The sequence below is a fragment of the Streptomyces sp. NPDC023723 genome (assembly GCF_040639815.1).
In the GTDB taxonomy this organism is placed as follows: Bacteria; Actinomycetota; Actinomycetes; order Streptomycetales; family Streptomycetaceae; genus Streptomyces.
This window is the reverse complement of sequence record NZ_JBFAAP010000034.1, coordinates 1-57671: the sequence shown is the minus strand read 5'-3', so window position 1 is coordinate 57671 and position 57671 is coordinate 1. Positions and strand designations below refer to the sequence as shown.

Below are 57671 nucleotides of genomic sequence, written 5' to 3'. Positions count from 1 at the left end.
ACCCCGTCCATCTCGACCAGATCAAGGGAGAGGTCCGCTTCGAGGACGTCGAGTTCCGCTACGACGGCAAGGGCGGGCCGGTCCTGGACGGCATCGACATCACCGTGCCGGCGGGCGGCAGCCTCGCCGTCGTCGGCCCGACCGGCGCCGGCAAGTCCACCCTCGGCTACCTCGTGCCCCGCCTCTACGACGTCACCGGCGGCCGGGTCACCCTCGACGGGGTCGACGTCCGCGACCTCGACTTCGACACCCTCGCCCGCGCGGTCGGCGTCGTCTCGCAGGAGACGTACCTCTTCCACGCCTCGGTCGCCGACAACCTGCGCTTCGCCAAGCCGGACGCCACCGACGAGGAACTGGTCGAGGCGGCGAGGGCGGCGCAGATCCACGACCACATCGCGGCCCTGCCCGACGGTTACGACACGGTCGTCGGTGAGCGCGGCCACCGTTTCTCCGGTGGTGAGAAGCAGCGCCTGGCCATCGCCCGCACGATCCTGCGCGATCCGCCCGTGCTCATCCTGGACGAGGCGACCAGCGCCCTGGACACCCGTACCGAGGCCGCCGTCCAGCAGGCGGTGGACGCGCTGTCCGCCGATCGCACCACGATCACCATCGCGCACCGGCTGTCCACCGTCCGGGACGCCGACCAGATCGCCGTCCTCGACTCCGGACAGCTGGCCGAGCGGGGCACGCACGAGGAACTGCTGGAACGGGACGGGCGGTACGCGGCTCTCGTCCGCCGGGACGCACGACGGGTACCGACAAGATGAAAATATGCCTGGCATGCCAGGTTTGTGATGTTTCGGGGGTTACCGTGCCCGCATGCAGACGAACACTCCGCCACGGAGCACGAGGAGCACGATTCGACTGACGCGCCGGGGCCGCATCGCCCTGATCGCGGCCGGAGCCGTCGTCGCCGGCACCGCTGTGGCGGTGCCGCTGCTGACGCCGGACGAGGACGACGATGCCCGCCCCAAGTCCCTGATGATCCCCGAGGGCCGACGCGCCGCCCAGATCTACGAGGCCGTCGACAAGGCCCTCGACCTGCCGGCCGGGACCACGGGGAAGTCCCTGGACAAGGCCCGCCTGAAGCTGCCCGCCGACGCGGAGGGCAATCCCGAGGGCTACCTCTTCCCGGCGACGTATCCGCTCGACGACAAGGCGACCCCCGAAAAGCTGCTGACGGCGATGGTGGACGCGGCGAACCGCGAGTTCAACGGCGCTCCGGTCGCGGCGGGCGCCGAGCGCAACGCCATGAACGTCTACCAGGCGGTGACCATCGCGAGCATCGTGCAGGCCGAGGCCGCCACCGAGGCCGACATGGGCAAGGTCGCCCGGGTGGTCTTCAACCGCCTGGAGCGCGGTATGCCGCTGCAGATGGACTCCACCCTGAACTACGCGCTGAACCGCTCCACCCTGGACACCACCGAGGACGACACCAAGACCGACAGTCCTTACAACTCGTACCAGCGCATGGGGCTGCCACCGACGCCCATCGCCAATCCCGGCACCGCCGCGATGCGGGCCGCGATCAGTCCGACGCCGGGGGACTGGCTCTACTTCGTCACGGTCAAGCCCGGCGACACGCGTTTCACCGCCGAATACCGGGAGCACCAGCGCAACGTCGCCGAGTTCAACAAACACCGGCGCGCAGCCTCGTCCGGCAGCGCCGCTCCCCGCACCTCCGCACCCGGAACCGTCCCGGCAAAGACCTGAGTGCTCGCGAGCAGGGACGGCCCGAGGACAGGACGCCCGGCGGGACATCACGCCATCACGCCATCACGCGGCCAGGCGTTCCGCCCCGGCCAGCAGTTGCCTGATGTCCCGCACGGCCGCGCGGCCGGCCCGGTTGGCGCCGACGGTGCTGGCCGACGGCCCGTAGCCGACGAGGTGGACGCGCGGGTCGGCGACCGCGCGCGTGCCCTCGACCCGGATACCGCCACCCGGCTCCCGCAACCGCAGCGGTGCCAGATGGTCCACGGCGGCCCGGAACCCGGTCGCCCACAGGATCACGTCGGCGGCGACCGTGCGCCCGTCCTGCCACGCCACCCCGTCAGGTGTGATCCGGTCGAACATGGGCTGCCGGTCCAGCACACCGGAGTCGAGACCGGCCCGGACGGCGTCGTTCAGCGGCAGCCCGGTCACCGACACCACGCTCTTCGGCGGCAGCCCCTGCCGCACCCGCTCCTCCACCAGCGCGACGGCCGCCCGCCCCGCGTCCTCGTCGAAGGGCCCCTCCCGGAAGACCGGCGGCCGCCTGGTCACCCATGTGGTGGCGGCCGCGTACGGGGCGATCTCCAGGAGGTGCTGGGTGCCCGAGGCACCCCCGCCCACCACGACCACCCGCTGTCCGGCGAACTCCTCGGGGCCGGCATACCGCGCCGTGTGCAACTGCCGCCCCCGGAACGTCTCCTGCCCCGGGTAGCGCGGCCAGAACGGCCGGTCCCAGGTGCCGGTCGCGTTGATCAGCGCACGCGTCGACCAGACCCCGTCCGACGTCTCGACGAGCAGCCGCCCGCCGGACCCGTCGCGCACCGCGCGGACCTCGACGGGCCGCCGCACCCGCAACTCGAACGCGCGCTCGTACGCCGCGAAGTACTCCGCGACCACCGCGGCGGACGGCCGCGCCGGATCGGCGCCGGTCAGCTCCATGCCGGGCAGCGAGTGCATCCCGTGCACCTTGCCGTACGTCAGCGTCGGCCAGCGGAACTGCCAGGCCCCGCCCGGGCCGGGGGAGTGGTCCAGCACCACGAAGTCACGCTCCGGCTCGAACCCGGAGCGCCGCAGATGGTAGGCGGCGGACAGTCCCGCCTGCCCGGCACCGATGACGACGACCTCGGTCTCGCGTACGTGGCTCACACGACTGCCAACAGCGGCACGGGGGTGGATCTTCCCACCCACGCCACCACCCCGCCGCCACCACCGGCCGCGTACGTCAGGATGGGACCCATGTCAGATGCCTTCACCACCAGGACCCTGAACCTCACCACCGGCTCCTCGGAGAGGGTGGTCGACATCACCGGCGACTGCAAACAGTTCCTGAGCGAGGCCGCGGCCGGCCGCGACGGACTCCTCAACGTCTTCGTCCCGCACGCCACGGCCGGGATCGCCGTCATCGAGACGGGCGCCGGCAGCGACGACGACCTCCTCGCCGCCCTGCACACCCTGCTCCCCGCCGACGACCGCTGGCAGCACCGCCACGGCACCCCCGGCCACGGCCGCGACCACGTCCTGCCCGCCTTCGTACCACCGCACGCGACGCTGCCCGTCGTGGCCGGGCGACTGGAACTGGGGACGTGGCAGTCGGTGTGCCTGGTCGACACGAACGTCTCGAATCACAACCGTACGGTGCGGTTGTCGTTCCTCGGGTAGTGCCGCGTCCGACGTCACTGTAGGAGCCGTTTCCGGCCGCACCAAACGAGAGGCTTGCCTTCCCGGACACGGGCCGAAGCACCTACGAGCCTAGCCCCACGATGCCCTGGCGACCGTGCTCCCGCCCCTGTAGTGAGTGAGGAAGGCCCACGGGAGTTGCTCGCTGGAGCAGACCCGGGGGATGCCGCGTTCGGTGGCGTCGGCGAGGTGGTCGCGGGCGAGGTTGGCCAACTCTCGGGTCGTGAGGGCCGACCACAGCCCTTCCACCGGGTTGAGTTCGGGTGCATGGGCTGGCAGCCGCTCCAGCGTCGGCCAGTCCTGCTCGGCAGTCCAGGTCCGCATGCCCCGGCTCCAGTGGGCCGACAGTCCGTCCCATACCGACACCACCGGCTCACCGGCGTAGAAGGTTTTGGCCTGCTCCAGCACCTCGATCAGGGGAGTGGTGTCGTAGCTGCCCGGCCTGGGGTGGAAGCACAGCCGTGAGCCGCGTCCGCCGTCGGTGGCGTGGTAGCCCAGCGCGGCGGCCATCCCGGCTCGTTTCCAGTTCAGCCGGTGCCGCAGCGTGGGAGTACGCCCGCGGGGCGCGTAGGCGCGGCGCACCTGAGGCAAGCGACACGCCCGATTCGTCGAAGAGCACGATCCAGGCACGTTTCTTCACTGCCCCCCTTGCTGGTGCGCGGCCACTCGTGGGCGACCCGTCGCGCGGTCTCGGACTCGTCCCGTTCGACGGCCGGTCGCCGGGGCCGCTGCATACTCCACCCCAGCCGCCCGGTCAGCAGACGCCATACCGAGGCCCGCGCCGGCGTTACCCTGGTCACCCGCTCCACCACCACGCCGACCCGTTCCAGGTTTCCACAGGTCCGCCTCGAACCCGTGCGCCTGGGCGCCCGGCTCCAGGGCGGCCAGCACCACTTCAACCTGGGCGTCGTCCAGCTTGGGTGGCCGGCCGGTGGCGGGTCGGCGCCGCAGTGCTTGAGCCCCGGGCCGTGGAATTGGTCGAGGAGACGGTCCGGCACGACCCGGCCGGGAAGAACAACGGCAACAGCCGCAATGGCACCCGGGCGAAGGCCGTGCTGACCGATGTCGGCCCGGTGGAGGTGAAGGTGCCCCGCGAGATGGCGCTGTCGCTGTCCGCGAAGGGATTCACCCACGGGGAGATGTCGGCTCACCTCGCCGAGGTCTACGGGCGGAGGTGTCCAAGCAGACCATCTCCACCAGCACCGACAAGGTGATGGACGGCATGGCCGAATGGCAGCGCCGCCCCCTCTACCGCGTCCACCCGGTCCTGTTCGTCGACGCCATCAACGTCAAGATCAGGGACGGGCAGGTCGCGAACCGTCCGATCTACGTGGTGATGGCTGTGACCGTGGACGGCACCCGCGACTCCTCGGCATCTGGGCCGGTGACGGCGGCGAAGGCGCCAAGTACTGGCTGCACGTGTTCACCGAGCTGAAGAACCGCGGCCTGGACGACATGCTGATGCTGGTCTGCGACGGGCTCAAGGGCCGCTGCGGCACTCGTTCCGCTACTTGAGGGTCTTGGCGACCTTGTCCCAGTCCTGGCGGACGGCGAGTCCCGGGGGCGGACGTACCCGGCAATCGTGAAGCTGTGGTCGGACGCCTGGGCCGAGTTCGTTCCCTTCCTCTCCTTCGACGTCGAGATACGCAAGGTCATCCGCAGCTTGAACGCTGTCGAGAGCGTGAACGCCCGCCCCGGGACGGTGCAACACCCCGGCGCGGCATCACGGACGGTGGCGGGAGCGTGCGAGCGTGGAGCCGGGGGGAGCTTCCGGCGGAGCCGTGGTGGTGAGGACGTCCGTCGGGGATGCCGGAGTCGTCTGGGGCCGGCGTCGAACGGGAGCCTCGATCGAGTGCTCGCAGGCCCTGCCCGGCAGACAGCCTCTTGCTACGGTCGGGCGCCATGAGCTGGCTTCCCGATGACTTCGTCCACCCCGTCCTAATACCGCTGCCGGACGGTGGTCATCACCTGCGGCCGATCCGGGAGACGGACGCTCCACTCGACTATCCGGCTGTGATGGGTTCGCGCGAGCGACTGTGGGTTCTCTTCGGCCCGGCCTGGGGCTGGCCCGCGGCCACCATGACCTACGAGGCCGACCAGGCCGACCTGTTGCGGCACGAGAAGGAGATCGCCGCGCACCAGTCCTTCAACTACGCGCTGTTCGACGCGGCGGAGACAGCTCTGCTCGGCTGCGTCTACATCGACCCACCGGAGAGAGCCGGCGCGGACGGCGAGATCTCCTGGTGGGTGGTGGACGAACTGGTGGGCAGCGAGGTCGAGCAGGCCCTCGACGCGCTGGTGCCGCGGTGGATCGTCACCGACTGGCCGTTCGAGGAGCCGCGCTTCCTCGGCCGCGAGATCTCCTGGTCGGACTGGCTCGCCCTGCCGGAGCATCCCGACGCGTAAGTGGTTATTGCGCGTACCGGTCTTGACGTGGAGGCGACGGTCCTCGGCTGCATGAACGAGGTAGACGGTGCCGGTTTCGCCCGCAACCGTGGTCCGGGCGGAACGGATCGTGGTCCTGTGCGTCATGCGCAGTGCTGCCCGTGGGGCCCGAGACCCCGGTCGGCGCACCGGCGGCGGTACCGGGAAGCGGGTGGGCGACCCCGTGTCGGCGTACGGACTTTTCTCCCCGGCTGAAGGTGACCAGGGGACTACTCGATGCCGGTGGGTTCGACGACGTCATCCGACGACTTGATGCCGAGTGATCGGCCAGTAGCCATCTCGAAACGATCAGTTGAGCCGCCGGCTTCAGCGGCAGACGCCGGGGCGACCGCTCGTTGAGTCATCCGAGAGTCATTTGACTGATGTTGTTGTGGCAGTATCAGTGTCGGCGGCTTCGATGAGCGGTGCGCGTGGACTGATCGGGGAGCGTGAGCGGTGATCGGTCGGGACGAGGAACTGCGTGTTCTGCGCGAGCTGCTGGACCTCGCCGCCGGTGGACACGGCACCGCACTGCTCACTTACGGGACCGCCGGCGTCGGCAAGTCGACGCTGCTGCGTGCCGTCCACGAGGAAGCCACCCAGCGTGGCTTCCGAGTGCTGCGCACTTCCGGGGTGGAGACCGAGCAGTGGCTGCCGTTCGCGGCCTTGCAGCTCCTCCTGCAACCCGCGGCACGAGGCATCAAGGACCTGCCGGGCCCGCATCGGCAGGCTCTGAACGGCGCGTTCGGTGCCACGGAGGCCGACCCGCCGATCCACCGCGTCGGGCTCGCCGCACTGGAACTACTGGCCGACGCGGCCGACCGGCAGCCCCTCCTGCTGCTCGCCGATGATCTCCAGTGGGTCGATTCCTCCAGCCGGGACGTGCTCCGGTTCGTCGCCCGGCGCACCGGTGACCTGCCGATCCTGCTGGTCGCCGCCGCGCGGGCCGACTCCGCCGAGGAGTACGGCCTGGGTGTCCACCCGGACGTCCGGCTGGACCCGCTCGCCCCGGCAGCCGCCGCCGAACTGCTGGACACGCACGCGCCGGACCTGTCGGCGTCGCTGCGATCGCTCGTCCTGGACCGCGCCGTGGGCAATCCGCTGGCATTGGTGGAGTTGCCCAAAGCCGTGCGGCACAGTCCGGGACAGCTGGGCGACCTACCACTGACCCAACGGCTGGAAGCCGCGTTCGCGGCACGTGCCGACTCGGCGAGCGGCGAGTGCCGGGCGTTGCTGCTCGCGCTGGCCAGCGAACCGACGGCACCGCTGAACGTCCTGCTGGACATCGCCGGTTCCCTGTGCGGCACGCCGGTCTCCGTGCACGCGCTCCAGGAGGCGATCGACGCGGGCCTGGTGGTACTGACCGGCCGCGTTCCCGAATTCCGGCATCCGCTCATGCGCTCGGCGGTGTACACCCGCTCCCCGCTCGCCGACCGTCTCGCGGCGCACCGGGCTCTGGCGGCCGTATTGCACGACCGGCCGGACCGACAGCTCGTTCACGAGGCAGCGGCTGCCATCGGCCCCGACGACGCGCTCGCCGACCGGCTTGAATCCTTCGCGGACGCCGCGCTGGTCCGGGGCAAGACGGCGGCGGCGGTCCCGGTCCTGCGGCAGGCGGCCGACCTCGTCCGGGACGTGCGACGGCGCACCGGCATCCTGGTCCGGGCGGCGGAACTCGCCGACGAGACCAACGATCGCATCGCGACCCAACTGCTGCTGGGCCAGGCCGACCTGGACGTGCTCGGACCGGTGGAGCGGGCCCGGCTCATGGTGGTCTCCGACAGCGCCGCCTTCGAACCTGGCGCCCCTGAACGACGTATTCAGGACATGGTCGCGGCGGCGGCCGGCGCGTTCGACGCGGGCGCCGAGGACGTCGCCAGGGATCTGCTCTGGCGTGCCGCGGCCCGCTGTTTCTTCCAGGACGGCGACGCGCGCGTACGCGCCCGGGTCACCGCGGAACTCGACCGCTGGAACTCTCCACCCGACGCCCCGCACGTGCTCGCTGTGCGGGCGTACGCCCAGCCCTACCGGTACGGAGCGGAGGTGCTGGCGAGAATCGACACCCTCGAAGCGGCGCCCGAGGGGGGCCGGGACACGCACTACCTGGGCAGCGGGGCCATGGGCTTGGGTGAGGTCACCCGCGCCGTCCGCTATCTGGCACCGGCAGTGGCCACCTGGCGGGCACAAGGACGGCTCGGACTGCTCGCCCGCTCCCTGGCCGCCAGCTATTCGCGGTCCTATCTCGGACAGCTGGACCAGGCGCGCGAAGAGTCGACCGAGGGGCTCGCACTGGCCGAGGAGACGGGCGAGTGGCTCATGTGGCTCAGCCTCAAGGCGAACGTCGGCCTGGTGGCGGCCCTGCGCGGCGAGACCGGGTACGCGGCCCGGACGATGCGCGAGATGCGCGCCCACCGCCTCTTCCTCAGCATGCCGTTCGCCGCCGCGCGAGCCCAGCAGGTCGACGGCCTGCTCGCACTCTTCGACGGCCGTCCCAGCGAGGCCTACGACATCCTGGCAGCCGCCTTCGATCCGGGCGACCCCCATTACCACTCGGTGTGCCGCTGGCTGCTGGTACCCGACCTGGCGGACGCCGCCGTGGCCGCCGGCCGGGTCGCGTCGGCGCGAGAACTCCTCGCCGGCCTCCCGGAACTGGCCAGCGCTCTGCCCTCGGAGATGATGACGGTCGCCCGCGCCTACACCACCGCGGTGCTGGGCCCGGACGGCACCGCTGAGGAGGACTACGTCGCCGCGCTCGCCGCGCTGCCCGCCGACTGGACGCTGGCCAGGGCCAGACTGCACCTTCACCACGGTCGCCGGCTGCGCCGCCTGCGCCGCAACGTCGATGCCCGCAGACCGTTGCGTCTTGCCCGGGACGAGTTCCAGCGGACCGGGGCCCGGCCCTGGCTGGAACTGTCGGGCGAACAACTGCGCGCAGCCGGGGAGTCCGACGGACAGCGGCAGGTCAACACAGGCACCAGGCTGTCGGCACAGGAGATGCAGATAGCGGTCATGGCGGCACGGGGACTGAGCAACCGGGAGATCGGACAGCGCCTGTTCATCTCGCACCGCACCGTCGGAGCCCATCTGTACCGGATCTATCCGCGCTTGGGTATCACCAGTCGCGGCAAGCTGGCCGCCGCGCTCGCCACGCTGGACGAAGGACAGGCCGCGGCGCACGGTGCCGACTCCCCGGAGTGACGCCGCGAGGCCCCCGCTGACCGTCAAGTGACTGATGCTTTCGGCTCCCCCGCGCACGAGAGTGGGTTCCGGGCGGGCACACAGACCGCCTCGGCGGCCACCCCAGCCTGTCACTCTCCTGTCGATCTCGGCGCCGGCGGCACGAATCAGGACGGCCGGTGTTTCCGTGCTCGGAGAGCGACCCGGTTCACGACGGAGGTAGATGCGTGTTCACCCTGTCTCAGCAGACGGAGCGGTCCCGCCCCGAGCACGGGCCGGTTCTGGGCCGCCGCCGTGAGTGCGACCTGCTGGACGGCCTGCTCGACGCCGTGCGCGGCGGTGCCAGCCGGGTGCTGGTGCTCCGGGGCGAGCCGGGGGTGGGAAAAAGCAGGCTGCTGGAGTACGTGACGACCAGGGCCCAGGGGTTCCGGGTCGCCCGCGTCGCCGGTGTGCAGTCGGAGATGGAACTGCCTTACGCGGGCCTGTACCAGCTGTGCGCCGCCATGACGGACCGTCTCGACCGGCTTCCCGGGGTTCAGCGCGATGCCGTCAGCGGCGCTCTGGGGATGGGATCGGACCGGGCCCCCGACGGCTTCCTCGTAGCCCTCGGCGTCCTCGGGCTGCTGTCGGAGGCGGCCCGGGACCGTCCCTTGCTCTGCGTCGTGGACGACGCCCAGTGGCTGGACCGCGCGTCCATGCAGGCGTTGGCGTTCACGGCGCGGCGCCTTCAGACGGAGTCGGTGGCCGTCGTCTTCGCCGCCCGGACGTCGGACGAAGAGCCGCCGGGCGTCCCGGAACCGGTCGGTCTCCCGGAACTGCTGATCAAAGGCCTGCCCGAGCCTGAGGCCGACGCCTTGCTGCGGTCCGTGCTGCCGGGACCGTGGGACGAGCGCGTCCTGCGCCGCGTCCTCGCCGAGTCGCGGGGCAACCCACTCGCGCTGCTGGAGCTGTCGAGGAGGTCGACGCCGGCGGCACTGACCGGTGGCTTCGGACTTCCGAGCACGCGGCCCGTCGGAGAGCGCATCCGGAACACCTACGTCAACAGGATCGCCGGACTTCCGGCGGACACCCGTGAATTCCTGCTCGCCGCGGCGGTCGACCCCACGGGGGAACCCGCACTGCTCTGGCGTGCTGCGCGCGAGCTGCGGATCGACCCCGAGGTCGCCACGGACGCGGTTGCCGCCGGGCTCGTCCAAGTCGGGGACCGGGTCCGGTTCTTCCACCCCATGGTGCGCTCGGCCGTCTACTGGTCGGCCTCGCCCGAGGAACGGCGTGGCATGCACCGTACGCTGGCCGAGGTCACGGACCCGGCTGCCGACCCCGACCGCCGGGCCTGGCACGCGGCCCACGGCGCCACCGGTCCCGACGAATCCATCGCGGCGGAACTCGAACGCTCCGCCGGGCGGGCCCACACACGTGGCGGGTCCGCCGCGGCTGCCGCGCTGCTGGCCCGCGCGGTCGAACTCACCCCCGACCCCGTCCGCCGGCGGGACCGGGCGCTGGCCGCCGCACGCGCGACCCACGAGGCGGGTGAACCCGACCGCGCGCTGAAACTGCTCTCCCTGGCCGAGACGGACCTCGTGGACGAGCGCAGGCGCGGCGAGGTGGACCTGGTCCGGGCTCGGATCGCGTTCACCACGGACCGGGGCGCTGAGGCTCCCGGCCTCCTGCTCACGGCCGCCGAGCGGCTCGCCGACCATGATGTCGAGCTGGCCCGCGACACGTACCTGGAGGTGGTGAACGCGGCGATCTTCGCCGGACCCCAGGCGTACGACGACGGGCAGTACGAAGCGGCCAGGGCGGCCCGCGGGCTCCCGGCACCGCGGCCCCCGCGCCCGACGGACCTCCTGCTCGACGGCCTGGCGGTCCGTATCATCGACGGCCATGCCGCCGCCGTACCGGAACTGCGCCGGGCCCTCGGCGCCTTCCGGGAGCCCGACCTCTCGCCGACGGAGGGGCTGCGCTGGCTCTGGCTGATCTGCGTGACCGCCGTGGGGCTGTGGGACCACGACACGATGTCCGTACTGGCCGGCCGGCACCTGCGGCTGGCACGGGAGGCCGGGCAGGCCACCGCGCTGCCGTTCGCCCTGACCATGCGCTGTGTGGTGCACGTCCTCGACGGTGAGCTCGCCGAGGGCGCGGCACTGGCCCAGGAGGTGCAGACGTTCGCCGAGGCGGTGGGGACGGCCGCCCCCATCTACGGCGCGCTCTTCGTCGCCGCCTGGCGCGGCAGGGAGGCCGAGTGCCTGGACCTGAGCAGACGAGCCGACGAAGGGGTGGAGCACCGCGGGGAGGGCGTGGGGCCGGTGGTCAGCCGGTGGGCCCGGGCCCTGCTCTACAACGGCCTCGGGCGGTACCCGGAGGCGGCGGAGGCGGCCGACCTCGCGAGCCGGGAGTACGTCCAGTTGGAGATGGGCATCCCGGTGTGGTCCCTCGTCGAGTACATCGAGGCCAATGCCCGGGCCGGCACCGCCGCCCAGGCGGCCGACGCGCTGGACCGGCTGACCGAGCTGACCCGGGCGAGCGGCACGGACTGGGCCAGGGGCATCGAGGCCCGGTCCCGTGCCCTGCTGACCGAGGACGCGGGGGCGGAGGTCCACTATCTGGAGGCGATCGAGGCGCTCGGCCGCACCAGTATCCGCGGGGAGTCGGCTCGCGCCCACCTCGTGTACGGCGAATGGCTGCGTGACCGGGGCCGCCACGACGAGGCTGCGCGGGAACTGGGTCTCGCACAGAGCCGATTCGAAGCCATGGACATGCGTGGTTTCGCTCAGCGAGCGGTGGGCGGGAGCGTCCACCGGCCCGTGGAGGGCACCGGGGGCACCGCGAGCACCGAGGGCGACCTGACACCCAAGGAGGTGCACATCGTCCGGCTGGTGCGGGAAGGACTGACCAACTCCGAGATCGGCACACGGTTGTTCGTCAGTCCACGCACCGTCGAGTGGCACCTGCGGAAGATTTTCGGCAAGCTCGGTGTCACCTCACGACGGCAGCTGTGACGACGGGCCGGGGCGGCCGCCCGCCGTCGCACCGGTGGCGCGCAGCTCGTGCCAGGCCCGCTCCGCGAAGCCCTCGGCCCCCATCTGGCTGAACAGGGTGTGAGCAGTACTCAGCTGGTCGCGCGCGTCGACGCGACGGTCCGCACGGCGCAGCCATTCGCCGTAGAGGAGGTGCGAACGGGCGCGGGTGACCCTCACGTCGGTACGGCCGAGCCGCTCGATCGCCTCCCGGTACAGGGCTTCCGCGGCGGCGCCCTCGCTCACCTGCGCCCGCACCATGGCCGCGGTGCCCAGGGCCCAGTCGGTACCACTGGCCCGTGCCACCGTGTCGAGCCGCCGGGCGGTCTCGACGGCGCGGGACGGCCGTCCGCTGCGCACGGCCGCCTCGACCAGTTCGACCATCGACCGGACGGACGGCCCCGACTCCCGCGGCTCCTCCGTGCCCTGTTCCGCCGCGGCGTACGCCTCCTCGTGGCGGCCGAGTCCGTTGTAGAGCAGCGCCTTCGCCCAGTGGCCGGAGCCGAGCGTCTCGCCACGCCGGTCCTGGTGCCGGTCCACGTCCCGGGTGACGGCGTCGACCGCTCGGAGCGTCGCGGTCTCCCGGCCCCGCAGCGGCTCGGTCATCAGGGAGACGTGGTGGACGAGATGGCGGCTGCCCGTCGCCTCGCCGCTGGTCCTCATCTGAGCGATCAGCGTATCCGCGTGGTCGAGCTCACCGGCCAGCACACGGTTGGACACCAGATGCAGGAGAGCGGACGGCAGCACGGACAGCGCCCCCCGCGCACGAGCGAGGTCGACCAGCTTCGTCGAGAGCACCGTGTTGCTGTGGAAGTCCCAGACGTCGAAGGCCAGGCGCGCGGCGAGCGGGAGCCAGCCGAGGCTCTCCCCGGGGGAGACCTCCCGGTGGCGGAAGGCGGTCAGCGCCCGCAGCACCAGGGGCACGCCCGCCGCGTACCCGTCGACGGCCATCGTGGCCAGCCCCCGCAGGAGCAGGCCGTTGCACTTCGGCGGCGGTCCCGGGGGTGCGGCGAGTGCCGCCCTGGCGATGTTCCGCAGCTCCGCTCCGTCCGGCGGACGGCCGACGGTGACAGCGGCGTCGAGCGCGTCGCGGTAAGTCTCCTGTGCCAGCCCCGGGTCCAGCGACTCGAGCCGCTCGGCCGCCCCCAGGAGCAACGGCAACGCCTCGTCGGCGCCCCGGGAGGCGAACGTGACCTGACCACGCAGCAGTGCCGCCTCGGCGAGCTGACGTTCGTCCATGGGATTGACGGCGGCGGCGTCCAGCAGCGCGAGCGCGGTGTCGTATCCGCCGGCCTGGTACATGGCGCGAGCCGCCGCGAGGGTGCGGACGCCGCGCACGGCCGGGTCGGGGGTCAGCTCCGCGGCCCGCTCCAGGAAGGCGGCCGCGGCCGCTACGCCACCGCGTTCCTGGGCCCGTCCGGCCGAGCGGCCCAGCTCCGCCGCCACCGATTCGTCGGTACCGGCGGTGGCGGCGGCCAGGTGCCAGGCCCGCCGGTCGGGATCGGTGCCGGCAACCGTCGCGTCGGCCAGCGCCTGGTGCGCGTGCCGGCGGTCCTCGGCGGTGGCCACCCGGTAGGCCGCCGAGCGCAGCAGCGGGTGCCGGAACCGCACCCGGGACCCGATGGTGATCAGGTCCGCCGCCTCGGCCGCCGATGCGGCGGCGGCCTCGACACCCAGCAGCTCAGCGGCTCTGGCCAGCAGAGTCACGTCGCCCACCGGTTCGGCCGCGGCGATGAGCAGGAGCCGGCGAGTCTGCGGCGGCAGCGCCTCGACGAGGTCCAGGAAACCCTGCTCGGTCCGGCCGGCCAGGGGGCGTGCGTCGGGGCGTCCGAACCCGCCCGCCAGCTGGGCCGGGGTCAACCCGCGGGGCAGTTCCAGCAGGGCGCGCGGGTTTCCCCGTGACTCGGCGACGACGCGGTCACGGACCAGCCCGTCCAGGCGGCCCGGGACCACGGAGTCCAGCAGGGCGCGCGCGTCGCCGTCGCCCAGTGGTTCCACGACGAGGTGGGGCAGTTGCGCCAGTCCGGGCACGATGGAGGGCTCCCGTACGGCGAACATCAGCCCGATTCGCTCGGTCCGCAGGCGCCGCGCCACGAAGGCGAGCGTCTGCGAGGACATCTCGTCCAGCCACTGGGCGTCGTCGACGAAGCAGAACAGGGGCTCCTTCGCGGCCACGTCGGCGAGCAGGCCCAGCACCGCGAGACCGGTCAGGAAGCGGTCCGGCGGTGCCCCGGAACCCAAGCCGAACGCCGTGCCGAGCGCGTCGCGTTGTGGTGCGGGCAGGAAACCGATCCGCCCCAGGAACGGGGCGCACAACTGGTGCAGCCCGCCGAAGGCCAGCTCCCGCTCCGACTCGACGCCCGTCGCCGTGACGGTCCGGCAGCCGTCCGCACCGCTTCGCCCGTGGTTCAGCAACGCGGTCTTCCCGACACCCGCCTCGCCGCGCAGAACCAGGACGGAGCTGCGGCCGGCGCGCACCGCCGCCAGGAGTTCGTCCAGCGTCGCGCACTCGGCGTGCCGTCCGCGCAGCCGTGTTCGGGGTTCCTCGCTCGCCCCGGTGCCGCGTCGCGGAACAACGTACATGTGACTTTTCCTCTTCTTGCCTTCTCGGTCGTGGCATCACAGCGGGGCGGCCGACCGTTTCCCCTTGAGTGTGCTCTTCGGGGCGCCGGTGCGAGGAGTGAACAGTGTTTCCAGTGACGTGATGTCGCCGGTCCGGGCCGCGGTGACGAACGCCGTGAGCAGACGCCGGTGTTCCCCGGCGTCGACGGTCTCCCGCTGCTCCGACAGAAGGTGCCTGCGCGCCCTGCTCACGATCTTCCGTACGTTGACCACACTGAGGTGCAGCATCTCGGCGATGTCCGCGTACGCGTAGTCGAAGGCCTCCCGCAGGACGTACGCGGCCCGCTCCGTAGGAGGCAGCCGCTCCAGGACGAGGAGCAGGGCGAGTTCCAGGGCCTCGGCCCGCTGGGCGCCGGCCTCGGGGTCCTGACTGGTGTCGATGGGCTCGGGCAGCCAGGGGCCGATGTAGGTCTCGCGGCGGACCCGGGCGGACTGGGCCACGTTGATGGCGAGGCGAGTGGTGGCGCTCGACAGGAACGCCGCGGGGCTCACCACCGCCGACCGGTCGGTCCGCTGCCATCGCAGCCAGACCTCCTGGACGACGTCCTCGGCTTCGGCCTGGCTGCCCAGCATGCGGTACGCGATACCGAAAAGGCGTGGCCGCAGCTCCACGAAGACGGAGACGGCCTCCTCCAGGGTGCCGTCCCCCGGGGACGGGTCGGGGTTCATGAGCCTGTTGTCTCCGATCTTGCGGGTGGGTGCCTGCGAGGCGCGCGGCCATGGGGGGACGTCGGGCGCGCAGGCGAGGACTCGGCTCCGTTCACTCGCGGCATCCGTCGGTGTGATGGCCTCCAGGTTCGCCCTCCGGGCCCCTCCACGGCGCCCCTGGGGACGCCTGGTCCACCCCCTGGCCCCCGGGGCACGCACCCCCTGGTGTGTTCGCTGAGTGACGAAATGGTCGCTGTACGTTGCCATTTGAGGGGTGTCCACCCCGGGGACCCGCGAACGCGTTGACTGGTCGGGCCGCAGGCGGTGGGGCATGATGGGGGCGACCCGAGCCGATCAGGGTCTGGCCCTCTGACCTGCGCGGTGGTGGTGGATGTCGAGCAACGCTCCTCAACGTGTGCTGCTGGGCAGAAGCCATGAGTGCGGGGTGCTGGACCACGTGGTCACCGAGGCCCGGGGGAGCCGGAGCCAGGTACTGGTCCTGCGTGGTGAGCCCGGGGTCGGCAAGTCGGCCCTGGTGGACTACGTGACACAGAACGCGCCGGGCTTCCAGGTGCTTCGGGCCGTCGGTGTCGAGTCCGAGATGGAGCTGGCCTTCGCCGGGCTGCACCAGTTGTGCATGCCGATGCTGGGCCACATCGACCGGCTCCCCGGTCCCCAACACGACGCCCTGGCCACCGCGCTCGGTCTGCGCGGCGGCAGCGCGCCGAACCGGTTCCTGGTGGGGCTGGCTGTACTCAGTCTGCTGGCCGAGGCGGCCGAGGAGCGGCCGCTGCTGTGCGTGGTGGACGACGCGCAGTGGCTCGACCGGGTCTCCGCGCAGATCCTGGCTTTCGTCGCCCGCCGACTCCTCGCGGAGCGCGTGGCGTTGATCTTCGCGGCACGGTACCCGGCCTCCGGGGCCGTCGACGACCCGTGGGCCGCGCTGCCGGAGGTCGAGGTCGGCGGGTTGCGCGACGACGACGCGCGGGAGCTGTTGCAGTCGGTGGTCCCCGGGGGGCTGGACGAACGCGTCCGGGAGCGCATCGTCGCCGAGACCCGGGGCAATCCCCTGGCTCTGCTGGAACTGACGCGTGGTCTGACCACGGCCGACCTGGCCGGCGGATTCGGGCGTCCGGACGCACGGCCGCTGACGAGCCAGATCGAGCACAGCTTCGTACGGCGTATCGAGTCACTGCCGTACGGGGCGCAGCGCCTGCTCCTGGCGGCGGCCGCCGAACCGGTGGGGGACGTGCCCCTGCTGCGACGGGCCGCGGAGCGGCTGGAGATCGACGCGGACGCCGAGGGGGCGGCAGAGGAGGCGGGGCTGATCGAGTTCGGCACAAGGGTGCGCTTCCGCCATCCGCTGGTGCGTTCGGCGGCCTATCGCGCGGCCCCGCCCGCGGAGCGCCGGACCGTGCACCGCGCGCTCGCCGAGGCGACGGCTCCCGAGTTCGACTCGGACCGCCGTGCCTGGCACAGTGCCCACGCGGCGGTCGAGCCCGACGAGGCCGTGGCCGCGGACCTGGAGCGCTCGGCCGGCCGAGCGCAGGCCCGCGGCGGTGTGGCGGCGGCGGCCGCGTTCCTCCGGCGCGCGAGCGAGCTGACGCCCGATGCGGGCAGACGTGGCCTGCGGGCGGCGGCCGCGGCACGGGCTTCGTTCGAGGCCGGGGCCCCCGAGGTGGCCCTCGAACTCCTCACCGCGGCGCAGACACTGCCGTTGGACAAGGCCCAGCAGGCCCGGCTGGCCCGGCTGCGTGCCCAGATTGCCTTCGCGCGCCGGCGCGGCGGCGAGGCGCTGCCGCTGCTGCTCGACGCTGCCGCTCGCCTGGAGAACATCGCCGAGGGCCAAGCGCGGGAGACATACCTGGAAGCACTCGGATCGGCGGTCTTCGCCGGTCGCCTCGGTGGACCCGTCGGAGTACGTCAGGTGGCCGAGGCCGCCGTTGCCGCACCGGCCGGGCCGCTGCCGCCCCGGCCGGCGGACCTGCTGCTAGACGGCCTGGCGACCTGGTTCGCCGAGAGCCACGTGGACGGTTCCTCGCTGCTGCGGTCGGCGCTGTTGGCGTTCCGGCGGGCCGCCGGGCACGATGACGACGACATCGTGCGCTGGCTGTGGTTGACGTGGCTGGTGGCCGGCGAGCTGTGGGACGACGAGACGTGGCACGCGCTGACCACGCGGGCCGTCCGCTCGGCCCGCGAGACCGGTGCGCTCAACTTCCTTCCGCTGGCCCTCTCCTACCGTGCGGCCGTGCATGTGCACGCGGGGGAGTTCGACCAGGCCACCGAGCTGATCAATGAGTCCGGCAACCTCACCGAGGTGACCGGCAACTCACCCCTCGGGTACGCCCCGCTGCTGCTCACCGCCTGGCGCGGTGACGGCGTCCGGGCGGCGGAGCTGATCCGGGCCGGTGTCCGGGACGCGTCCACCTGGGGTGAGGGCCGGGCGATCGGCCTGGGCCACTACCTCCTCGCCGTACTCCACAACGGTCTCGGCCAGTACGAGGACGCTCTCGGCAGTGCCGAATTGGGTTGCCAGTACGACGACTTGTCGGTCGTCGGGTTCACCCTCATGGAACTCGTCGAGGCCGGAGTCCGCGGCGGAGCCCCGGGAACGGCCGCGGCGGCCCTGGTCCGGCTGGAGGAGCGGGCCGCCGCGAGCGGCACGGAGTGGGCCCTTGGCGTCCTGGCCAGGTCCCGGGCCCTGCTCAGCGGCGGCCGGGCCGCCGACCGGCTGTACCGGGAGGCCCTCGGACACCTCGGACGTAGCCGGGTGGCCGTTCATCTCGCCCGCACCCATCTGGTGTACGGGGAGTGGCTCAGCCGCGAGGACCGGCGCGCCGACGCGCGCGAACAGTTGCGTACGGCCTTCGACATGCTTCACAGTTTCGGCGCCCGGGCCTTCGCGGAGCGCGCGCGTCGTGAACTCCTCGCTCTCGGCGAGTCCATGCGGGGCCAAGAGACCGACGCGCACGAGGGCCTCACCGCGCAGGAAGCCCACATCGCCCGGCTGGCCGCCGAAGGCAAGACGAACTCGGAGATCGGCTCCGAACTGTTCATCAGCCCACGCACAGTCGAATGGCATCTGCGCAAGGTGTTCACCAAGCTGGGGGTCACTTCACGCACCAGACTCGGCGAAGCGTTGGGTGGCAGCTGACAGTCCCGACCGCCGCTGAGACTTCACAACGGTGTGGGTGAACGGTCTCGTGGACCCCATGTGACCCACTGGACTCTCAGCCGCCGAATTGTCACCCCGGACGGTCAGGGCTTCGCGCGGTAGAGGCCGCGACCGGTCCGTTCGATGCGGGAAGCGCCGACGAGCCGGTCGAGGGTGCTGCGGACGGCGTTGATGCTGCCGCTGTCCGTGTCGCGTCCGAGCGCCGCCGCGACATCACGGGCGCGCACGTCGTCGCCACCGACCCGGGCGAAGTAGTCCATGATCTGTTCGGTGAGCCGGCCGTAGCTCCCCGGTTTCCCTGCCCCTGGCCGAACAGCCGGTTCCTTCGCCGGCTGCCGCTTCCCCGGCCGCCGCCGCGTCGTGGACGTCTTCTTCCGGGCGCCCGCGCCTGCGGTGGGCGCCGCCTCATCGGTGCCGGCGGCTTCGTCCGCACCGGTCACCGCGTCGGCGGCAGCCGCATCCGTCATCAGATCCGTGAGAGCGCTCAAGGCGCGCTGTACGGAGCCGAGGTGGGCGACGACGGCCGCCAGCTCCCTCTCCAGAGCGTCCTTCTGGATCTCCAGGCGGGCCAGGTCCTCCTGGAGGCTCTCAGCGGTGGTTTCGATGTGGTGCGCCGCGCGAGTCGCCGGGGGCATGTCTTCCTCTCAGGCTCGGACATCCTGCGAGGAAGCATACTCGTCACCACGACGACTGCCACTGTCTTGGCGCTCCACACGGTCTGCCGCCGGCAGGGGAAGTGGCATCCGCAGCAGACACAGCTTCTCCGAGGCTTCCCGCATGCGTGCGTCGAGGGTGTCGATGGCGTCCCGGAGCAACTGCGCACGCGCCTCCAGCAAGGCGGCCTCCGCGGCCAGGAAGACACCGGCGGAGGCGGCGCTGTCGACGGGCTCGTGGCGATCGTGGGTCATCAGACGTCCTTCTTCGGCCGGGGTCGTGATCGGAGCCCGGGGGCCGGCACCCGAGCGCACTACCGCACTGACCGGATAGCCGCGAGAGTTGTGACAGCGCGCCGGCTTCAGGCCCGCAAGGCTCTCCCAGTGCTCGACGCGCAGGTGCCGGCCGAGCCGCAGGTGCCAGGCGTTGGCGACGGGGGCCCGAGCGGTCCGGGCAGCCGCAGCGGTCTCCGGACCGGTCCAGCCACCGCCGCCGACGGCGATCCGGGCACCCGGGGTGAAGGCGGCCTCCAGCCGCTCACCGTCGCCCACGCGCCGCAGGCGCACCCGTCGTCGAGCATCACCTCCCTGGCGTGCGGGCCGACGGAGGTCGCACTCGTCGTGCTCCGCCCTGGTCGGTCACACCGGGCGAACCGTGTGACGCCGGCACCCGCCAGACCGTCAGCCGGCTCTCGTCGTGGCACCGGCGCCGGCCGCCCGGCCATGCCGCAGTGTCATCTCGAGGACAGCCGCGTCGGTGGGCCGGGGCGACGGGACGAACCCGTGGTGTTCCAGGTCCCGGACGAGTGCGGAACGCGATGCGGGCCACATCCAGAAGGTCTCGGTGTGTTCCCGCAGCACACTGCCCCGTGCCCGGACCCGGTAGTCGACACGGGCGCGGATACGGTCCCCGACGGCCGACATCACCATGCGCCCGCCGTACTCGTGCCGGCCGATCCGCCGCTCGGGAAAGACCCGTACGACGTCCAGGGCGGGAAGTCGGGCGGGCGGCAGATGGAGGAGGAGTGAGCCACCGGGGGAGAGGGCCGCGCCGATCGACGGCCAGAGCGTGCGCCGGGCGGCCGGCGGGAGACAGGCGACCGTATTGTGGCAGACGGCGACGTCCGCCACCTGGTGCAGGGCTGCCTCGTCCAGCGGGCGCGGATACACCGTCACCCGATCCCACGAGGCCGGCAATGCGGCGAGACGGGTCGTCAACGCGGTGCGCATGGCACGCGAGGGCTCGACCGCGTGCACGTCGGCCCCGGATTCCGCCAGGCTCATCAGCGTCACCCGTCCCGTCCCGGCCCCGATGTCCAGCACACCCTGCCGGGCTTTCGCGACCGCGGGACCGTAGAGGCGTCGGACGAGCGCCTCGTCCTCGTCGGCCTGGAGGATGTCGTAGAACTCCGCGGTGGTGGCGTAGGGATCAGGCCGGGGCCGGATGGTCGGTGCGATCACGGTGACGAGGTGCATGCCCGGCAAGACAGAGCGGCGGCCGGTCCTGTGACATCGGGCGCCCGGCGCGCCGGGACGTGCGACTGATCCGACGTCAGCTGAGGCGTTTCGCCGCGGGACACGAGCTTGAAACTGTCGTTCCCGACTGACCGGGACGGGAGGAAAGGGCGTGTCACACCCGGGCCGTATGGCCGGTCCTAGAAACGAGACACAGGCCAGAAAGGGCATCCGACATGAACCGAACCACCCTCACCCGCCTCACCCGCCGATCCCGTGCCGCGCTCACCGTCCTGACCGGTGCCGGTGCCGCGGCGGCGCTGCTGGCCGCCACCGTCGTCCCGGCCGCCGCCGACAGGGGCGGGCCCGGGCAGCGTCCCAAGCCCACCGTCGTGCTGGTCCACGGTGCGTTCGCCGACTCCACGAGCTGGAACGGTGTGATCGAGCGGTTGCGGCAGGACGGCTATCCGGTGGTCGCCGTCGCCAACCCGCTGCGCTCCCTCAGCGGTGACAGCGCCTACCTGAAGGACGTGCTGGCCGGCATCGACGGGCCCGTCGTCCTGGCGGGCCACTCCTACGGCGGCTCCGTCATCAGCAACGCCGCGACCGGCGACGCCGACGTCAAGGCGCTGGTCTACCTCGCCGCCTTCCTCCCCGAGCAGGGCGAGAGCGCGGTCGGCCTGTCGGGCAGGTTCCCCGGCTCCACCCTCGGCGAGGCGCTGCGGCCCGTGCCGGTCACGAACCCCGACGGCTCGCGCGGCACCGACCTGTACATACGAAACGACACGTTCCGCCACCAGTTCGCCGCGGACGTGCCCCGTGACCAGACCGACCTGATGGCGGTCACCCAGCGACCGGTCACCGAGGCGGCCCTGTCCGAGGGCGCGGCCGAACCGGCCTGGAAGACCATCCCCTCCTGGGTCCTGATCGCGACCCGCGACCTCAACATCCCGCCCGCCGCCCAGGAGTTCATGGCCGCGCGGGCGGGTGCCCACACCAGCGAGGTCCGCTCCTCGCACGCCGTGAGCGTCTCGCACCCCGGGAAGGTCACCGACGTCATCGAGGACGCCGCGCGTTCCGCGCGCTGACTCCCGCGCGCGGCGCGTACGAGACCGGGGCGGCCGTCAGGACCGCCCCGGTCTCATGCGTGCGCGCACGCACAGCGCCCCGCACCACTACCGCCCGCCCGACGAAGGCCCGCGTCCCACCCTCTGCCGCGGCCTGGTGGACGACGTGACCGTTCCGCACCTCGGCTGGAACCCTCACCACGAACCTGAGCCACATGGCCCCGGGCACCGGAACGCGGCCGGTCCCGGCTCCCCTCACGGAACCGGGACCGGCACACGGGGCGGACGTCCCCACCGCCCCGCTCACGCCGGTGCGACCTGTCGGCCGCACCGGCGGGCTTGTTCAGTCCTCCAGGTCGAGGCCGTATCGCCTGCGGGCCCGCACGACAGCCTCCGGCGAGACCTGCCCGGCGAGGGCCAGCCGGTCCAGGGCGGTCACCGCGATCGACTCGGCGTCCACTCCGAAGTAGCGGCGTACGGCCTCACGGGTGTCGGAGAGGCCGAAACCGTCGGTGCCCAGGGAGTAGTAGTCCTGCTCGACCCACTGGCTGATCTGGTCGGGTACCTGTCGCATCCAGTCGCTGACCGCCAGCACCGGCCCCGGAGCACCGGCCAGCGCCTGACTGACGTACGGGGTGCGGTCCTCCCCGCGGGTGCGGGCGTCGTCGGCGCGCATCGCGTCCCGGCGCAGTTCCGTCCAGGAGGTCACCGACCAGACGTCGGCGTGCACGCCGTGCTCGGCGGCGAGGAGTTCCTGGGCGCGCAGGGCCCAGTGGACGGCCGTACCGGAGGCCAGCAACTGGAGCCGGGGAGCGGTCGAGGAGGAGTCCGCGGTCCGGTACCGGTAGATGCCCCGCACGATGCCCTCCTCGATGCCGGGCAGCGCCGGCATGGGAGGCTGCCGGGTGGGCTCGTTGTAGACGGTGAGGTAGTAGAAGACGTTCTCGGGGTCCTCGCCGTACATCCGGCGCATGCCGTCCCGGACGATCACGGCGATCTCGTAGGCGAACGCCGGGTCGTAGCTGATCGTCGCCGGGTTGGTGGCGGCCAGCAGGTGGGAGTGGCCGTCGCCGTGCTGGAGCCCTTCACCGGTCATGGTGGTGCGCCCGGCGGTGCCGCCGACGACGAAGCCGCGGCCCATCTGGTCGCCCAGTGCCCAGAACTGGTCGCCGGTGCGCTGGAACCCGAACATGGCGTAGAAGATGTAGAAGGGGATCATCGCTTCGCCGTGGGTGGCGTACGAGGTGGCCGCGGCGGTGAACTCGGCGACGGAACCGGCCTCGGTGATGCCCTCGATGAGGAGCTGTCCGGTGGCGCTCTCCTTGTAGTGGAGGAGTTGGCCGGCGTCGACGGGGTCGTAGTTCTGGCCCTGCGGCGAGTAGATGCCGACCGTGGGGAACAACGATTCCATGCCGAAGGTGCGGGCCTCGTCGGGGACGATCGGCACCCAGCGGCGCCCCGTCTCCTCCTCCCGCATCAGATCCTTGACCAGACGGACGAGTGCCATCGTGGTGGCGACCTCCTGGCGGCCGAAGCCCTTCTCCAACGCCGCGAAGGGCTTGGCGGACGGCTCCGGCAGCGGCTTCGCGGTCACCTCGCGGGCCGGTGCGGGACCGCCCAGCGCGGCCCGGCGTGCGCGCAGGTAGCGCACCTCGGGGGAGTCCTCGCCCGGATGCCAGTACGGGACCTGGTCGCCGGCGAGCGCGCTGTCGGGGATGGGCAGCTCCAGCAGATCGCGCATCTCACGGAACTGGGCCATCGTGAGCTTCTTCATCTGGTGGTTGGCGTTGCGGGACTCGAACGCCGAGCCGAGGGTGTGGCCCTTTACCGTCTGGGCGAGGACGACCGTCGGCGTGCCCCGGTGCTCGACGGCGGCCCGGTAGGCGGCGTGGACCTTCAACGGTTCGTGCCCGCCCCGGGAGGCGGCGAACAGGCTGACCACCTGGGCGTCGCTCAGAGCGGCGGAGAGGGTGGAGAGTGCCTCGCCGGTGAAGAAGTGCTCGCGGACGTAGCCGGCGTCCCGCGCGGCGAGGGTCTGCAGTTGCGCGTCGGGTACGGCGTTCAGGCGCCGGACCAGGTCGCCGGTGGTGTCCCGCGCCAGCAGGGGATCCCAGGCCTCGCCCCACAGAGTCTTGACCACGTTCCAGCCGGCCCCTCGGAAGCGGGCCTCCAGCTCCTGGACGATCTTCGAGTTCGACCGCACGGGCCCGTCCAGGCGCTGGAGGTTGCAGTTGACGACGAAGGTGAGGTTGTCCAGGCCCTCGCGGGAGGCGAGGGTGAGGGCGGTCATCGACTCCGGCTCGTCCGTCTCACCGTCGCCGAGGAATGCCCACACCCGTGAGGCGGAGGTGTCCTTGATGCCGCGGGCGTGCAGATAGCGGTTGAAACGGGCCTGGTAGATGGCGCCGAGCGGGCCGAGCCCCATGGACACGGTGGGGAACTCCCACAGCCACGGCAGCCGCCGGGGGTGGGGGTAGGACGGCAGGCCGTGACCGCCCGCCTCCCGCCGGAAACCGTCGAGCTGCGCCAGGCTCAGGCGTCCTTCGAGAAACACCCGGGCATAGATGCCGGGAGAGGCGTGTCCCTGGAGGAACAGCTGGTCGCCCGAGCCGTCGCCGTGCTTGCCCCGGAAGAAGTGCTGGAAGCCGATCTCGTAGAGCCAGGCCGCCGAGGCGTACGTCGAGATGTGCCCGCCCAGCCCCGAGGGGGCGCCGCGGGTGACCATCGCCGCGGCGTTCCACCGGTTGAGCGCCGTGATCCGGGACTCCATCTCCAGATCACCGTCGAACTGTGGCTGCGCCACGGCCGGGACGGTGTTGATGTAGTCCGAGGACAGCAGTCCGGGCAGCGGCGTCCCGGACTCCGCGGCGAACTCGTGCACCCGTCGCACCAGGTAGGCCGCCCGCTGCGGACCGGCGTTCCGCACGACGGCGTCCAGGGAGGCACGCCACTCGGCGGTCTCCTCACGGTCACGGTCGGGCAACTGGTCGAGCTCGCTCATGAGGGCCTTCCTGGCGCGGTGTCGGGAGGAGGGGCGCGGCCGTGGACCGCCGCCCGGACGGGGTCAGCGCTGCTTGAGCCACTGGGCGAACGTGTGGTGTCCCAGACGAGCGTCCGGCCCGGGAAACAGCGACTGTTCCTGAACGGGTGCGCCGAAGAACGGGACCCCGGGGTCGGCGACGACCGGGTCGGTCCGGCCGTCGGCGGCCAGCAGTTCGGTGACGAAGTCGTCGAGCCGGCGCTCCTCGGGCCCGGCCGCCTCCAGCACACCGAACAGCGGTACACCGACGGCGACATGAGCGACGGCGGCGGCGACATCGTCCAGCGACACCGGCCGCACCGCCAGGGGCGCGACGAACACCCCGCTCGGCCGGGTGCCGTCCTCGACGGCGGTGGCCACGGACTCGAAGAACGGGGTGGCGCGTACCAGGGAGTACGGGACGACCGACCGGGTCGCCAGGCCCTCCTGGTCCGCCTTGGCCCGGAAGTACCCGGACCCCACCCGGTCGGCGCCCACGACCGACAGCGCCACATAGTGTTCCACCCCCGCTGCCGCGGCGGCCTCGAGCAGGTTGCCAGTCGCGGCGGCGAAGAACTTCCGGCTCACCTCCGCCTCCCGGGAGGGCGCGTCGGTGACATCCACGACCACCGCGGCACCGCGCAACGCTTCGTCGATGCCCTGCCCGGTGCCGAGGTCGACACCGTCCGCGCGGGACACGGGAACCACCTCCGCCCCGTGGTCCCGGAGCCCGGCCACGGTCCTGGAACCGATCCGTCCCGTGGCACCTGCGACGACGACTCTCATGTTGATCTCTTTCGTCCGGGGGCCGGGACCCCGCTGGGTGTTGCCGACGATGGCGAAGGGGCGGGCGGCCATGCCACGAAGCAGGAGTCGTGCTTGTCGGAGAAGGCGGCCCGCCGAAGTGCGTCTCGTCGTTCCCGGTGTCCGTCACAGCTCCGGATACGGGTACGACATCGATGGCGGACCTGTCAGCCGAACATGCCGGGCTGGTAGCCCCCGGCGGGCTGCCGGTTGATGACGTTGATGCGGTTGTACGCGTTGATGACCGCGATCAGCGAGATCAGCGCGGCGAGCTGGTCCTCGTCGTAGTGCTGCGCGGCGTCCGCCCAGACCTCGTCCGAGACCCCGCCCGCGCCGTCCGCGAGGCGCGTGCCCTGCTCGGTCAGGGCCAGCGCCGCGCGCTCGGCGTCGGTGAAGACCGTGGCCTCGTGCCAGGTGGCCACCAGGTTCAGGCGCTGCTGGTCCTCCCCCGCGGCGAGGGCGTCCTTGGTGTGCATGTCGGTGCAGAAGCCACAGCCGTTGATCTGGCTGGCCCGGATTTTCACCAGTTCCTGCGTGGTGACCGGAATGGCCTCGTGCACCGCCGCGCCGGCCGAGTTCAGGTACTTCATGACCTTGCCCGCGAGGGCGTTGCCGAAGTAGTCGATACGCGCGTCCATCAGAAAACCTCTCCACCAGGGGAACTCGTTACGCCCCACTGACCGGACACCCCGCCGGTCTGTGACACGGAGCCGTCAGCGGGTCTGGTCGGTGGGACGGACGAGGATCTCGTTGATGGCGACGTGGTCGGGCTGGGTGACCGCGTAGAGGACGGCCGCGGCGATGTCTTCGGGGTCGAGGGTCCGCATGGACTCCGCCATGTTCTTCGCCGCGACCTGCATGACCGGATCCGTGATGTGGCTGGTCAGCTCGGTCGAGACGAACCCGGGCTCGATGACGACGACCCGTACGCCCTGCTCGGTGACCTCCTGGCGCAGCGCCTCGGAGAAGGCGGTGATGCCGAACTTGGTGGCCGCGTAGGCGCCGCTCGCCGCCGAGGAGACGCGCCCCGAGGTGGAGGAGATCTGCACCACCGCTCCCTTGGCGGCGAGGAGGTGGGGCAACGCCGAGTGCACCGTGTACATCGACCCCAGCAGGTTGGTCTCCACCATCCGCGTCCACTCCGTGGTGTCCGCGCCCAGGATGGCCCCGCTGAGCATGACGCCCGCGTTGTTCACCACGATGTCGAGTGCGCCGAAGCGCGCGACGGTCGCCGTGACGGCGTCCTGAACGGAGCGGGGGTCGTTGACGTCCATCTCCAGGACGAGGACCTCGCCGGGGGCTTGTGCGGCCAGGGACGCCAGCCGGTCGGTCCGGCGCCCGCCGACGGCCACCCGGGCGCCCGCCTTGGACAGGGCGAGTGCCGTCGCCCGGCCTATGCCCGAGGAAGCGCCCGTGACCAGGGCGACCTTGGTGTCGAGGGGCATGCTCATGTCTCCTCCAGAAGGTGTTCTCAACATGACCGAGCGGTCATGTTGCTGACCCTAACACTGAAAATGACCCACGGGTCACCTTCGGTGTTAGGATCGGGGCATGGACGACACGAAGCCCGCACCCGGTCCCAGGGCGGACATGGTCCGCAACCGGCGGCTGCTGCTCACGGCGGCGGCCGAGGCCTTCGCGGAGTGCGGGGTCGACGTGTCGATGAGCGAGATCGCCCAGCGGGCCGGCCTGGCCAAGGGCACCGTCTTCCGGCACTTCGCGTCGAAGGACGACCTCCTCGCGGCGATCATGCTGCAACTGCTCGACCGGCTAACCGAGCTGGCGGCACGCCTGCTGGAGGCCGACGACGCGGGAGCGGCCCTGCGGGAGTTCATGACCACGGGGGTCGAGGCGCTCGCCACCGACCAGGCGTTCTGTGAGGTGATCGGACGCCCCTCGCTCCAGCACGCCGAGGTGCGGGACGCGATCGGCCGCCTCGGCGACGTTGTGGAGGACCTCACCAGCCGAGCGAAGGAACAGCGCGCCGTCCGTGCGGACATCACCGGGACGGACATCATGCTGCTGCTCGGCGGCATCCACCAGACGGCCGCCCCCCTGCTGGACACGGACCCGCACATCTGGCGGCGCTACCTGGCACTGGCCTTCGACGGGCTGTGCGATTCCGGTGCCCGCACCCTGCCGTACCCGCCGCCCGCCGGACTGCGTCTGTCCGCCCCCTCCCCACCGAGCTGATCCGGCCCCCCGCCGACGCGGCCGAATCGTGTCACAGCGAACTGTTCCTCCCGGTCTTCGTGTCAGAAGCCGAGAGGAACAGAGGACACTGTGCGCGAGATCCTGATCGTCGGTGGTGGTTACGCGGGTTTCTACACCGCGTGGGGCCTTCGGAAGAAGCTGCGCCGGGGTGAGGCACGCGTCACCGTGGTCGACCCCCGTCCGTACATGACGTACCAGCCGTTCCTGCCCGAGGTGCTGGCCGGGTCGGTCGAGGCCCGGCACGCGGCGGTGTCCCTGCGCAGGCACCTGCGCGGGACCCGGCTGATCGCGGGCGCTGTCACGGAGATCAGCGCCGGCGACCGCAAGGTGACGGTACGGCCGGAGAGCGGACCGGACTTCGACCTCTCCTACGACGTCCTGGTGGTGACGGCGGGCGCGGTCACCCGCGCCTTTCCCATCCCGGGAGTGGGTGAACTGGCATACGGCCTCAAGCACGTGGAGGAGGCCGTGGCGGTACGGGACCGGCTGCTGACCTCGTTCGACCGTGCCGCGCTGCTGCCTCCCGGCCCCGAACGCCGCAAGCTGCTGACGGTCACCTTCGTCGGCGGCGGCTTCTCCGGCGTGGAGGGCTTCGGGGAACTGCTGGCCCTGGCGGCCGCGCTGCTCAGGAGCTACCCGGAGATCCGCGCCAACGAGTTGTCGTTCCACCTGATCGAAGCACGCGGGCGCATTCTCCCGGAGGTCGGCGACCGGCCCGGCGAGTGGGTGGTGCGCTCCTTGGAGAAGCGGGGTGCGCGGGTCCACCTGAACACCCAGCTGGTCTCCGCGGCGGGCGGTCATGTCGTGCTGTCCGACGGTGCGGAGTACGAGTCGGACCTGCTCGTGTGGGCGGCGGGCAACGCAGCCAACCCGATCGTGCGCAACCACACCGACCTTCCGGTCGACGAACGAGGACTGCTCGTCGTCCGCGCCGACCTCCGGGTCGGCACCGACGAAGAGGCAGTGGCCGACGTGTGGGCCGCGGGCGACGACGCCGCCGTACCGGACCTGGCGTCCGGACAGCCGGGCGCCCACACGGTCCCCAACGCCCAGCACGCGGTACGGCAGGGGAAGCTGCTGGCCAGAAACATTCTGGCGGACCTGCGCGGCCGCCCCGCCAAGGACTACGCGCACCACAGCCTGGGCGTGGTGGCCACCCTGGGACTGGGCCACGGCATCTTCCAGTACCGGCGCCTGGTCATCAAGGGACTCCCGGCCTGGCTGATGCACCGCGGCTACCACGTGCTGGCCATACCCACCTGGGAACGCAAGGCCCGGGTGTTCGCGGTGTGGGTCAGCGCCGCCCTCTTCGGACGCGACATCGTCTCGCTCGCGTCGGTCCAGCGTCCACGGGACGCCTTCGTCTCCAAAGGCGTACCGCGCCACGGCGAACGGTCCGAGGACGCGGTCGCCCGGTGAGCCGGCCCTGACCGACCGCGGCGGCGCGACGGCGGGCGTGTGACAACGAAAAGGTGTCACAACGTCCTTTCCGGCCCGGTCCGGCCGGTACTACGAGTACCGTTCCGCTGGGCACGCGCGTCGTGGTGGCGGGGGGTGCTGGGGCGCCGTTCAAAGGAGGACTCGGTATGGACCACGTCGGTGACGCCGCGCCGATCACTGAGCTGTTCGACGAGCGGCGGCATCTGCTGGAGGTCGCGCACTGGATGCTCGGCAGCCGTGTCGCCGCCGAGGGAGCGATCAACGACGCGTACCGGCGGTGGTACGGGCTCTCCGATCCGGAGCGGGCCCGGGTGGCGGCACCCCGGGCCTGGCTGACGCGGACCGTCGGAGGGATCTGCCTGGGGCGGCTCACGGTGCCCGGTGGGGACGGACCGCCAGGCGACGGCGTACGTGGCGGTCGGGAGTCGGCGGGAGAGGCCGGGGCGGTCCTGGCCGGAGCCCTCGACCCGCTGTCGTCGGCCGAGGGAGCGGCGTTCGTGCCGAACGACGGGTCCGGGACGGCGCCGCGCACGGGCGCGGGCATCGTCGGGCAGCCCGAACCCGAGCGCGCCGAACTGCTGGACCGGGCCCGCCGGAGTCTGCGGGCCCGCCGGGCGGAACCCACCCCACCGCACCGGCAGGACGAGATCGTCGGCTCGGTACGACAGGCGTGCGCCGACGAGGACGCCGGCCGGCTGGCGTCCCTGCTGGCCCCCGACGCGACCGTCTTCTACGACGGCGGAGGCAGGATCCGCACGCTGACCCGGCCGGTCAACGGCGGCCCCGAGGTCGCCCGCAGCCTGCTGACGCTGCTCGCCCGTCACCCCCGCACCACTTTGGACACCCATTCCGTCAACGGACGCACCGGCCTCGTCGCCCGCTACGACGACCAGGTCGTCGCCGTCATCACGCTCGACATCGCCGGGTCCCGGGTCGTCCAGGTCTGGGTGATGCTCAACCCCGACAAGCTGCGCGCCTGGAACCGGACCGCGCGTGACCCGAAGCGCGTCACACTCTCGCCGTCCACGCGGTCATAAGGATGAGTCGGACTCGCCACGACGGCGAGGACCGTGTGACGGCGAGGAGGAGAGGATGACGTACGTCATCGCCCAGCCCTGTGTCGACATCAAGGACCGGGCGTGTGTGGCCGAATGCCCGGTGGACTGCATCTACGAGGGCGCCCGCACCCTGTACATCAACCCGACGGAGTGCGTCGACTGCCACGCCTGCGAGCCCGTCTGCCCCGTCGAGGCCATCTTCCCCAAGGATGAACTCCCGCGGGAATGGGCGCACTTCGCGTCCGTCAACGCCGAGTACTTCCAGCCGGCCGCCTCGCGACCGCGCGCACCCGTCGGCGATCACCCCCTGGTCGCCTCCCTGCCTCCGCAGCGCCTGCCCAAGAAGGAGATCTCCGTCTTCGCCGTCGGCAAGGAAACGGCCGCCGACGCCGACCTGTGGTTCCCGTCGTGACCTCGCGGTCGTGACCTCAGGAGGCGGCGAGCGTGATGGTCGTCGGTGTGCCCCGCCACGCCATCCGCGCGTAGGGGCACAGGGAGTCGGCCTTCTCCATCAGGGGAGTGGCGACCTCCGCGTCGACACCGGGCCACGTCACCACCAGATCGACACGCAGCAGATATCCCCCGTCCCCCGGGTCCCGTCCGAAGCCCACGGTGGCCGCGACCGAGATGAGGTCAGGGGAGAGGGCCTCCTGCCGCGCCACCAGGCTCAGCGCCCCGTGGAAGCACGCGGCGAAACCGGCGGCGAACAGCTGCTCGGGGTTGCTGCCCCGGCCGTCACCGCCCAGCTCGGCGGGCATGCGCAGATCGAGGTCCAGGACGCCGTCGGCCGATCGCGCCCGTCCAGAGGCCCGCCCGTGCGCGGCCGCACCACCGGTGACGGTCACCGTCGTGGTGTAGATGGGCGAGAAGGAGTCCCCGTCGAAGTCCTTCTCAGTGGACAGGGTGGGCAACTGGATCCGCTCGGTCACGGCACGACTCCGATGTTGTGAAGATGCTTACGCCTGCGGACACAGGGTCCGGACTGAAGGATGACCGGCGAGTCACCTTGACTGTGACGCCTACCCGTCGCGGGCTCCGGGGAACATCCGGCAGTGGGTCAGTTGTCGAGTGACGCGACATAGGTGGACAGCTTGTCCGGGTTCATCACCCACAGGATCCGGTCGATGCCCTCGGCGGACACATCGACGGACAGCAGGGCCACCGTCTCCCCGCCGGACGACACGAGTACCGCCGGGCGGCCGTTCGCCTCGACCCAACGCGTGTCCGCCGGCGGCCAGAAGCGCGGTGCGAAGGCCGCGAGGTACCGGGACACACGGTCCCGTCCGACGACCGGGATCCTGGACGCGCCGCGCGTTCCGCCCCCGTCCGAGTAACTGACGACATCCGCGGTCAGTACGTCTTCCAGCACCGACAGGTCGCCCGTCCGCGCCGCGGAGAGAAACACCTCCAGCAGGCGCCGGTGGGCAGCCGGACTGACCCGTTCCCGGCGCTCGGCGGCCAGGTGCTTGCGCGCCCGGCTCACCAGCTGACGGGCGTTGGCCTCGGTGATCTCCAGCATCTCGGCGATCCGCCCGTAGGGATAGTCGAAGGCCTGCCGCAGCACATAGGCGGCGCGCTCCACGGGGTTCAGCTTCTCAAGGAGCAGCAGCACCGCCAGTTCGAGCGCCTCGGCCCGCTCCGCGCCCAGTTGCGGATCCTGCCTGGTGTCAACCGGTTCCGGGAGCCACGGACCGACATAGCTCTCCCGGCGCACCCTCGCCGACTGGGCCAGATTGATCGCCAGTCGGGTGGTCACCGTGGTGAGGAAGGCGGCCGGTTCGTGTACGGCGGTCCGGTCGGTGTTCTGCCACCGCACCCAGGTCTCCTGCACCACGTCCTCGGCCTCAGTGGTGCTGCCCAGGATGCGGTAGGCGATGCCGAAGAGCTGTGGCCGCGCGGAGATGAAGTCCTTCGTCGCTTGAGCGAGGGTGTCGCGAGGGGCACCGGTGTGCATGGAACGGTCCCTTCTGAACGGGTCACCGGCCATGCTACAAGTGGCACACCGACTCGTCTTCGGCGGACGCACCGTGGCACGCACGATGCCACCGGACGGACGGCTCGCCGTGTTCCGCGAGCCACTGCGCCAGTGTGCCACGGCCCACGTGCGCCGCCGGGTCGGACAACAGCGCCCGGCTGCTGAGCACCGTGCCGAGGAAGGGGGTCCTGGGGTGCGTTACCACCTCTCGCAACTCACCACGGGAGGCGATCAGTTCGGCGGTCAGCTCGTCGAGCCGGTACTCCTCGGGACCGGCGATCTCCAGATGACCGAACCGGGGCGTGCTCACGGCGGCGCGCGCGACCAGGGCGGCCACGTCGACCGCGCACACGGGGCGCAGCGCCACGGGCGCGACGGGCACATCGTTTCGGGGCGTGCCTGGACGAGAGAGTGCTTCCACGGTCTCGAAGAACGGAGTGGCCCGCACGATGGTGTGAGGCAGCGGCGATCTTCTGGCGAGATCCTCCTGCACCGCTTTCGCCCGGAAGTACCCCGTCCGCACCCGGTCGGCCCCCACGAGGGAGAGGACCACGTAGTGCTCGGCCCCGGCGGTCGCCGCGGACCGCAAGAGGTTGGTGGTCGTGGCGCCGAAGAACTCCGTGCTCACCGCCTCCGCACGAGCCGGCGCGTCCATCACGTCCACGATCACGTCGGCTCCGCGCAGAGCGCGGGAGAGGCCCTGTCCCGTGGCGACGTCCACACCCGTACCCCGTGACACCGGCACGACCTCCACACCGTGGCCGCGCAGTCCGATGACAGTCCTCGAACCGATCAGGCCGGTGGCTCCGGCTACGACGACTCTCATGGGCGTCTCCTCCGTTGTGGACCGGTACCGGGAGGCGGTACCGCACGTAGGACAGACGACGCCCCGGTCCTGTGACACCGGGCTGTCACAGGCGGCTCACCCGCTCGGTCAGAAGGGACGTCATCACACGAACCGCACCACGATCGTCGAACGAAGGATGTCACGTGACTGCCACCACCACCGACCGGGGATTCTCCGGTCACGTCGCCATCGTCACCGGCGCCGGCTCGGGCATCGGCCGGGCCACCGCCGTGGCCTTCGCCGAGGCCGGCGCGCGGGTACTCGGAGTCGGCCGCCGCGAGGAACCGCTGAAGGAGACCGCCGAGGCCCACGACAACATCGCCGTCCTGGCCGTCGACGTCTGCGCCGACGGGGCACCCGCCGAGATCGTCTCGCACACCGTACGGAGATGGGGACGCCTCGACCACCTGATCAACAACGCGGGTGCCACCGCGGTCATGCCGCTGGCGGAGACCGAGAAGCAGGTCATCCTCGACCTTCTGGCACTCAATGTCGTCGCTCCGAGCCTGCTCGCCCACGCGGCCCTGCCGCACCTGCGCGCGACCTCGGGCACGATCATCAATCTGTCCAGCACCTACGGCCATCGCCCGATGGCCGGCGGCGCCCACTACTCGGCGACCAAGGCGGCCATCGAACAGATGACGCGGAGCTGGGCCCTGGAACTCGCCGGCGAAGGCGTCCGCGTGAACTCCGTCGCCCCCGGCCCCACGCGCACGGACGTCATGCTGCACGCCGGTCTCACCGCGGAGGCGGCCAACGACATGTACGCGTACGAGCGCGAGCGCATCCCCACGCACCACATCGCCTCCGCCGACGAAATGGCGCACTGGATCCTGCGCCTGGCCGAACCCGCCGGACGCCACGCGACCGGTCAGGTGGTCACTGTCGACGGCGGACTGGAACTCATCTGACGCCCCCGCCCCGCCGCCGACGCCCCGTCCGTCGCCGGCGCCCCCGATCACGCAGGTCTGGGCCGGATGAGACGGATCATGCGTGGTACGGCGCCGTGCGCGGCGGGGCTTCGGGCGAGCGCCTCCCGGTCGGCGAAGCGGCGCAAGAGAGTGGCGTTGCCCAGGCCGGCCTCACGGGCGAAGAGCCGGCAGCGGCTACTTGCTCAGCCACAGGTCCGGGCCGAACACCTCGTAGTGGATGTCCCTGGGGCTCAGTCCGTGGGCCAGCAGATCGGTGCGGACGGCCTTCATGAAGGACAGCGGACCGCACAGGAACGCCGTGGTGCCGGGGGTCGGGGACAGGCGGGTGAGGTCGGCCCAGCCCTCGTTGACGTGGTCACCGGCGGCATCCGGGTGGTCGGTGTCCTCGTACCACACGTGCAGCGAGGCGTTGGGGAGCTGTGCGACGAGCTCGGAGAGTTCGAGCCGGTGAGCGTGGTGAACGGGCGAGCGGTCGGCGTGCACGACGGTGACCGGACGGTCCGGTGACACGGTGGCCAGATGCTCCAGCATGGCCAGCATCGGTGTGACACCAATGCCCGCCGAGGCGAGCAGGAGCGGGCTGTCGCCCTCGGGGAGCAGCAGGTCGCCGAAGGGCAGGGAGACCTTGAGGGGGTCGCCGGGACGGGCGTTCGCGTGCAGCCACGAGGAGACCTCTCCCTCGGGCACCCGGCCGTCGGCGGAGCGCTCCCGTTTGACGGTGATGCGCCAGGTCTTGCGGCCGGGGGCCGCGGAGAGGCTGTACTGCCGTATCTGGTACGCCCCGTCGGGGAGCTGGGCCTGAACGCTGACGTACTGGCCGGGGACGAACGTTGCGGTGGGCGATCCGTCGGGGTGGCCCAGGACGAAGGAGACGGCGTCCGGGGTCTCTTCGTGGCGTTCGATGATCTCCATGGTCCGCCAGACGGAGCCGTCCTCGACCCGTGCCTCGGTGTACAGGCGGGCCTCCATGGCGATGAGGGCGTTGGCCATGAGCCAGTAGACCTCGTCCCAGGCGGCTGCCACCGCCGGGGTCACCGCGTCACCGAGGACCTCCGCGACGGCCCCGAGGAGGTGACGGGCGACCAGGGTGTACTGGTCCGCGGTGATGCCCAGCGAGGCGTGCTTGTTCGCGATGCGGCCCAGTACCGCGTCGGGGCGCTCGTCGGGATGCTCCACCAGAGCGGTCGCGAAGGCGGCGACCGCCCCGGCGAGAGCCTCGCGTTGGGCGCCGCTGGCCTGGTTCGCCCGGTTGAACAGGCCTCGCAGCAGCTCAGGACGTTCTTCGAACATGTGGCGGTAGAACAGCTCGGTGATGGTGCCGAGGGAGGCTCCTACCACGGGGAGCGTGGCGCGGACGACCTGCGCCGACTGACTGGAGAGCATGCTGAACTCCAAACTGGTGCCATAGATGCTTATTTCGATGCGGTGCGGACCCACCTGCCGTGCGCGTGTCCGAACGGTTGACCGGACAGCGGCGATTGTTGTGACACCGGGTCAGACGTACACGGTGTCACACCCGAGCCGACCGTTCGGTCTCCTCCAGTGAGTGGGAAACAGTGTCGAACCGCCCCTTGCAGGAGGTGTTCCATGGATTGGCGTGACCGGGGCCTGTGCCTACGCGAAGACCCTGATCTCTTCTTCCCGATAGGCAGCATCAGCAGTGGTCAGGCAGTGATACAGACGGACGAGGCGAAGTCCGTCTGCCGTCGTTGTCCCGTGACGGAGCAGTGTTTGGCATGGGCCGTTGTCGCGGGCCCGGTCGAAGGCATCTGGGGCGGCACGACGGAGAGAGAGCGCCGTGCCGCACGGCGGCGCGCGGCACGGCGGCAGCCGGCGGCGGAGACAGCTGCCTGACCCGGGCCGCGCGAGGTGGGGACGCATGGCGGGACGGGCGGGGAAGGACCGGAGCCGGTCCTTCCCCGCCCGTCCCGCCATGTGGTCAGGCGGCCGGTGCCAGGCCGGCCCGCACCGCCGGGATGCGAAAAAGGGGGCCTGCCGTGCCGCAGTGCGGGCGACAGGCCCCACGCGCGGGCGACGGAACTCCCTCCCGGAGTCCGCCCCCAGCGGCTCAGTGCTGCTGCTGCGCGAGCCAGTCGCTGAACCGGGTCCCCGCGATGCGCGCGTCCGCACCGGGCAGCAGCGTGTCCTCCCGCAGCTCCGTACCGAAGTACGGGGCGTGCGCGTCGGTCACGACCGTGCGCGGGTCGTTCTTGGCGGCCAGGCCCTTGCGGATCAGCTCGTCGAGCTGGAACACGTCGGGACCGGCGACCTCCACCACCCCGTTGACGGGAGTGCCCACGGCGGTACGGCCGACGGCGGCGGCCACGTCGTCGGAGTGGACGGGCTGGATCTTCACCGGGGCCAGGCGGACGGTGTCACCATCGGTCGCCGACTCGGCGATGCCCTTCATGAATTCGAAGAACTGCGTGGCGTGGACGATGGAGTACGGGATGCCCGAGTCCTTGATCAGGCCCTCCTGCGCCTGCTTGGCGCGGAAGTAGCCGCTCTCCTGGAGCCGCTCCGTGCCGACCACGGAGAGGGCCACGTGGTGCGTGACACCGGCTTCGGCCTCCGCCTTGAGGAGGTTGGTGGTCGACGTGCGGAAGAACTCCATGACCGCGTCGTCCGCGAAGGAGGGCGAGTTGGAGACGTCGACCACGACCGAGGCACCGGCGAGCACCTCGGCCAGTCCCTCGCCCGTGAGCGTGTTGACGCCGGTGTTGGGGGAGGCCGGCACCGCCTCGTGACCATGCTCGTTGAGCTTGGCGACCAGCTTGGAGCCGATGAGTCCGGTGCCGCCGATCACTACGACCTTCATGATGAGAACCTTTCGTATATGCGCTGATGTCGTGATGTTGTCTGCATGAGTAGAGACCAAGTGGGCGCGTCTTCTGTGACACGGCCACCGTGTCCGCCGAAATCGCCCGCTATTCGACGAGCTTTCCCTCGGTGGAGACCTCCGCCATGAGGGAGGCGATCTCCTGCGGGACGGGGGGAATCCCCTCGTGGGTGACGCCGGTGGTCGGGGACCAGACGAGATTGACGCGGAGGGCGGAGTCCATCTCGGGGAAGTCGCTGCGGTTGTGACAGCCGCGGGTTTCCCGCCGTTCCAGGGCCGCTTCCAGGGTGGCGCGGGCCGCCAGGGCGGCCGACTTGAGGTCGAAGGCGTGGGCGAGATCCTGGAACCCGGCGATATCGGGGTGGACGCCGACGTTCTCCATGCGCTTCTCGATGACGTCCAGCTCCGCCAGACCGGTGCGCAGGCCCTGTTCGTCACGGACGACACCGGCGTGTTCGGTCATGGTGTCGCGGATGGCGCGCTGCAGGGCCCGGACGTTCTCGGGTCCGTCGGCGGCGAGCAGGTCGCCGACCTCGGCGCGGGCCTCGGCCACGGCGGACGCGCTGCGGGGCTGGGCGGTGAGCCCGTCCGAGTAGGCGGCGGCGGCCTGGCCGGTGATACGGCCGTAGACGAGGAGTTCGATGAGGCTGTTGCCGCCGAGCCGGTTGGCACCGTGCAGGCCGCTGGCGGCCTCGCCGATGGCGTACAGGCCCCGTACGTCGGTGCTGTGGTCCTCGGGACGGACCCAGACGCCGCCCATCGAGTAGTGCGCCGTGGGGGCGACCTCGATGGGGTCGCGGGTGATGTCCAGCATCTGCAGTTCCAGGAGCGTCTGGTAGACCCGAGGCAGCCGCTCCATGATCGTCCGGCGAGGGAGGTGGGAGACGTCGAGCCAGACGCCGCCGTTGGCAGTGCCGCGGCCCTCCTTGATCTCGGTGTAGGAGGCGAGTGCCACGCGGTCGCGGGTGGACAGTTCCATCCGCTCGGGGTCGTAGCGGTTCATGTACCGCTCGCCGAGGGCGTTGCGCAGGATGCCGCCCTCGCCGCGGGCCGCCTCGCTGACCAGGGTGCCCGCGGCGTTCTCCGGCTCGATGATGCCGGAGGGGTGGAACTGGACCAGTTCCGGGTCGCGCAGCCGGGCCCCGGCCTCGACCGCCAGCCGGAAGGAGTCGCCGGTGTTCTCGTCCCGCCGGGAGGAGGTGCGCCGCCAGATGCGGGTGTGCCCGCCGGCCGCGAGGATGACGGCGTCCGCGTGGACGAGGTAGCGGGTGCCGTTGCCCAGGTCGAAGCCGTAGGCGCCGAAGACGGCACCGTCGTGCACCAGGAGCCGGGTGATGTAGAGGCTGTCGAGTACCGGGATGTCCAACTGGCTCGCGCGTCGGATGAGGGTGCGCTGGATCTCCAGGCCGGTGTAGTCACCGGCGAAGGCGGTACGGCGGAACGTGTGGGCGCCGAAGAAGCGCTGGGAGATCCGGCCGTCTCCCTCGCGCGCGAAGGCCATGCCGTAGCGCTCCAGGTCGTCGATGCCCAGGGCGGCGCCCTGAGTGACGATCTCGGCCGTACGGGGGTCGCCGAGCAGGTAACTCTCCTTGAGTGTGTCCGCCGCGTGCTGCTGCCAGCTGTCCTCGGGGTCCATCGTGGCCAGGGCCGCGTTGATCCCGCCGGCGGCCAGGGAGGTGTGGGTGTCCTCCTTGGGCCGCTTGCCGACGGCGATGACGTCGACACCGGCCTCGGCCAGCTCGATCGACGCGCGCAGACCGGCCCCGCCGGTGCCGATCACCAGCACGGTGGTGGCGAGTCGCTGTTCGGTTGTGGCCACGATTGCTCCCGTCGCTCTGGGTGGGTCACTGACTAGTGACAGGGGCGGCTACGAGTATGTGACACGGTGGCACTCGCTCCGGGGCCGTGCGGTGTCACGGATCGTCAGCGGACCTGGTCATGACTGCCATGAGCACTCCCGTGGACCTCGTGCACATTCTGCTGACCGTGCTCTTCGCCGTCGCGGCGGTGCACGCGCTGTGGCGGGGCGTGCGGTCCCGGACGGCGGGACGCCGGGACCGAGTGGACCACCTCCTGCACGGTGTCATGGCCGCGGCCATGACGGCGATGCCCTGGAGCCTCGGTCACGCGCTGTCCGGCCGGACCGCGGTGGTCCTCTGCGCGGGCAGCGCCCTGTGGTTCCCGCTCTCCGCCCTCCACCGCGGTACGCCGGGCCCCGTGGCGGCGATCGCCGTCCGGCTGCCGTCCGCGGCCGGCATGGCGGCGATGGCCTGGATGCTGCGCACACCCCACGGCCGGACGGTTCCGGCGCCCGCCACTGCCGTCACCGTGCTGCTGACGGCGTACCTCTTGTTCTGCGCCGTACGTTCGCTGACCCGCCCCATGCCGGCGCTGAGGTCCGCCACGGTCACCGCGCACCGCGCCGCCGCGACGGACCCCTGCGGTCACTCGCGCGACGGGGCGATGGCGCTGGGCACGGCCGTGATGCTGCTCATGCCGCACTGAGCGGAGGCCACCGGGGACCGGCGAGGGCCTTGCCGCGCATCAGGAAGTCCGACAGGTAACCGTCGTGGGGCACGCCGGGCGCCATCCAGTGGGTCGGGGTGTCACCGACGTACACGTTGGCGATGCCGGGCTCCGCCAGCAGCGCGTCGACCAGGGCGCGGTCGCGGGTGAGCGCCGAGAGCACGAGTGTGTCCCGCAGCACGGCGGTACCGTCCGCACGGCTCCAGGGAGCCACCCACACGTTGGGGAAAGGGAGTTCGACCCGCAATTGCGCCGCCCCCGGGTGGCCGACCTGGTGGACGGCTGGACGCAGTACGGCACTTCCGTCACCGAGGTCGTCGACGACACCGTCCGCGCCGAGCCACGCACGCGTCCCCGCCGCCACCGACTTCAGGTGGGCGGCCAGGGGCCGGGCCCGGGCCAGCGGGCACAGGTGCTCGTACTCGAGTACGCCCAGTCCTCCGACGGTGCCGGTGGCGAACTCCTCGCCGGCCGCCCCCAGCAGTGCGTCCAGGTCGGCCGGCGACACGGGCCCGGCCGCGCGCAGCGCGGACAGCGCGCGGTCGGCGTACACCGGCGGCACCAGGCTCAGCCGTGCCACCCCGGCGCCCGACACATCCGTCACCGTCTCGGGTACCCGGGTCCGGTAGGGCCCCCGTGGGCCCAGCGCGTCCAACTGGACCGGCCCGGTGATCTCGGCGGCCGGCATCAGTACACGCCCTCGATCACCGTCTCGCCCCGCACCGCCGGCACCGGCGCCACGTCCGCGACGGCGTCGCCGGCCTGACCGCCGGCCGGACGGACGCGCACGGCCGTGTCGCGCTCGGCGTTGTGGGGGATGAGCATCGACTTGCTGACGTGGCTGACGATCACCTGGCCCCGTTCACCGACGCCGACCCGTTCTCCGGTACCGGGGTCGACCACCGACAGAAACACGTACGGTGACACCGGGTCGAACACGCAGGGCTCCGAGGCGTCGCCACCGGCCCGTTCGAGCAGCGCGGTGAGCATCATGGTGTTGCCGTACATGCCGATGAGCGGCACCTCGGGGAAGACCTCGGTGGCCAGCAGGTGCCGGGTGTCGGGGTCCATGTGGGTGCCACCCCAGAGGATGGCCCGGACCGAGCCGTTGATCCGGGCCAGGAGGTCGTCCTCGCGGGCGAGGCGTTCCAGCAGCGGGGTGGTGACGGCGAGTACTCCGATGTCCTGGGTCAGCAGGATCCGCCGGCACTGTTCGACCAGGTGGTCGGTGTAGGACTCGACCTCGTCGACCCGGCCTGCGGCGGCCAGCCTCCGCACCCAGCGGGGGTCCATGTCGACGCCCAGTCCCGGGGCAAGAGCGAACCTGGAGGCTCGTGCATGCTTCGTTGTCACGTCATCGGGGACACTGACTGCTTTCCAGGCTGCGCTCCCGTCGTGGTTGCGTGGTCCTGCCCGCGCGGCTCGCAGGTGCGGGTTGCTCCCGTGGACCTCGTCGCCGACCACCCCTCTGGAGCCGAACGCGCCTGTGCCCACGCCGCCGGCGCCCCCCGAAACCGGCGGCCGGCGACTCCGTGGGCTCGCCAGAGATGCGGGACACCGTGCTGCCTTTGCGGGAGCTGTCGAGTTACGTGAAACCGGACGTCGACCGGTTCCTCGCCGCGCTCCCCGATGTCCTGGGATGTCCCGCACCAGGGCAACCATCCGACCCTCCCGCACGTCATCAGACCATCAGTTCGGTTGGTGAGCACCTGACGGAAGGCCGTTTGTCGTGAGTCCAGGCACCCGTACGAAAGTCCTCGCCTGCGTGGCCGTGCTGCTCGTCGCCACACTCGGGCTCGGCTGCTGGGTGCTGTGGGGGGACGGCGGGCCGGCCGGTACGTCGGCGCACAAGGGGCTCAGGCAGGGAGGCATCGAGGATGTGCCCGACGATGCCACCGCCGAGCAGCTGTTCACCGTGGACGCCCCCGACCTGAAGGAAGGCGTGTTGGCGACCACGTACGGCGCGTGGGCCACCGCGACGTCGTACGTGAAGACCGGGTACGGCTCGGTCACCGCCTACGACTCCACCGGCGGACGGCGCCTGTGGGAGCTGGGGCTGCCCGGGGACGTCTGCGCCGCGACCCAGGACGTCACGCCGGAGGGGTACACCGCCGTCGTCGTCCGGGATCATCTGGGCAAGCGGGGCTGGAACGAGGGCGGGTGCGACAGGCTCGTGGTCTTCGACATCGACGACGGCAGCGCGGTCTGGCGGACCGCGCTGCCCAAGAGCAAGACACGATTCCGCGAGCCGGAACTGGTCATCGGTGAGGGCGTCGTCGCGGTGAGCTGGTACAAGGGGTCGGTCGTCTATCCGGTCACGGGCGGCAAGGCGCTGTGGAGCGAAGGGGCCGCGCAGTGCTCGCACGAGATGCACCTCACCGGCGGTGGCGGCCTGGTGGCGAGCGGCCGTGGCTGCGCGGAGAATCATGCCGGACGCGTGCTCTGGAAGGTGAACCCCCGGACCGGCGCCCCGGAGTGGAGGTACCGGATCCCGAAGAAGTACTGGACCTGGGACGTGCTGTCGACCGACCCCGTCACCGTAGCGGTGAGCGAGGGCGACAGCGGTGTCGATCACGAAGACACCGAGATGACGCACGTGCTGAGCCTGGACGGGCACGGCAGGCTGCGCGCCACCATCGGGCTGAGCGAGGACTACGACCTGTACAACTGGGACAGTCGCGAGCGGCAACACGTCGTCACCGAAGACACCTTGTACCTGCCGCTGCACGGCGTGGACTCCGGCAGGCACTTCGCGGCGATCACCGCCTTCGACCTGACGACCGGTGAGGTCAGGAGGTCGTTCAGCTCCAAGGGCGGTCGGCGCATGGTACCCCTGCGGATGAGCGGGGACCGTCTTCTCGGCCTCCAGGTGGGGCACGGAGGCAGCGGTACGAAGGGGAAGACGACCGCCAGAGTCCTTGGCATCGATCCCGCCACTGGGCACCGGTCGCTGCTGTTCGCGGCGGCCTCGTCCGACGACGACGTCCGTGACCTGATGAGCCTCGACGGCGTGGACATGTGCACGGCCGTCTTCGAGCACGGGCGGCTGTACTTCGGCCACGAGGCCGTGACCGGGCCGCGCAGAATCCTCGACACGCCCGCCGATCGCTACCTCGCCGTGGCCTTCGGAACCGGAACCCGCTGAAGCGCCGCAAAGGCGCGGGCGGCGCCCCGCACAAGGGTGCCGCCCTCCCAGTACGGCGTACGGCTGTCCTGAACAACCCCGTGCACCGGACACCGGACATCGCAAGATCGTCTCAACCGCTGGCCAGTCACGGTGGCCTCTCGCGGCCGGCTCCGCGCGATCTCAGGAGGGGCATTGGCCGGATGGCTTGAGCGGCAGTGGTCCGTGATCCAGGGGGCGGAGGAAACGGATTTGTGCCCGGCGTGATCGGCGTGGATGCTGGCTCCCCGGAGGTACTGAAGTGACCGACGTCGTGTTGAAACTGTCAGCCCGCGATCTGGTCCATGCGGACCTGGCGTCGTGCGGGTGGGCCGGGTCTGACCACCACCTGGCCGGCGTCGCCGAGCAGTTGGAACGTGTCCGGTCCGGGGAGGTCGACTACCTCGCGGTCTGTCCGGCGACGGACGTCCCCGTGGCGAAAGGCGGTGTCGACTACGAAGTGAAGAAGGGAGTCGGCACTTTGTGGCAGTTGGCAGTCCATCCCGCGTTGCAGTCGTGCGGGATCGGCACGTTTCTTGTCGAGGCCGCGGAACTGCGGATCAGGAAGCGCGGTCTGCGCCAGGCTGAGCTCGGTGTGGAGGAAAGCAACCCCCGGGCACGGGCGCTGTACGAAAGGCTGGGTTATATCGCGTACGCCCGTCAGCCGGACGCGTGGGACGAGCAAGCCCCGGACGGGTCGTTGCGCCGCTACGAGACGATGTGCACGTTGATGCGGAAGGAACTCACGTAGGCTCAGCCGCCTTCCGGTCGCGGAGCGGGCTTACTGATCGTTTCAGAATGATTTGAGCTGCGGATCTCGTGCTCGACACTCTTGGGCGGCAACGTGTCCGGGGTGCGTGCTGATCTTGTTCCTGACGACCTGTGGGAGCGGGTTGCTCCGCTGCTGCCGCCTGTTCCCGAACGACGCCACCGCTATCCAGGGCGGCGGCGAGTGCCGGACGGTGTGGCACTCGCCGGCGTCCTGTACGTGCTGCGGACGGGTATCGCCTGGCGCGACGTCCCCGCGGAGACGGTGGGATGCTCCGGGGTAACTGCCTGGCGCCGGCTGCGGGACTGGACTGAAGCGGGCGTCTGGCCATGTCTGCACGCTGTCCTGCTGGACGAGTTGCGCCGGGCCGGCCTGCTGGACCTGGACGACTGCGCCGTGGACGGATCCCACGTCCGGGCCCTCAAAGGGGGGCGCACACCGGCCCTTCGCCCGTCGACCGTGCCCGTCCCGACTCGAAGCACCATGTGATCGTCGACCGTCACGGAACCCCGCTCGCCGTCACGCTCACCGGCGGCAACCGGCACGACGTCACCCAGCTCCTGCCGCTGCTGGACGCGATCCCACCGATCCGGGGCGTGAGGGGACGTCCCCGCCGCAAGCCCCGGCGCCTGTACGCCGACCGGGGCTACGACTTCGACAAGTACCGCCGCCTGCTGCGGAAGCGCGGCATCAAGCCGATGATCGCCCGACGAGGTGTCGCCCATGGTTCAGGACTGGGCAAGGTGCGTTGGGTGGTCGAGCGTGCCTTCGCCTGGCTGCACCATTTCAAACGGCTCGGTATCCGCTACGAGCGGCGCGCTGATCTCCACCAGGGCCTGCTTGAGCTGGCCTGCAGCCTCATATGTCTCCGCCGCCTGCGAACCTCATTCTGAAACGATCAGTAAAAGGGCAGGGCGGTCAGCGGCCGAACAACTCGAAGGCGACGGCGGGCCGCCCGCCGAACCGTGGGCCGTGGGCGCGGGTGCTGTCGGCCGGGAAACGGCGCGCGTGTGTCTCGGGGTCCGGGGTGTTCCAGGCGCCGTGTCCCCAAGTGTCCCGGTGGTTCAGGGACCGCGGTCGGCGTCCCCACCGTGGAGTTCCTCGATCACCGGGACGGTGTGATCGAGTACGGCGGCCGCTCGCTGCTCCGACTCGCGCAGCGTCCGGGCTCGTTCGGGCTCCAGGTCGTCGGGGTGGGCCACCACGGCCAGGGCACCCGTTGCCAGTCGTCCGGCATCGGACGCAGGGGGTGCGAGGGTGCGGTCGGTCATGACCAGGTGACCGGGCGACGTCGTTCGTTGTGACACGGGTCGCCCCCGGCCGGTGTCACATCCGAGCGGCGCGGGTGGTCTCAGTGACGAGAACCCCGATGTGTCCGGCGCACCGCCGTGTCGCGTCGCGGGCTTGTGGCGACGCTGAGATGAGTGGTGAAGAGATGGGCGACGACAGCCGGCCGGACGGGCCGGGACCGGGGCGTACCGGGGAGCGGCTGGCCCGGTGGATGGAGGTCCGGCTGGGCCGGCGCCGCCCGGCCGGTTCGCTCCGGCGGCTGGTCTTCCCGGACCACTGGTCGTTCCTGCTGGGCGAGATCGCGCTGTACAGCTTCGTGATCCTGCTGACGACCGGCACCTACCTGAGCTTCTACTTCCACCCTTCCTCCGACCTGCTGGTCTACGACGGCAGTTACCTTCCACTGCGGGGCCGGCCGGTGTCGGAGGCGTTCGACTCGACGCTGCGCCTCTCCTTCGACGTCCGTGGCGGTCTGCTGATCCGCCAGGCCCACCACTGGGCGGCGCTGGTGTTCGTCGCCGCGCTGTTCACGCACATGCTGCGGGTGTTCTTCACCGGAGCGTTCCGCAAGCCGCGCGAGCTGAACTGGGTGCTGGGCTTCCTGCTGCTGGTCCTGGCCATGTTCGGCGGCCTGACCGGCTACGACCTGCCCGACGACCTGCTGTCGGGGACGGGACTGCGGGTCGTCCACGGAACCCTGCTGTCGATTCCGGTCGTCGGCACCTACCTGTCGTTCTTCCTCTTCGGCGGGGAGTTCCCGGGCGACGATCTGATCGCGCGCTTCAACACCCTGCACACCCTGGTCATTCCGGCGCTGATGGTCGTGCTGTTCGTCGCGTACGCGGTGCCGGCCGTCCGGCACCGGCCCGCGCAGTTCCCCGGTCCGGGCCGCACCGAGAACAACGTGGTCGGCCTGCCGTTGCGGGTGTACGCGGTCAAGGCCGTCGGCCTCTTCTTCCTGGTGTCCGGCGTGGTCTTCTTCATGGCCGCCGTCGCGCAGATCAATCCCGTGTGGGAGTACGGGCCGTTCCGTCCCGAACAGGTTTCGGCCGGCTCTCAGCCCGACTGGTACATGGGCGTCGCGGACGGGTTCCTGCGGGTGATGCCGGGCTGGGAGATCGACCTCTGGGGCCACACCCTGGCCCTGGACAACCTCCTGCCGCTGCTGATCGGTGTGCTGCTCTTCCTGGCGATGGGCGCCTACCCGTTCATCGAGGCGTGGGCGACCGGCGACGACCGTGAGCACCACCTCCTCGACCGGCCCCGCAACCGGCCGGTGCGCACCGGCCTGGGCGTGGCCTGGCTCAGCGTCTACACGGTGGCACTGACCGGTGCCGCCAACGACCTGATCGCCCTTCGGCTGCACGTCTCCGTCAACGCCGTGACCTGGGCGGTGCGCATCGGCCTCTTCGTCGTCCCGGTGCTGGCCTACGCCGTCACCGTCCGTCTGGCACTGGGCCTGCAGCGCCGCGACCGGGACAAGGTGCTGCACGGCCGGGAGACCGGCGTCATCAAGCGGCTGCCGCACGGCGAGTACGTCGAGGTGCACGAACCCCTCAGCCAGGCGCGGCTGTACACCCTGACCGCGCACCAGCAGTACCGGCCCCTGCCGGCCGCACCCGGTACCGGCCGTACCCGGCGGCTGCGCGTCGGGCTCAGCCGCGCCCTGCACGGCCCCGGCGCGCAGGTCCCCAAACCGACGGAGAGCGAGTACGAGGAGATCGGCGACGGACCCAGGCCCTGAACCGTGCCGGCACACCGTGACTCCGACCCGGAGCGGATTCACACCGTGGCATTATGTTGTAAGTACCGCGCCGTAACAGTGTGTTCGATCGTATGGCGCGCCCCCACTGGCAGAAAGGTGAGCCATGGCCATCGACGACCCGGGTGCGGGATTCCGCGGAGCGGACGGTGTGCTTTACCGCACCACCCCCGCGGAGCTGAAGCAGAAGGCCGGAGACATCCGGACCACGCAGGCGAACGTCCAGACCGAGCTGGACAGCCTCAAGTCCTACGTCGTGAACCTGGAAGCGGTGTGGGGCGGCATCGCCGCCACCACCTTCCAGCAGCTCATGCGGGAGTGGGACGTGCACGCGGCCCACCTCCAGCAGGCGCTGCTGGCCATCGCCACTGGCCTGGACGGCACCGCCGGCAACTACATGGACTCCGAGCAGGCCAACCTGACGAACCTGGCCGGGGTGAACCTCCCGCCGGCCCGGCTGGGTTGAGGACACCACCGACAGCACACCTTCTCCCCGAGGACATGAGATGCCCGACATCGAAAGCACACCCATCAGGGTCGGCACCGACCTGGAGGGGGCCGGTACCTACCTCAACGGCCAGGCCGCCCACATCATGGGCGAGCTGACCGCGCTGAAGAGCCGTATCCAGTCGTTGATCGATACGTGGAACGCCCAGTCGGCGACCGACTACCAACTGCGCATGCAGGAGTGGGACACGGCGGCCGCCGGACTCTTCGGCGGCGACGCGGACGGCGGTGTGCTCGGCGAGATCGCCCGGGCCATGAACGTCAACTGGGGCAATTACGTCGGTGCGGAAGAGGCCAACATCAAGACGTGGACCTCGACGAACTGACCGGACGGACGGTAGGCGAGTGGAGAACGAACGCTGTCACGTGACGGTGGTGGGCGCCCGGCGCCGGGTGGATCTCGCGGTACCCGCGGACGCCGCGATCGCCGGGTACCTGCCCGCCTTGCTCGAACTCGTGGGCCAGAGCGAGTTCGACGAGACGTTCCCGCCGGTGTGGTCGCTGGCCCGGGCCCAGGGCCCGCTCTTCCCGCCCGAGTCCTCGCTGCGGGAGAGCGGCGTCGTGGACGGTGCCACGCTGTACCTGCGCGACGTGGCTGCGGGTGAGTTCGACGAACCCGTGGTCACCGACCTGCAGGAGACGGTCGAAAGCACCAGCGGGGGCATGGCGGTGTGGGGCCGACAGGCCCGGGCCCACACCACGCTGCTCCTCGCCGTCCTGGGCATCGTCGCCGCGTTCGCCGCGCTGGCGTGGACCGGGCTGATCAAGCCGGTCACCGGCAGCGGGGCCGTCGGCGCGGCGCTGGCGCTGGCCCTGCTGGCCTGGTACGCCACGCACCGGGAGTGGTCGCTGCGGCCGCGTCTGCGGCTCGTGCTCGCCCTCGCCGCCGTGCCCCTGCTGGCGGTGGCCGCGGCCGTGTTCCCGGCGGTGGACACGAGCACGTCCTCGGTGCTGGTGGCGATCAGTGCCGGGAGCGCGCTGGGCGGCGTCGCCGCCGTCCTGGCGGTCCGTCACCCGGCGACCCTGATGACGGCCGCGGGCACCGGCGTGCTGCTGCTGCTGACGGTCTGCCTGGTGCTGGGCGACGCCGACCCGCGGGAGTCGTCGGCCGTGGTCGCCGTCGTGATGATGGTGCTGCTCAGTCTCGCTCCGAAGGTCTCCGGGCACGTGGCGGTCCTGTCGGGGCCGCGGCCGGCTGCCGGAGACACCCTTGACGACGAGGCGGAGGTGCGGCGCCTGGTCCGGCGGGGCCGGCGGCTCCTGGTCGCGGCCAACACAGGGGTGTCCGCCCTGACCGCCGTGTGCCTGGTGATGCTGGCGGTCTGCGAGGACGCCTTCGCGGTGGCCCTGGCGGTCTGCCTGGGGCTGGCGCTGGTGCTGCGGGCCGGGCAGACGACCGTGGCTCCGGCCGCGGTGCCCATGGTGGCCGCGGGCACCGCCGGCCTGGCCGCCGCGCTGATCCGGGCTCCCGGCAACTTCGGCGCCCCGCAGTGGGCCGGTGCCGTCGCCCTCCTCGGGGCGGCGATGGTCGCGCTGGCCCTGGGGCTGAACCGGGCCTTCGGCGCGGAGGGCACCGGGGACCGTCCGGCCTGGCTCGACCCGTTCAGCGGCTTCCTGCTGGTCCTCTCCCTGCCGCTCGTGGTGGGCGTCTTCGGGGTGTACGCGTCCCTGCTTGACACCGGACCGACGCCGTGACCGGCCTGCCGCACCCGCGCCCACCGGTCAAGCGCGGCGTGCTGCGCGTGGCGGACCGGGGCTGGGGCAGCTACCGCACCCTGACCGCCGCTCTCAGGGCGGCCGAGGACGGGGTTGCCGTCCACGTCCGGCCCGGTGTGTACCGCGAGTCCCTGGTCCTCGACCGTGACGTGACGCTCGTTCCCGAGAAGGGCCCCGGAACGGTACGCGTCGTCGCCCACCACGGCCCCGCCGTCACGGTGAACGGCGGAGCGCCGGTCCTGCGGGAGCTGACGATCGAGGCGGGCACCGACCGCGGCCCCGCGGTGCTCCTGACGGCGGGTGCGGCGGAGTTGGACCACTGCCGGGTGTCCGGCGGCCGTATCGAGGCCGTCCGGGACGCCAGGCCCGTCCTGCGCGGGTGCACGGTCGAGAACGCCGACGGCTCCGGCGTCCACCTCACCGGCACGGCCACCGCCGTGATCGAGGACTGCGCGATCAGGTCGTCGACGGGCCACGGGCTGACCCTGGCCGACGAGGCCGGCGCGGACGTACGGCACACCACGGTCGACCGGGTCACCGGCTGCGGCCTGGTCCTCGCCGGGCGCAGCCGCGCCACCTTCACGGACTGCGCGGTCGGACACGTAGGCGAGGCGGCGCTGCTGGTCCAGCCGTCGGCCCGCCCGCTGCTGCGCGGCTGCCGGCTGCACGACAGCGCGGGCCGGGGAGTGCTGGTGGCCGAGGCGCCGGACACCGCCGCCGGCGAATCCCGGAGCGGTGCGGGGGCCACGCCCGGCGCGGCGGGTCATGAGGAGCCGCACATCCGCTTGGAGGAGTGCGAGATCTTCCGTACCGGCCGTGAGGGCGTCCGGGCGTCCGGCCCGGCCGGACTCCTGCTGCGGGAGTGCACCGTGCGCGAGACGGGCGGTGCGGGGGTGATCGCCACCGGCACCGGCCGGGTCACCCTGGACCGCACCCGGGTGGTCGACCTGTCCGGCACCGGCCTGGCCGCCATGGACGGCGCGTACCTGGACGTGCGGGGCACCACCGTGGCCCGTACCGGGGCCAACGGTGTGCACGCCGGTGGCCACGGCACCGTGCGGATGTTCGACTGCGAGATCACCACGACCGCCTATACCGCTCTCCACCTCGCCGGGACCACGAAGACGGTACTGAACCGCTGCACGGTACGGGACAGCGCGCAGCACGCCGTGCGGATCGAGGAGGCCGCCGAACTCCTCGCCGAGGACTGTGCCGTGGAGCGGCCCCGGATGAACGGCTTCGACGTCAAGGACGCCGACGCGGTGCTGCGCCGGTGCACGGTCGCCGAGGCCGCCGTGGGCATCCGCCTGGACACCGGGCACCGGCCGCTGCTGGAGGACTGCGAGGTCACCCGGTCCGCCGACTCGGGCATCGAGGTCGCCGCCGGTACGCGCGCTGTCGTGACCGGCGGCCGGGTGGCGGACTCGGGAGCGGCCGGTGTCTTCCTGGACGAGGGCAGCGTGGCCTGGATCGAGGACATGAGCATCAGCGGTGCCGCGGGCAGCGGTCTTGTGGTCTGGTCCGGGGCCCGGCCCCGGGTGCGCGCGGTGACCGTCGAGGGGACCGGGAAGAACGGCGTGTATGTGGGTGACGGCGCGCACGGACTGCTGGAGGACTGCTCCGTGTCCGCGACCGGCTTCCCCGCCCTGTACGTGGGGGCCGGGGCCACGCCCGTCTTCCGTCGCTGCCTGGTCCACGACACCGGTGAGGACATCTCGCTGGACGACACCGCGGACGCCCGCTTCGAACAGTGCCGCAGCACGGCCGTCGGGGTGACGAGCATGCCCGTGGACGGGGAACCGGCCGTCGCGCCCGGCCGGCCGCGTGCGGAACGGACCGCGCCGGGCCCGGGGCAGGAGCCGGGTGGCGCCGAGCGGCTCCCCGTCGTCCTGGCCGAACTCGACCGGCTGGTCGGCCTGGAGAAGGTCAAGCAGGAAGTGGCGTCCATGACCAAGCTCATGCAGATGGTCAGGCTACGGCAGGAGGCGGGCCTGCAACCGCCGCCGCTCAGCCGCCACCTGCTCTTCGCGGGCAACCCGGGAACCGGGAAGACGACGGTGGCCCGGCTGTACGGCAGGCTGCTCGCCGCCCTCGGGCTGCTCGCCGACGGACACCTGGTGGAGGCCGACCGCAGCGCGCTGGTGGGGGAGTACGTCGGGCACACCGCGCCGAAGACCACGGCGGTGTTCCGGCGGGCCCTGGGCGGCGTGCTGTTCATCGACGAGGCGTACGCCCTCGTGCCGGCCGGCCAGGGCAACGACTTCGGACAGGAGGCCATCGCCACCCTGATGAAACTGATGGAGGACCACCGGGACGACGTCGTGGTGATCGCCGCGGGCTATCCGGAGGACATGGCACGCCTGATCGCCTCCAACCCCGGTCTGGCCTCGCGCTTCACCCGCACCCTCACCTTCGAGGACTACACGTCCGAGGACCTGGTGCGGATCGTGGAGTCCCAGGCGGCCCGGCACGACTACCGGCTCGCCCCGAGCACCACGGCGGCCCTGCTGGAGCACTTCGCCTCGGTGGCGCGCACCGAGCAGTTCGGCAACGGGCGTGCGGCCCGGCAGACGTTCCAGCGGATGACCGAGCGGCATGCCGTGCGCGTGGCCGATCTCGCCGCTCCCGGCGATGAGGACCTCACCGTGCTGCTCCCCGCCGACGTGCCCGAGGCCGTGGTCCGATGACTGGCGGCCACGGACACGCCGTACAGCCGTTACGTCGCCGGAGGCTCGGGAAAGCGCACCGACCGGTCGATCCGCGAGTACAACTGACCGGAGGCGTTGACCAGACTGGTATAGTTGCCCAGCAGCATCAGGGCGTTGCTCACCATGGCCAGGGCCTGCCGCATCGCCGGGTTGATCGTGGCGGCGAACTCACCGCCGAACTCGTTGAGCAGCCGTTGGTCGAGATCGTGCTGCTCCTCCATGGACGGCGCGCCGTTGCTCGCCCCCGGGGTGACGTTCCAGGAGTACGCGGCGACGGGCTGCTCCGGCATCTTGGGTATCCAGAAGCTGTCGCTGTGCACGGCTGCCTCGGACCGCGCGCGCAGCGTCTCGTAGTCGGCGACAGCGAGGCGGCTCTGCGCCAGCAGCACGTTCTCGGTCTCGCGGACCACGGGTGCGTCGAAGCGGAAGGGACCACTGGCGGCCACCTCGGCCTCCCCGCCCGTGCCGTCGCCCTGCGGCAGTTCCGCGCCGCCGTTGAAACTCGGCGGTGCCGCCCAGCCCACCGTCATGGCGGGAACGCCACCGGGCGGATCTGCTACGTGCTCGTTCTCGGGCATTCACTTCTCCCAGGGGTCGAGGAATGGGGCCGATCGGCTCATCACCATATTCGCATATCCCCGCCCATCGACGAAATCGGCTGCCCTTCACGGGAAATGTGCGGGAGCCGGGAAAGGAGCCAGAAACATGCCCGAGATGTCTCCCGGAGAATTCCGTGTCGCGTTGGGCGAACTCCGCTCCGCCATTGGTGTCGTGCGCGGTGAGAGGCAGAACATGTCGGACCTGACCGGCCAGATACAGAACCGTTTCGAGGCCGCCCGGGAATCCTGGCAGAGTCCCTCCGGAGTGACGTTCGAGACGATATCCGAGTGGTTCACCAAAGCGTCCCACGACCTCCTGGAGCTGCTGGAGGAGACGGCCCGCCGCATGCAGGCCGCCTACGACAACTACGCGGACGCCGAGACCGCCAACACCCGCAACCTGGGAGGCTGACCATGCCTGAGCAGGCCGATTACGACACGCAAATCATCCAGATCGACCCCGAGACGCTCGGCGCCGACGCCAGGAACCTGCTCGAGCTCGCCGAGGAGATGCTTCATTCCGTCGTGCGGATCAATGAGACCGCGGTATCGCTGCGGCTCGGATGGGTGGCCGCCAGCGCCGACGAGGCACATGCGTTCGGCGAGCGCTGGACCCGCGTGATGCTCCAGATGTTCGGCGACGACGGCCACCCCGGTGTGCTCCCCGCGATGGCCGGCGGCGCTCTTGGTGCCGCCGCCGGATTCAGCCAGGGCGAACTGGAACTGGAGCACATGTGGCAAGAATTCTCCGGCGGAATGTCCGCGCCCGCCGAGGGCAGCCCCACACCCCCCAGTGATCGCCTCGGGGCCGAATATCCCATCACACAGGATTTCCCGGACGCATGACCAGGATAGATTTCCACCGGCCCGCGAGAACGCTCCCGCCGTCCGTTCCCGAACAGCAGGTGTCGCTGGCACCACCACCGCAGAAAGCCGCGCAGAACCAGGCCCAGACCTGGCTCTACATCCTGATCCCCGTACTGAGCAGCATCAGCATGGCGGCATACATGGTCACCAACGGCCGACCGTGGATGATCCTGCTCGGGGTCGGCTTCGTCGTCCTCTCCATCGGCATCCTCGTCCTGGTCCGGGCGCAGAGCAGGAACGCCGGCCGGCGCGCCCAATTCCGCCAGCGGGAGCGGTACGTCGAGTACCTGTCGGACATCCGGGCCCAGGCCAGGGAGTCGGCGGCGGCGCAGCGCGCGGTCAACGCCTTCCTGCACCCGAGCCCGCACCGGCTGTGGGCATTCGCCACCACGGGGCCGAGGCGGGTGTGGGAGCGCCGCCCGTCCGACGCCGACTTCCTCCGGCTGCGGCTGGGACAGGGGCGCGGCACCCCGGCGATGCGGCTGGCCCTCGGCAGACAGGGCGATCCCACCACCGAGCACGATCCCGAGGCACATCGCCGTGCCCAGCGGCTGGTGGACGACTTCGCCACCGTCGGTCTCCAGCCGGCCTGGGTGGACCTGGCGAACACCGGCGTCCTCAGCCTGCTCGGCCCCGGGGAACGCACCGCCGACGTGGCCGGCTCCCTGCTGCTGCAACTGGCCGTGCTGCACGCCCCCGACGACGTCCGGGTCGCCGCCCTCACCCCCGGCGAGGCACCCGCCTGGTCCTGGGCGAAATGGCTGCCGCACGTCCGCCGGCCAGGCCGGGCGGAACCCGTCCCCATGGTGGCCGAGGAGTTCGACGGTCTCGCCGACCTGCTCCAGGCCGAGGTGGACCGGGCCCGGGAAGAACGCCTGGAGCGCGTCACCGCGCTGGGCCTGCGCCGGGACCAGAAGGCCGCCCGCCACCTGGTGGTGCTGCTGGACGGCTACCGCCCCGGCGCGGACTGGGCGCGGCTGCCGCTGGTGGCGGACCTGCTGGCGGAGGCCGGACCGGAGAGCGGCATCCACGTGGTGTGCCTGGTCGGCAAGGAGAGCGAGGAACCCGGCCGGGTCGACGTCCGCGCCCGGGTGGCCGCCGACGGCACCCTCACTCTGGAGACCCGGTACGCGGCCCTGGTGCAGCGGGTCGACGACGGGGCCGCCGACTCCTGCCCCTCTGCCCTGGGCGAGGAGACCGCGCGGGCACTGTCCCCACTGCGGCTGTCGGGCGAGCGCGAACAGGTACTGTCCCGCACGGTCAGCCTCCCCGAGATGCTGGGCGTGGCCGATCCGGGTGCCTTCGACCCGACCCGGCTGTGGCGCGCACCGGACGACGAGGCCCTGCTGCGCCTGCCCATCGGCTTCACCGGCGACGGCGGCCCGCTCGTCCTCGACCTCAAGGAGTCCGCGCTCGGCGGCATCGGCCCGCACGGCCTGGTCGTGGGCGCGACCGGCTCCGGCAAGAGCGAACTGCTGCGCACCCTGGTGACGGGCCTGACCATGACCCACGCCCCCGAACATCTCGGCTTCGTCCTGGTCGACTTCAAGGGCGGCGCCACCTTCGCGGGCGTGACCGAACTGCCCCACGTCGCGGGTCTCATCACCAACCTCGGCGACGACCTGGCCATGGTGGACCGCGTCCGCACCGCCCTTCAGGGCGAACAGCAGCGCCGCCAGCGGATGCTGCGCGCGGCGGGCGATGTCGACACGGTCCGTGCGTACCAACTGCTGCAGGCGGCCGGCGGTACCGACACCGACGGCCGGCCCCTGGAGCCGATGCCGTACCTGATGATCGTCGTCGACGAGTTCGGTGAACTGCTCACCCAGCGGCCCGACTTCATCGAACTCTTCGTGCAGATCGGCCGCGTCGGACGCAGCCTGGGCATGCACCTGCTGCTCGCCACCCAGCGGCTTGACGAGGGGCGGCTGCGCGGACTGGAGTCCCACCTGTCGTACCGCGTCTGCCTGCGCACCTTCAGCGCCCAGGAGAGCCGGGCGGTCATCGGGACGGCCGACGCCTACCACCTCCCCCCGATCCCCGGCTCCGCCTACCTGAAGGTGGACGAGTCCGTGTACGAGCGCTTCCGCGTCGCCCACATCTCCGGTACCTACCAGGAGCCGGAGGAGCGGGTGACGGTCCCCGCACCGGAACCGGTGCCGGTGCTCTTCGGTCCGCGCACCGCCGAGGACGCCCGCACCGGGGACGCCGCCGAGCCCGAGCCGTCCACCGCACCGGCCCGGTCGCTGACCGGCAGCCGCACCGAGATGCAGGTGGCGGTGGAACAGATCAAGGCCCATGGCCGGGCCGTGCACCAGGTGTGGCTGCCGCCCCTGCCGTCGGCCATCGAACTCGAGTCGGTGCTCGGTCCGTTCACCGCCGACGGCGAACGCGGCCTCCACTCGCAGCTGTGGCCGCGGGGTGGCGCCCTGACCTTCCCCGTCGCCGTGGTGGACCTGCCCCGGAGTCAGGAGCAGCGCGCCATGCTCCTCGACCTGTCCGGCCCGCAGGGCAACCTGATCGTGGTGGGCGCGCCGCAGTCCGGTAAGAGCACCCTGCTGCGCTCCCTGATGACCAGCGCGATGCTCACCCACACCCCGGACGAACTCCGCTTCCTCGGCATCGACTTCGGCGGCGGCTCCCTGATCGGCCTGGAAGGCGCACCTCACGTCTCGGGCATCACCACCCGGCACGACGAGGCACGCACCCGGCGTGCCCTGTCCGTGGTCCGGGAACTGGTCGCCGACCGTGAACGCCTCTTCCAGCGGCTGCGGATCGACTCCGCCGCCGACTTCCGCGGGCTCCGCGAGGAGGGCGCCCTGCCCGACGGCGTCGACGCCGCCGACGTCGTCCTGGTCATCGACAACTGGCCCGCTCTGCGCGCGGCGGTGGCACAGGCCGAGGAGATCGTCCCCGACCTCGCGGTGCGCGGCCTCGGGGTCGGCGTCCACCTGGTGCTCACCGCCAACCGCTGGGCCGAACTGCGCGCCAACCTGCGCGACACCATCGCGGGCCGGCTGGAACTGCGGCTCGCCGAACCGGGGGAGTCGGAGATCTCCCGGCCCCTCGCCCGGCAACTGCGCGCCTTCCTGCCGGGCCGCGGCCTGGTCGCGCCGGGGAACCTCTTCCACACGGTGCTGCCACGGATCGACGGCACGGCGTCCACCGACGGACTCACCGAGGCGCAGCGGACACTGGTCGACGATCTGGCCGTGGGCTGGAAGGGCGAGTCCGCGCCTGCGCTGCGGGTACTGGCCGAGGTGGTCACCCCCGAGGACCTGACGAGCGCCCTGGCGGAGCGCCCCGCGGACTCGGCCGACCTGCCCGCGTCCGCGGTACCCGTCGGCATCAGGGAGTCGGACCTGCGCCCGGTCACCCTCGACTTGGAGGGCGACGCTCCGCACTTCCTGGTGTACGGCGACTCCGGATCGGGTAAAACGGCGTTCCTGCGCTCCTGGATGCGGGGCATGGTGGCCCGCCGGTCCGCCTGGGACCTGCGCTTCGTCGTCGTCGACTACCGCCGCGGGCTGCTGGGAGCGGTGCCCGAGGACTACCTGGGCGCGGTGGCCGGGGACCCGGACTCGGCCGCGGAGTACGTGGGACAGGTCGTCGCGAAACTGAAGGAACGCAGGCCACCGCCGGACGTCACCCCGCGCGAGCTGAAGGAACGTACCTGGTGGTCGGGGCCCGAGCTGTACCTGGTCGTGGACGACTACGACCTGGTGTCCGGCGGAGCGGCCGGGCGCGGACCGCTGGCGGCGGCGGCCGACTACCTCACCCAGGCCGCCGACATCGGCTTCCACGTGGTCCTCGCGCGCCGGACCGGCGGCCTCAGCCGCACCCTGGCCGACCCGGTCGCCGGCCGGCTGCGCGAGCTGGGCTCAGGCGGTCTGATCCTCTCCGGTGACCCCCGCGAGGGAATCATCCTCGGGGACCAGCGCGCCCAGCGCCTGCCGCCCGGACGGGGTTTCCTCGTCTCCCGTGCCGACGTCACCTCGCTCGTCCAGACCGTGTACGACCCGGCCGAGCCCTGACGGTCATACCCCGCCGCCCCGCACACCCCACCCCCTTGAGGAGCACGCAGCCATGCCGCTGTTCGACGTACAGCCCATCCGCGAGCTGGGTCAGCTGTGGATCGACACCGGCGAGCGGCTCTTCGAATACCTGGCGACGATGCACGGCAGCGTCCTGGCGATGAACGGAGCGTGGACCGGCCGGGCCGGCGCCGCGGCCCTCCAGTCCTGGACCGGAGGGCCGGGGAACGTCTGGAACGCCGTCTGGCAGGCCGCGTACGTCATGCGGAGCATCGGCGAGACGATCCTCCAGTACGCGGAACAGCTGCAGAACCTGATCGACGAGATCGCCAGACAGCACTTCATGGAAGGACTCAGCGCGCTGTTCGGCATGCTCACCGGGTTCGTCGCCTTCGGTGTCGCGGGGCTGATCGGACGGCTGCTCTCCGTCGTCGCCCGGCTCGTGCAGACCATGACCACCGTGATCGCCCGGCTGGTCTCCGCGGCCGGCTCCCTCGGCCGGGCCGGCGCCTTCGTCGGCGAGGCGGCGCTCAACGCGGCCACGGCACTCGGCGAGGACGTCTTCTCCCAGTGGGCCGCCTCGAAGGCCGCGGGTGCGCCGTTCAAGGTGGACTGGCAGAGCGAGGGCCTCAACATGGGCCTGGGCGTCTGGATGGGCGCGGGGATGAGCGGACCGGACCACTTCCCGGGCGCGGCGTCGAAGGTGGCGGGCCTGGGCGCGAAGATACCCCTGCCGGAACTGCCCACGAACCGCAATGTGCCGGTGCCCAGGGCGGGAACGGTCACTGCTCCCACGACCCTCGACGGCCTGCCCGGCATGCCGAACGGCGGCGCCTTCGGGGAGTACGGCGCGCGGATCGGCACTTCGACGAGCGGCTCCACGGCACCGGGCGGCGCCCGCCTGCAACAGCTGCTCCAGGTTGGGTTCGTTGAGGGTGACGGCGTACGCGATCCGGTCGCCGAAGCGGGCCATCACG

At 71.5% G+C, this 57671-nt stretch carries 47 protein-coding genes and 3 pseudogenes (1 of these 50 running past the window's edge); 28 read left to right on the top strand and 22 right to left on the bottom strand.

All coding sequences use genetic code 11. The annotated features are described in order from the left end of the window. Both AB0G32_RS28320 and mltG read left to right on the top strand, forming a co-directional pair. Positions 1-767: the final stretch of an ABC transporter ATP-binding protein gene (locus AB0G32_RS28320; RefSeq protein ID WP_361169194.1), read on the top strand. The gene continues 1036 nt to the left of window position 1, outside the view; the window shows 767 of its 1803 coding nt (coding positions 1037-1803); its start codon lies beyond the left edge, outside the window; the stop codon is at positions 765-767. A gap of 52 nt (positions 768-819) precedes the next feature. Continuing rightward, positions 820-1713, top strand: a complete 894-nt coding sequence (mltG, locus tag AB0G32_RS28315) for an endolytic transglycosylase MltG (RefSeq protein WP_361169192.1) — start codon at positions 820-822, stop codon at positions 1711-1713. A 63-nt stretch (positions 1714-1776) separates the two neighbouring features. Here the strand turns inward: mltG and AB0G32_RS28310 are convergent, their stop codons facing one another. Then, a complete protein-coding gene (locus AB0G32_RS28310) occupies positions 1777-2856 on the bottom strand; it encodes an NAD(P)-binding domain-containing protein (protein WP_361169189.1) in 1080 nt (359 codons plus the stop codon). 90 nt (positions 2857-2946) lie between these two features. On the opposite strand from AB0G32_RS28310, the gene AB0G32_RS28305 reads away from it, so the two are divergent. Then, the gene (locus AB0G32_RS28305; protein WP_361169185.1) at positions 2947-3369 is read left to right on the top strand and encodes a secondary thiamine-phosphate synthase enzyme YjbQ; all 423 of its coding nucleotides are present in this window, start codon (positions 2947-2949) and stop codon (positions 3367-3369) included. Positions 3370-3459: 90 nt separating this feature from the next. Here the strand turns inward: AB0G32_RS28305 and AB0G32_RS28300 are convergent, their stop codons facing one another. Continuing rightward, positions 3460-3969 (bottom strand): transposase, encoded by a 510-nt coding sequence (locus AB0G32_RS28300; RefSeq protein WP_361169182.1) that lies wholly within the window; start codon positions 3967-3969, stop codon positions 3460-3462. Then, positions 3915-4385 carry a winged helix-turn-helix domain-containing protein gene (locus AB0G32_RS28295; protein ID WP_361169179.1) on the bottom strand — a complete coding sequence of 157 codons (471 nt, stop codon included), beginning with the start codon at positions 4383-4385 and terminating at the stop codon, positions 3915-3917. The genes AB0G32_RS28300 and AB0G32_RS28295 overlap by 55 nt, the downstream gene beginning before the upstream one ends. On the opposite strand from AB0G32_RS28295, the pseudogene AB0G32_RS28290 reads away from it, so the two are divergent. The 4 genes and pseudogenes from AB0G32_RS28290 to AB0G32_RS28275 form a co-directional block, all read left to right on the top strand. Then, positions 4380-5080, top strand: a pseudogene (locus tag AB0G32_RS28290) (transposase); the annotation flags it as partial. The gene AB0G32_RS28295 and the pseudogene AB0G32_RS28290 overlap by 6 nt on opposite strands. 209 nt (positions 5081-5289) lie before the next feature. Beyond that, on the top strand, positions 5290-5793 hold the full coding sequence (locus AB0G32_RS28285; RefSeq protein WP_361169176.1) for an N-acetyltransferase: 504 nt from the start codon (positions 5290-5292) through the stop codon (positions 5791-5793). Positions 5794-6267: 474 nt separating this feature from the next. After that, on the top strand, positions 6268-9009 hold the full coding sequence (locus AB0G32_RS28280) for an AAA family ATPase (RefSeq protein WP_361169173.1): 2742 nt from the start codon (positions 6268-6270) through the stop codon (positions 9007-9009). A gap of 206 nt (positions 9010-9215) precedes the next feature. After that, a complete protein-coding gene (locus tag AB0G32_RS28275) occupies positions 9216-11987 on the top strand; it encodes an AAA family ATPase (RefSeq protein ID WP_361169171.1) in 2772 nt (923 codons plus the stop codon). Here the strand turns inward: AB0G32_RS28275 and AB0G32_RS28270 are convergent. Then, complete coding sequence (locus AB0G32_RS28270) at positions 11970-14588, bottom strand: AAA family ATPase (protein ID WP_361169168.1); 2619 nt, start codon at positions 14586-14588, stop codon at positions 11970-11972. The two genes, AB0G32_RS28275 and AB0G32_RS28270, sit on opposite strands and share 18 nt — an antisense overlap. Positions 14589-14681: 93 nt before the next feature. Beyond that, positions 14682-15296: pseudogene (locus AB0G32_RS28265) on the bottom strand (sigma-70 family RNA polymerase sigma factor); the annotation flags it as partial. 394 nt (positions 15297-15690) lie between these two features. On the opposite strand from AB0G32_RS28265, the gene AB0G32_RS28260 reads away from it, so the two are divergent. Beyond that, on the top strand, positions 15691-18429 hold the full coding sequence (locus AB0G32_RS28260) for an AAA family ATPase (protein ID WP_361169165.1): 2739 nt from the start codon (positions 15691-15693) through the stop codon (positions 18427-18429). A gap of 104 nt (positions 18430-18533) precedes the next feature. On the opposite strand, the gene AB0G32_RS28255 is transcribed toward AB0G32_RS28260, so the two are convergent. The 3 genes from AB0G32_RS28255 to AB0G32_RS28245 form a co-directional block, all read right to left on the bottom strand. After that, on the bottom strand, positions 18534-19085 hold the full coding sequence (locus AB0G32_RS28255) for a hypothetical protein (protein ID WP_361169162.1): 552 nt from the start codon (positions 19083-19085) through the stop codon (positions 18534-18536). Between the two features lie 9 nt (positions 19086-19094). Continuing rightward, a complete protein-coding gene (locus AB0G32_RS28250) occupies positions 19095-19655 on the bottom strand; it encodes a hypothetical protein (protein ID WP_361169159.1) in 561 nt (186 codons plus the stop codon). Positions 19656-19784: 129 nt separating this feature from the next. After that, the gene (locus AB0G32_RS28245; protein WP_361169156.1) at positions 19785-20579 is read right to left on the bottom strand and encodes a class I SAM-dependent methyltransferase; all 795 of its coding nucleotides are present in this window, start codon (positions 20577-20579) and stop codon (positions 19785-19787) included. 215 nt (positions 20580-20794) lie between these two features. On the opposite strand from AB0G32_RS28245, the gene AB0G32_RS28240 reads away from it, so the two are divergent. After that, positions 20795-21646, top strand: a complete 852-nt coding sequence (locus AB0G32_RS28240; RefSeq protein ID WP_361169153.1) for an alpha/beta hydrolase — start codon at positions 20795-20797, stop codon at positions 21644-21646. A 322-nt stretch (positions 21647-21968) separates the two neighbouring features. On the opposite strand, the gene aceE is transcribed toward AB0G32_RS28240, so the two are convergent. The 4 genes from aceE to AB0G32_RS28220 all read right to left on the bottom strand — a co-directional run bounded on the left by aceE (position 21969) and on the right by AB0G32_RS28220 (position 26899). Beyond that, positions 21969-24626, bottom strand: coding sequence for a pyruvate dehydrogenase (acetyl-transferring), homodimeric type (gene aceE / locus AB0G32_RS28235; protein ID WP_361169150.1), 2658 nt, complete (start codon positions 24624-24626; stop codon positions 21969-21971). Positions 24627-24689: 63 nt separating this feature from the next. Beyond that, positions 24690-25430 carry an NAD(P)H-binding protein gene (locus AB0G32_RS28230; protein ID WP_361169251.1) on the bottom strand — a complete coding sequence of 247 codons (741 nt, stop codon included), beginning with the start codon at positions 25428-25430 and terminating at the stop codon, positions 24690-24692. 185 nt (positions 25431-25615) lie between these two features. Continuing rightward, a complete protein-coding gene (locus tag AB0G32_RS28225) occupies positions 25616-26086 on the bottom strand; it encodes a carboxymuconolactone decarboxylase family protein (protein ID WP_361169147.1) in 471 nt (156 codons plus the stop codon). A 75-nt stretch (positions 26087-26161) separates the two neighbouring features. Then, a complete protein-coding gene (locus tag AB0G32_RS28220) occupies positions 26162-26899 on the bottom strand; it encodes an SDR family NAD(P)-dependent oxidoreductase (protein WP_361169144.1) in 738 nt (245 codons plus the stop codon). Between the two features lie 100 nt (positions 26900-26999). Between AB0G32_RS28220 and AB0G32_RS28215 the strand changes: the two genes are divergently transcribed. The 4 genes from AB0G32_RS28215 to fdxA all read left to right on the top strand — a co-directional run bounded on the left by AB0G32_RS28215 (position 27000) and on the right by fdxA (position 30572). Further along, positions 27000-27641: a helix-turn-helix domain-containing protein gene (locus AB0G32_RS28215; protein ID WP_361169142.1), complete on the top strand. Its 642-nt coding sequence runs from the start codon at positions 27000-27002 to the stop codon at positions 27639-27641. Positions 27642-27731: 90 nt separating this feature from the next. Beyond that, positions 27732-29081, top strand: coding sequence for an FAD-dependent oxidoreductase (locus AB0G32_RS28210; protein ID WP_361169139.1), 1350 nt, complete (start codon positions 27732-27734; stop codon positions 29079-29081). A gap of 167 nt (positions 29082-29248) precedes the next feature. Continuing rightward, positions 29249-30139: an RNA polymerase subunit sigma gene (locus AB0G32_RS28205; protein WP_361169136.1), complete on the top strand. Its 891-nt coding sequence runs from the start codon at positions 29249-29251 to the stop codon at positions 30137-30139. 55 nt (positions 30140-30194) lie between these two features. Continuing rightward, positions 30195-30572, top strand: a complete 378-nt coding sequence (gene fdxA, locus AB0G32_RS28200; RefSeq protein WP_361169133.1) for a ferredoxin — start codon at positions 30195-30197, stop codon at positions 30570-30572. A gap of 16 nt (positions 30573-30588) precedes the next feature. On the opposite strand, the gene AB0G32_RS28195 is transcribed toward fdxA, so the two are convergent. The 3 genes from AB0G32_RS28195 to AB0G32_RS28185 all read right to left on the bottom strand — a co-directional run bounded on the left by AB0G32_RS28195 (position 30589) and on the right by AB0G32_RS28185 (position 32961). Next, on the bottom strand, positions 30589-31089 hold the full coding sequence (locus AB0G32_RS28195; RefSeq protein WP_361169130.1) for an Ohr family peroxiredoxin: 501 nt from the start codon (positions 31087-31089) through the stop codon (positions 30589-30591). 128 nt (positions 31090-31217) lie between these two features. Next, positions 31218-32114: an RNA polymerase sigma-70 factor gene (locus tag AB0G32_RS28190; RefSeq protein ID WP_361169128.1), complete on the bottom strand. Its 897-nt coding sequence runs from the start codon at positions 32112-32114 to the stop codon at positions 31218-31220. A gap of 34 nt (positions 32115-32148) precedes the next feature. Next, positions 32149-32961 (bottom strand): NAD(P)H-binding protein, encoded by an 813-nt coding sequence (locus AB0G32_RS28185; protein WP_361169126.1) that lies wholly within the window; start codon positions 32959-32961, stop codon positions 32149-32151. 164 nt (positions 32962-33125) lie between these two features. On the opposite strand from AB0G32_RS28185, the gene AB0G32_RS28180 reads away from it, so the two are divergent. Then, positions 33126-33893 (top strand): SDR family oxidoreductase, encoded by a 768-nt coding sequence (locus AB0G32_RS28180; RefSeq protein WP_361169123.1) that lies wholly within the window; start codon positions 33126-33128, stop codon positions 33891-33893. Between the two features lie 195 nt (positions 33894-34088). On the opposite strand, the gene AB0G32_RS28175 is transcribed toward AB0G32_RS28180, so the two are convergent. Continuing rightward, entirely contained in the window at positions 34089-35297 is a 1209-nt protein-coding gene (locus AB0G32_RS28175) for a globin domain-containing protein (RefSeq protein ID WP_361169120.1), read from the bottom strand. A 204-nt stretch (positions 35298-35501) separates the two neighbouring features. Between AB0G32_RS28175 and AB0G32_RS28170 the strand changes: the two genes are divergently transcribed. Next, positions 35502-35768 carry a WhiB family transcriptional regulator gene (locus AB0G32_RS28170; protein WP_361169117.1) on the top strand — a complete coding sequence of 89 codons (267 nt, stop codon included), beginning with the start codon at positions 35502-35504 and terminating at the stop codon, positions 35766-35768. Between the two features lie 214 nt (positions 35769-35982). Here AB0G32_RS28170 and AB0G32_RS28165 read toward each other — a convergent pair whose 3' ends face one another. Then, complete coding sequence (locus AB0G32_RS28165) at positions 35983-36732, bottom strand: SDR family oxidoreductase (protein WP_361169115.1); 750 nt, start codon at positions 36730-36732, stop codon at positions 35983-35985. A 109-nt stretch (positions 36733-36841) separates the two neighbouring features. Beyond that, on the bottom strand, positions 36842-38572 hold the full coding sequence (locus AB0G32_RS28160) for an FAD-binding protein (protein ID WP_361169113.1): 1731 nt from the start codon (positions 38570-38572) through the stop codon (positions 36842-36844). Positions 38573-38700: 128 nt separating this feature from the next. Between AB0G32_RS28160 and AB0G32_RS28155 the strand changes: the two genes are divergently transcribed. After that, positions 38701-39258: a DUF5134 domain-containing protein gene (locus AB0G32_RS28155; RefSeq protein WP_361169110.1), complete on the top strand. Its 558-nt coding sequence runs from the start codon at positions 38701-38703 to the stop codon at positions 39256-39258. On the opposite strand, the gene AB0G32_RS28150 is transcribed toward AB0G32_RS28155, so the two are convergent. Together AB0G32_RS28150 and AB0G32_RS28145 are read right to left on the bottom strand one after the other, a co-directional pair. Continuing rightward, positions 39245-39967 carry a hypothetical protein gene (locus AB0G32_RS28150; protein WP_361169108.1) on the bottom strand — a complete coding sequence of 241 codons (723 nt, stop codon included), beginning with the start codon at positions 39965-39967 and terminating at the stop codon, positions 39245-39247. The two genes, AB0G32_RS28155 and AB0G32_RS28150, sit on opposite strands and share 14 nt — an antisense overlap. Then, positions 39967-40572, bottom strand: coding sequence for a hypothetical protein (locus AB0G32_RS28145; RefSeq protein ID WP_361169105.1), 606 nt, complete (start codon positions 40570-40572; stop codon positions 39967-39969). The genes AB0G32_RS28150 and AB0G32_RS28145 overlap by 1 nt, the downstream gene beginning before the upstream one ends. Before the next feature lie 436 nt (positions 40573-41008). Between AB0G32_RS28145 and AB0G32_RS28140 the strand changes: the two genes are divergently transcribed. The 3 genes from AB0G32_RS28140 (at position 41009) to AB0G32_RS28130 (ending at position 44104) form a co-directional block, all read left to right on the top strand. Continuing rightward, positions 41009-42424, top strand: coding sequence for a PQQ-binding-like beta-propeller repeat protein (locus AB0G32_RS28140; RefSeq protein WP_361169102.1), 1416 nt, complete (start codon positions 41009-41011; stop codon positions 42422-42424). Positions 42425-42704: 280 nt separating this feature from the next. Beyond that, on the top strand, positions 42705-43193 hold the full coding sequence (locus AB0G32_RS28135) for an N-acetyltransferase (RefSeq protein ID WP_361169099.1): 489 nt from the start codon (positions 42705-42707) through the stop codon (positions 43191-43193). Positions 43194-43295: 102 nt separating this feature from the next. Beyond that, positions 43296-44104, top strand: a protein-coding gene (locus tag AB0G32_RS28130) for an IS5 family transposase (protein WP_361169096.1) whose coding sequence is annotated in 2 segments (ribosomal slippage) — positions 43296-43635 and positions 43635-44104 — 810 coding nt in all. Because the reading frame shifts where the segments join, the coding sequence is not laid out codon by codon here. A 25-nt stretch (positions 44105-44129) separates the two neighbouring features. Here AB0G32_RS28130 and AB0G32_RS28125 read toward each other — a convergent pair. Beyond that, a pseudogene (locus tag AB0G32_RS28125) lies at positions 44130-44448 on the bottom strand (hypothetical protein). 198 nt (positions 44449-44646) lie between these two features. Between AB0G32_RS28125 and AB0G32_RS28120 the strand changes: the two are divergent. The 5 genes from AB0G32_RS28120 (at position 44647) to AB0G32_RS28100 (ending at position 51173) form a co-directional block, all read left to right on the top strand. Continuing rightward, positions 44647-46245 carry a ubiquinol-cytochrome c reductase cytochrome b subunit gene (locus AB0G32_RS28120; protein WP_361169093.1) on the top strand — a complete coding sequence of 533 codons (1599 nt, stop codon included), beginning with the start codon at positions 44647-44649 and terminating at the stop codon, positions 46243-46245. Between the two features lie 124 nt (positions 46246-46369). Then, positions 46370-46729, top strand: coding sequence for a WXG100 family type VII secretion target (locus AB0G32_RS28115; RefSeq protein WP_361169090.1), 360 nt, complete (start codon positions 46370-46372; stop codon positions 46727-46729). A 40-nt stretch (positions 46730-46769) separates the two neighbouring features. Next, positions 46770-47096 (top strand): WXG100 family type VII secretion target, encoded by a 327-nt coding sequence (locus tag AB0G32_RS28110; protein ID WP_361169087.1) that lies wholly within the window; start codon positions 46770-46772, stop codon positions 47094-47096. Positions 47097-47115: 19 nt separating this feature from the next. Continuing rightward, entirely contained in the window at positions 47116-48465 is a 1350-nt protein-coding gene (gene eccD, locus AB0G32_RS28105) for a type VII secretion integral membrane protein EccD (RefSeq protein WP_361169084.1), read from the top strand. Beyond that, positions 48462-51173, top strand: a complete 2712-nt coding sequence (locus tag AB0G32_RS28100) for a right-handed parallel beta-helix repeat-containing protein (RefSeq protein ID WP_361169081.1) — start codon at positions 48462-48464, stop codon at positions 51171-51173. The genes eccD and AB0G32_RS28100 overlap by 4 nt, the downstream gene beginning before the upstream one ends. Positions 51174-51202: 29 nt before the next feature. Here AB0G32_RS28100 and AB0G32_RS28095 read toward each other — a convergent pair whose 3' ends face one another. Continuing rightward, complete coding sequence (locus AB0G32_RS28095; RefSeq protein ID WP_361169078.1) at positions 51203-51772, bottom strand: hypothetical protein; 570 nt, start codon at positions 51770-51772, stop codon at positions 51203-51205. A 127-nt stretch (positions 51773-51899) separates the two neighbouring features. Between AB0G32_RS28095 and AB0G32_RS28090 the strand changes: the two genes are divergently transcribed. The 4 genes from AB0G32_RS28090 to AB0G32_RS28075 all read left to right on the top strand — a co-directional run. Next, on the top strand, positions 51900-52205 hold the full coding sequence (locus AB0G32_RS28090; RefSeq protein WP_361169075.1) for a WXG100 family type VII secretion target: 306 nt from the start codon (positions 51900-51902) through the stop codon (positions 52203-52205). A gap of 2 nt (positions 52206-52207) precedes the next feature. Beyond that, positions 52208-52639, top strand: coding sequence for a hypothetical protein (locus AB0G32_RS28085; RefSeq protein WP_361169072.1), 432 nt, complete (start codon positions 52208-52210; stop codon positions 52637-52639). Next, positions 52636-56694, top strand: a complete 4059-nt coding sequence (eccCa, locus tag AB0G32_RS28080) for a type VII secretion protein EccCa (RefSeq protein ID WP_361169069.1) — start codon at positions 52636-52638, stop codon at positions 56692-56694. The genes AB0G32_RS28085 and eccCa overlap by 4 nt, the downstream gene beginning before the upstream one ends. A gap of 52 nt (positions 56695-56746) precedes the next feature. Continuing rightward, on the top strand, positions 56747-57671 hold a 925-nt coding region (locus AB0G32_RS28075), incomplete at its 3' end, for a hypothetical protein (RefSeq protein ID WP_361169066.1).

Bases quoted from the DNA above. Each gene is read 5' to 3' on its own strand.
- AB0G32_RS28215 (WP_361169142.1), top strand. From the start codon at position 27,000: ATGGACGACACGAAGCCCGCACCCGGTCCCAGGGCGGACATGGTCCGC.
- AB0G32_RS28240 (WP_361169153.1), top strand. From the start codon at position 20,795: ATGAACCGAACCACCCTCACCCGCCTCACCCGCCGATCCCGTGCCGCG.
- AB0G32_RS28245 (WP_361169156.1), bottom strand. From the start codon at position 20,579: ATGCACCTCGTCACCGTGATCGCACCGACCATCCGGCCCCGGCCTGAT.
- AB0G32_RS28095 (WP_361169078.1), bottom strand. From the start codon at position 51,772: ATGCCCGAGAACGAGCACGTAGCAGATCCGCCCGGTGGCGTTCCCGCC.
- AB0G32_RS28145 (WP_361169105.1), bottom strand. From the start codon at position 40,572: ATGGACCCCCGCTGGGTGCGGAGGCTGGCCGCCGCAGGCCGGGTCGAC.
- AB0G32_RS28115 (WP_361169090.1), top strand. From the start codon at position 46,370: ATGGCCATCGACGACCCGGGTGCGGGATTCCGCGGAGCGGACGGTGTG.
- AB0G32_RS28110 (WP_361169087.1), top strand. From the start codon at position 46,770: ATGCCCGACATCGAAAGCACACCCATCAGGGTCGGCACCGACCTGGAG.
- AB0G32_RS28270 (WP_361169168.1), bottom strand. From the start codon at position 14,588: ATGTACGTTGTTCCGCGACGCGGCACCGGGGCGAGCGAGGAACCCCGA.
- mltG (WP_361169192.1), top strand. From the start codon at position 820: ATGCAGACGAACACTCCGCCACGGAGCACGAGGAGCACGATTCGACTG.
- AB0G32_RS28190 (WP_361169128.1), bottom strand. From the start codon at position 32,114: ATGCACACCGGTGCCCCTCGCGACACCCTCGCTCAAGCGACGAAGGAC.
- AB0G32_RS28230 (WP_361169251.1), bottom strand. From the start codon at position 25,430: ATGAGAGTCGTCGTCGCAGGTGCCACGGGACGGATCGGTTCCAGGACC.
- AB0G32_RS28205 (WP_361169136.1), top strand. From the start codon at position 29,249: ATGGACCACGTCGGTGACGCCGCGCCGATCACTGAGCTGTTCGACGAG.
- aceE (WP_361169150.1), bottom strand. From the start codon at position 24,626: ATGAGCGAGCTCGACCAGTTGCCCGACCGTGACCGTGAGGAGACCGCC.
- AB0G32_RS28305 (WP_361169185.1), top strand. From the start codon at position 2,947: ATGTCAGATGCCTTCACCACCAGGACCCTGAACCTCACCACCGGCTCC.
- fdxA (WP_361169133.1), top strand. From the start codon at position 30,195: ATGACGTACGTCATCGCCCAGCCCTGTGTCGACATCAAGGACCGGGCG.
- AB0G32_RS28085 (WP_361169072.1), top strand. From the start codon at position 52,208: ATGCCTGAGCAGGCCGATTACGACACGCAAATCATCCAGATCGACCCC.
- AB0G32_RS28170 (WP_361169117.1), top strand. From the start codon at position 35,502: ATGGATTGGCGTGACCGGGGCCTGTGCCTACGCGAAGACCCTGATCTC.
- AB0G32_RS28165 (WP_361169115.1), bottom strand. From the start codon at position 36,732: ATGAAGGTCGTAGTGATCGGCGGCACCGGACTCATCGGCTCCAAGCTG.
- AB0G32_RS28175 (WP_361169120.1), bottom strand. From the start codon at position 35,297: ATGCTCTCCAGTCAGTCGGCGCAGGTCGTCCGCGCCACGCTCCCCGTG.
- eccCa (WP_361169069.1), top strand. From the start codon at position 52,636: ATGACCAGGATAGATTTCCACCGGCCCGCGAGAACGCTCCCGCCGTCC.
- AB0G32_RS28120 (WP_361169093.1), top strand. From the start codon at position 44,647: ATGGGCGACGACAGCCGGCCGGACGGGCCGGGACCGGGGCGTACCGGG.
- AB0G32_RS28220 (WP_361169144.1), bottom strand. From the start codon at position 26,899: ATGAGCATGCCCCTCGACACCAAGGTCGCCCTGGTCACGGGCGCTTCC.
- AB0G32_RS28155 (WP_361169110.1), top strand. From the start codon at position 38,701: ATGAGCACTCCCGTGGACCTCGTGCACATTCTGCTGACCGTGCTCTTC.
- AB0G32_RS28225 (WP_361169147.1), bottom strand. From the start codon at position 26,086: ATGGACGCGCGTATCGACTACTTCGGCAACGCCCTCGCGGGCAAGGTC.
- AB0G32_RS28185 (WP_361169126.1), bottom strand. From the start codon at position 32,961: ATGAGAGTCGTCGTAGCCGGAGCCACCGGCCTGATCGGTTCGAGGACT.
- AB0G32_RS28285 (WP_361169176.1), top strand. From the start codon at position 5,290: ATGAGCTGGCTTCCCGATGACTTCGTCCACCCCGTCCTAATACCGCTG.
- AB0G32_RS28255 (WP_361169162.1), bottom strand. From the start codon at position 19,085: ATGCCCCCGGCGACTCGCGCGGCGCACCACATCGAAACCACCGCTGAG.
- AB0G32_RS28090 (WP_361169075.1), top strand. From the start codon at position 51,900: ATGCCCGAGATGTCTCCCGGAGAATTCCGTGTCGCGTTGGGCGAACTC.
- AB0G32_RS28150 (WP_361169108.1), bottom strand. From the start codon at position 39,967: ATGCCGGCCGCCGAGATCACCGGGCCGGTCCAGTTGGACGCGCTGGGC.